This window comes from Fibrobacter sp., assembly GCF_045601785.1.
Classification (GTDB): domain Bacteria; phylum Fibrobacterota; class Fibrobacteria; order Fibrobacterales; family Fibrobacteraceae; genus Fibrobacter.
Map to the genome: position 1 here is coordinate 1 of NZ_JAZSAF010000062.1, position 57,671 is coordinate 57,671.

General features: G+C 49.0%; 49 protein-coding genes, 2 tRNA genes and 2 pseudogenes (1 of these 53 running past the window's edge). 14 read left to right on the plus strand and 39 right to left on the minus strand.

From position 1 onward, the window contains the following. On the minus strand, positions 1-632 hold a 632-nt coding region (gene rsmG / locus ACKI61_RS09740), incomplete at its 3' end, for a 16S rRNA (guanine(527)-N(7))-methyltransferase RsmG (RefSeq protein ID WP_407457538.1). 80 nt (positions 633-712) lie between these two features. Here rsmG and ACKI61_RS09745 point away from each other — a divergent pair. Next, positions 713-2,176 (plus strand): hypothetical protein, encoded by a 1,464-nt coding sequence (locus ACKI61_RS09745; RefSeq protein ID WP_407457539.1) that lies wholly within the window; start codon positions 713-715, stop codon positions 2,174-2,176. A 167-nt stretch (positions 2,177-2,343) separates the two neighbouring features. Continuing rightward, entirely contained in the window at positions 2,344-2,733 is a 390-nt protein-coding gene (locus ACKI61_RS09750) for a hypothetical protein (protein WP_407457540.1), read from the plus strand. A gap of 199 nt (positions 2,734-2,932) precedes the next feature. Here the strand turns inward: ACKI61_RS09750 and ACKI61_RS09755 are convergent. The 7 genes from ACKI61_RS09755 to ACKI61_RS09785 all read right to left on the minus strand — a co-directional run bounded on the left by ACKI61_RS09755 (position 2,933) and on the right by ACKI61_RS09785 (position 8,626). Further along, positions 2,933-3,006 (minus strand) — tRNA-Arg (locus ACKI61_RS09755). A gap of 281 nt (positions 3,007-3,287) precedes the next feature. After that, positions 3,288-4,319, minus strand: coding sequence for an autotransporter outer membrane beta-barrel domain-containing protein (locus tag ACKI61_RS09760; RefSeq protein ID WP_407457541.1), 1,032 nt, complete (start codon positions 4,317-4,319; stop codon positions 3,288-3,290). Positions 4,320-4,454: 135 nt separating this feature from the next. After that, a complete protein-coding gene (locus ACKI61_RS09765; RefSeq protein ID WP_407457542.1) occupies positions 4,455-5,231 on the minus strand; it encodes a DUF3108 domain-containing protein in 777 nt (258 codons plus the stop codon). A 151-nt stretch (positions 5,232-5,382) separates the two neighbouring features. Beyond that, complete coding sequence (purE, locus tag ACKI61_RS09770) at positions 5,383-5,856, minus strand: 5-(carboxyamino)imidazole ribonucleotide mutase (RefSeq protein ID WP_407457543.1); 474 nt, start codon at positions 5,854-5,856, stop codon at positions 5,383-5,385. 11 nt (positions 5,857-5,867) lie between these two features. Next, positions 5,868-7,151: a phosphoribosylamine--glycine ligase gene (purD, locus tag ACKI61_RS09775; protein ID WP_407457544.1), complete on the minus strand. Its 1,284-nt coding sequence runs from the start codon at positions 7,149-7,151 to the stop codon at positions 5,868-5,870. A 49-nt stretch (positions 7,152-7,200) separates the two neighbouring features. Then, positions 7,201-7,536 (minus strand): hypothetical protein, encoded by a 336-nt coding sequence (locus ACKI61_RS09780; RefSeq protein ID WP_407457545.1) that lies wholly within the window; start codon positions 7,534-7,536, stop codon positions 7,201-7,203. A gap of 76 nt (positions 7,537-7,612) precedes the next feature. Beyond that, a complete protein-coding gene (locus ACKI61_RS09785) occupies positions 7,613-8,626 on the minus strand; it encodes an energy transducer TonB (RefSeq protein ID WP_407457546.1) in 1,014 nt (337 codons plus the stop codon). Positions 8,627-8,716: 90 nt separating this feature from the next. Between ACKI61_RS09785 and ACKI61_RS09790 the strand changes: the two genes are divergently transcribed. Then, positions 8,717-9,649 carry a hypothetical protein gene (locus ACKI61_RS09790; protein WP_407457547.1) on the plus strand — a complete coding sequence of 311 codons (933 nt, stop codon included), beginning with the start codon at positions 8,717-8,719 and terminating at the stop codon, positions 9,647-9,649. Here the strand turns inward: ACKI61_RS09790 and ACKI61_RS09795 are convergent. From ACKI61_RS09795 to ACKI61_RS09815, 5 genes and pseudogenes are all read right to left on the minus strand, one after another. Further along, positions 9,639-11,009: an ATP-binding protein gene (locus ACKI61_RS09795; protein ID WP_407457548.1), complete on the minus strand. Its 1,371-nt coding sequence runs from the start codon at positions 11,007-11,009 to the stop codon at positions 9,639-9,641. The genes ACKI61_RS09790 and ACKI61_RS09795 overlap by 11 nt on opposite strands. A gap of 89 nt (positions 11,010-11,098) precedes the next feature. Beyond that, positions 11,099-11,856 (minus strand): annotated as a pseudogene (locus ACKI61_RS09800) (BRO family protein). A 108-nt stretch (positions 11,857-11,964) separates the two neighbouring features. Then, complete coding sequence (locus ACKI61_RS09805; RefSeq protein WP_407457549.1) at positions 11,965-13,164, minus strand: hypothetical protein; 1,200 nt, start codon at positions 13,162-13,164, stop codon at positions 11,965-11,967. A 144-nt stretch (positions 13,165-13,308) separates the two neighbouring features. Beyond that, the gene (locus ACKI61_RS09810) at positions 13,309-14,709 is read right to left on the minus strand and encodes an ATP-binding protein (protein ID WP_407457550.1); all 1,401 of its coding nucleotides are present in this window, start codon (positions 14,707-14,709) and stop codon (positions 13,309-13,311) included. Positions 14,710-14,790: 81 nt separating this feature from the next. Further along, a complete protein-coding gene (locus ACKI61_RS09815; protein WP_407457551.1) occupies positions 14,791-16,068 on the minus strand; it encodes a DUF4357 domain-containing protein in 1,278 nt (425 codons plus the stop codon). A gap of 156 nt (positions 16,069-16,224) precedes the next feature. On the opposite strand from ACKI61_RS09815, the gene ACKI61_RS09820 reads away from it, so the two are divergent. The 3 genes from ACKI61_RS09820 to ACKI61_RS09830 are packed head-to-tail and all read left to right on the plus strand — an operon-like array spanning position 16,225 to position 22,038. Beyond that, entirely contained in the window at positions 16,225-19,068 is a 2,844-nt protein-coding gene (locus tag ACKI61_RS09820; RefSeq protein ID WP_407457552.1) for a DEAD/DEAH box helicase family protein, read from the plus strand. A 1-nt stretch (position 19,069) separates the two neighbouring features. Further along, positions 19,070-20,521, plus strand: coding sequence for an N-6 DNA methylase (locus ACKI61_RS09825; protein WP_407457553.1), 1,452 nt, complete (start codon positions 19,070-19,072; stop codon positions 20,519-20,521). Further along, positions 20,518-22,038 (plus strand): restriction endonuclease subunit S, encoded by a 1,521-nt coding sequence (locus ACKI61_RS09830; protein WP_407457554.1) that lies wholly within the window; start codon positions 20,518-20,520, stop codon positions 22,036-22,038. Before ACKI61_RS09825 ends, ACKI61_RS09830 begins: the two co-directional genes overlap by 4 nt. On the opposite strand, the gene ACKI61_RS09835 is transcribed toward ACKI61_RS09830, so the two are convergent. Next, a complete protein-coding gene (locus tag ACKI61_RS09835; RefSeq protein WP_290925913.1) occupies positions 22,009-22,509 on the minus strand; it encodes a restriction endonuclease subunit S in 501 nt (166 codons plus the stop codon). The genes ACKI61_RS09830 and ACKI61_RS09835 overlap by 30 nt on opposite strands. 130 nt (positions 22,510-22,639) lie before the next feature. On the opposite strand from ACKI61_RS09835, the gene ACKI61_RS09840 reads away from it, so the two are divergent. After that, positions 22,640-23,461 (plus strand): tyrosine-type recombinase/integrase, encoded by an 822-nt coding sequence (locus tag ACKI61_RS09840; RefSeq protein WP_407457555.1) that lies wholly within the window; start codon positions 22,640-22,642, stop codon positions 23,459-23,461. Between the two features lies 1 nt (position 23,462). Here the strand turns inward: ACKI61_RS09840 and ACKI61_RS09845 are convergent, their stop codons facing one another. Beyond that, positions 23,463-24,080 (minus strand): restriction endonuclease subunit S, encoded by a 618-nt coding sequence (locus ACKI61_RS09845; RefSeq protein ID WP_290722521.1) that lies wholly within the window; start codon positions 24,078-24,080, stop codon positions 23,463-23,465. 555 nt (positions 24,081-24,635) lie between these two features. On the opposite strand from ACKI61_RS09845, the gene ACKI61_RS09850 reads away from it, so the two are divergent. Together ACKI61_RS09850 and ACKI61_RS09855 are read left to right on the plus strand one after the other, a co-directional pair. Next, complete coding sequence (locus ACKI61_RS09850) at positions 24,636-24,929, plus strand: type II toxin-antitoxin system RelE/ParE family toxin (RefSeq protein WP_291025519.1); 294 nt, start codon at positions 24,636-24,638, stop codon at positions 24,927-24,929. Further along, positions 24,916-25,242, plus strand: coding sequence for an addiction module antidote protein (locus tag ACKI61_RS09855; RefSeq protein ID WP_407457556.1), 327 nt, complete (start codon positions 24,916-24,918; stop codon positions 25,240-25,242). The genes ACKI61_RS09850 and ACKI61_RS09855 overlap by 14 nt, the downstream gene beginning before the upstream one ends. Positions 25,243-25,306: 64 nt before the next feature. Here ACKI61_RS09855 and ACKI61_RS09860 read toward each other — a convergent pair whose 3' ends face one another. The 8 genes and pseudogenes from ACKI61_RS09860 to ACKI61_RS09895 form a co-directional block, all read right to left on the minus strand. Continuing rightward, positions 25,307-25,783 carry a hypothetical protein gene (locus ACKI61_RS09860; RefSeq protein ID WP_407457557.1) on the minus strand — a complete coding sequence of 159 codons (477 nt, stop codon included), beginning with the start codon at positions 25,781-25,783 and terminating at the stop codon, positions 25,307-25,309. 66 nt (positions 25,784-25,849) lie between these two features. Next, the gene (locus ACKI61_RS09865) at positions 25,850-26,398 is read right to left on the minus strand and encodes a glutathione peroxidase (protein ID WP_407457558.1); all 549 of its coding nucleotides are present in this window, start codon (positions 26,396-26,398) and stop codon (positions 25,850-25,852) included. Positions 26,399-26,409: 11 nt separating this feature from the next. Further along, the gene (locus tag ACKI61_RS09870) at positions 26,410-26,586 is read right to left on the minus strand and encodes an HTH domain-containing protein (protein WP_298769325.1); all 177 of its coding nucleotides are present in this window, start codon (positions 26,584-26,586) and stop codon (positions 26,410-26,412) included. A 169-nt stretch (positions 26,587-26,755) separates the two neighbouring features. Beyond that, positions 26,756-27,271, minus strand: a complete 516-nt coding sequence (locus ACKI61_RS09875; RefSeq protein WP_407457559.1) for a flavin reductase family protein — start codon at positions 27,269-27,271, stop codon at positions 26,756-26,758. Between the two features lie 15 nt (positions 27,272-27,286). Beyond that, entirely contained in the window at positions 27,287-27,937 is a 651-nt protein-coding gene (locus ACKI61_RS09880) for a flavodoxin family protein (protein ID WP_407457560.1), read from the minus strand. A 29-nt stretch (positions 27,938-27,966) separates the two neighbouring features. Further along, positions 27,967-28,143 carry a rubredoxin gene (locus ACKI61_RS09885; protein WP_290926393.1) on the minus strand — a complete coding sequence of 59 codons (177 nt, stop codon included), beginning with the start codon at positions 28,141-28,143 and terminating at the stop codon, positions 27,967-27,969. Between the two features lie 102 nt (positions 28,144-28,245). Next, positions 28,246-28,926: pseudogene (locus tag ACKI61_RS09890) on the minus strand (MBL fold metallo-hydrolase); the annotation flags it as partial. A 92-nt stretch (positions 28,927-29,018) separates the two neighbouring features. Next, on the minus strand, positions 29,019-29,597 hold the full coding sequence (locus ACKI61_RS09895; protein WP_407457561.1) for a TetR/AcrR family transcriptional regulator C-terminal domain-containing protein: 579 nt from the start codon (positions 29,595-29,597) through the stop codon (positions 29,019-29,021). A 60-nt stretch (positions 29,598-29,657) separates the two neighbouring features. On the opposite strand from ACKI61_RS09895, the gene ACKI61_RS09900 reads away from it, so the two are divergent. Further along, the gene (locus tag ACKI61_RS09900; protein WP_407457562.1) at positions 29,658-29,915 is read left to right on the plus strand and encodes a TIGR03905 family TSCPD domain-containing protein; all 258 of its coding nucleotides are present in this window, start codon (positions 29,658-29,660) and stop codon (positions 29,913-29,915) included. 46 nt (positions 29,916-29,961) lie between these two features. Here the strand turns inward: ACKI61_RS09900 and ACKI61_RS09905 are convergent, their stop codons facing one another. The 9 genes from ACKI61_RS09905 to dxr form a co-directional block, all read right to left on the minus strand. After that, the gene (locus ACKI61_RS09905) at positions 29,962-31,521 is read right to left on the minus strand and encodes an FISUMP domain-containing protein (protein WP_407457563.1); all 1,560 of its coding nucleotides are present in this window, start codon (positions 31,519-31,521) and stop codon (positions 29,962-29,964) included. 95 nt (positions 31,522-31,616) lie between these two features. Then, positions 31,617-31,919 (minus strand): zinc ribbon domain-containing protein, encoded by a 303-nt coding sequence (locus ACKI61_RS09910; RefSeq protein WP_407457564.1) that lies wholly within the window; start codon positions 31,917-31,919, stop codon positions 31,617-31,619. A 44-nt stretch (positions 31,920-31,963) separates the two neighbouring features. Continuing rightward, positions 31,964-32,821: a hypothetical protein gene (locus ACKI61_RS09915; protein ID WP_407457565.1), complete on the minus strand. Its 858-nt coding sequence runs from the start codon at positions 32,819-32,821 to the stop codon at positions 31,964-31,966. Positions 32,822-32,932: 111 nt separating this feature from the next. After that, the gene (locus tag ACKI61_RS09920) at positions 32,933-36,199 is read right to left on the minus strand and encodes a hypothetical protein (protein ID WP_407457566.1); all 3,267 of its coding nucleotides are present in this window, start codon (positions 36,197-36,199) and stop codon (positions 32,933-32,935) included. Between the two features lie 11 nt (positions 36,200-36,210). After that, positions 36,211-36,762 carry a hypothetical protein gene (locus ACKI61_RS09925; RefSeq protein ID WP_407457567.1) on the minus strand — a complete coding sequence of 184 codons (552 nt, stop codon included), beginning with the start codon at positions 36,760-36,762 and terminating at the stop codon, positions 36,211-36,213. A 176-nt stretch (positions 36,763-36,938) separates the two neighbouring features. Further along, a complete protein-coding gene (gene rseP, locus ACKI61_RS09930) occupies positions 36,939-38,318 on the minus strand; it encodes an RIP metalloprotease RseP (protein ID WP_407457568.1) in 1,380 nt (459 codons plus the stop codon). A 107-nt stretch (positions 38,319-38,425) separates the two neighbouring features. Continuing rightward, entirely contained in the window at positions 38,426-41,353 is a 2,928-nt protein-coding gene (locus ACKI61_RS09935; protein ID WP_407457569.1) for a glycoside hydrolase family 44 protein, read from the minus strand. Between the two features lie 179 nt (positions 41,354-41,532). Continuing rightward, positions 41,533-43,368 carry a glycoside hydrolase family 9 protein gene (locus tag ACKI61_RS09940; protein ID WP_407457570.1) on the minus strand — a complete coding sequence of 612 codons (1,836 nt, stop codon included), beginning with the start codon at positions 43,366-43,368 and terminating at the stop codon, positions 41,533-41,535. Between the two features lie 128 nt (positions 43,369-43,496). Continuing rightward, positions 43,497-44,645 carry a 1-deoxy-D-xylulose-5-phosphate reductoisomerase gene (gene dxr, locus ACKI61_RS09945; protein WP_407457571.1) on the minus strand — a complete coding sequence of 383 codons (1,149 nt, stop codon included), beginning with the start codon at positions 44,643-44,645 and terminating at the stop codon, positions 43,497-43,499. Positions 44,646-44,700: 55 nt separating this feature from the next. Between dxr and ACKI61_RS09950 the strand changes: the two genes are divergently transcribed. Next, entirely contained in the window at positions 44,701-45,177 is a 477-nt protein-coding gene (locus tag ACKI61_RS09950) for a hypothetical protein (protein WP_407457572.1), read from the plus strand. Positions 45,178-45,238: 61 nt separating this feature from the next. On the opposite strand, the gene dacB is transcribed toward ACKI61_RS09950, so the two are convergent. The 3 genes from dacB to aroA are packed head-to-tail and all read right to left on the minus strand — an operon-like array spanning position 45,239 to position 50,322. Continuing rightward, positions 45,239-47,374 carry a D-alanyl-D-alanine carboxypeptidase/D-alanyl-D-alanine-endopeptidase gene (gene dacB / locus ACKI61_RS09955; protein ID WP_407457573.1) on the minus strand — a complete coding sequence of 712 codons (2,136 nt, stop codon included), beginning with the start codon at positions 47,372-47,374 and terminating at the stop codon, positions 45,239-45,241. A 5-nt stretch (positions 47,375-47,379) separates the two neighbouring features. Next, positions 47,380-48,948: an extracellular solute-binding protein gene (locus ACKI61_RS09960; protein WP_407457574.1), complete on the minus strand. Its 1,569-nt coding sequence runs from the start codon at positions 48,946-48,948 to the stop codon at positions 47,380-47,382. A gap of 42 nt (positions 48,949-48,990) precedes the next feature. Next, positions 48,991-50,322 (minus strand): 3-phosphoshikimate 1-carboxyvinyltransferase, encoded by a 1,332-nt coding sequence (gene aroA / locus ACKI61_RS09965; protein WP_407457575.1) that lies wholly within the window; start codon positions 50,320-50,322, stop codon positions 48,991-48,993. A 49-nt stretch (positions 50,323-50,371) separates the two neighbouring features. Here aroA and ACKI61_RS09970 point away from each other — a divergent pair, with 49 nt between their 5' ends. Further along, positions 50,372-51,133 (plus strand): acyl-[acyl-carrier-protein] thioesterase, encoded by a 762-nt coding sequence (locus ACKI61_RS09970; RefSeq protein ID WP_407457576.1) that lies wholly within the window; start codon positions 50,372-50,374, stop codon positions 51,131-51,133. Here the strand turns inward: ACKI61_RS09970 and ACKI61_RS09975 are convergent. Beyond that, entirely contained in the window at positions 51,123-52,046 is a 924-nt protein-coding gene (locus tag ACKI61_RS09975; protein WP_407457577.1) for a ComEC/Rec2 family competence protein, read from the minus strand. The genes ACKI61_RS09970 and ACKI61_RS09975 overlap by 11 nt on opposite strands. A 67-nt stretch (positions 52,047-52,113) precedes the next feature. Here ACKI61_RS09975 and ACKI61_RS09980 point away from each other — a divergent pair, with 67 nt between their 5' ends. Both ACKI61_RS09980 and ACKI61_RS09985 read left to right on the plus strand, forming a co-directional pair. Next, positions 52,114-52,479: a hypothetical protein gene (locus ACKI61_RS09980; protein ID WP_407457578.1), complete on the plus strand. Its 366-nt coding sequence runs from the start codon at positions 52,114-52,116 to the stop codon at positions 52,477-52,479. Between the two features lie 81 nt (positions 52,480-52,560). Next, a tRNA-His gene (locus tag ACKI61_RS09985) sits at positions 52,561-52,634 on the plus strand. A gap of 141 nt (positions 52,635-52,775) precedes the next feature. Here ACKI61_RS09985 and ACKI61_RS09990 read toward each other — a convergent pair. The 3 genes from ACKI61_RS09990 to ACKI61_RS10000 form a co-directional block, all read right to left on the minus strand. After that, positions 52,776-55,331 carry a fibrobacter succinogenes major paralogous domain-containing protein gene (locus ACKI61_RS09990; protein WP_407457579.1) on the minus strand — a complete coding sequence of 852 codons (2,556 nt, stop codon included), beginning with the start codon at positions 55,329-55,331 and terminating at the stop codon, positions 52,776-52,778. After that, complete coding sequence (locus ACKI61_RS09995; RefSeq protein ID WP_407457580.1) at positions 55,328-56,185, minus strand: TIGR02147 family protein; 858 nt, start codon at positions 56,183-56,185, stop codon at positions 55,328-55,330. The genes ACKI61_RS09990 and ACKI61_RS09995 overlap by 4 nt, the downstream gene beginning before the upstream one ends. 342 nt (positions 56,186-56,527) lie before the next feature. Continuing rightward, a protein-coding gene (locus ACKI61_RS10000) for an FISUMP domain-containing protein (RefSeq protein ID WP_407457581.1) crosses the window boundary here: on the minus strand, positions 56,528-57,671 show its 3' portion. The gene runs 413 nt beyond the window's last position; the window shows 1,144 of its 1,557 coding nt (coding positions 414-1,557); the start codon falls outside the window, past its right edge; the stop codon is at positions 56,528-56,530.

Sequence of the window (57,671 nt, forward strand, 5' to 3'; positions counted from 1 at the left end):
CCCTTCATGAAGAACACGCGGCCACCGACCTTGAGCGAATTGGCGATTCGCGGAAGAGTCTTTTCCATGAGTTCGAAGGCGCGGCTGATAACGCCATCTACAGGGATGGTCATGCTGCGGCTTGTGACCTTGTGGCCGAAGACATCAATTCCCTTGAGTCCCATCTTTTCGATGACCATGTTCAGAAAATTGATGCGGTTCGGACGCGGTTCACAAAGCGTGAGGCGGATAGAAGGATTCACTAGCTTGAGAGGAATCCCGGGGAAGCCCGCTCCGCTGCCCACATCGATCATGCGGGCAGGCCACTTAGGCACATAGGCATTGATGAGCGTGCAGTCCGCATAATGGCGTTCCACCATCGTCTCAAAAGCATTTAGGCGGGTTAGATCCTGGTCGTCGTTGTTGGCACGGAGCAACTGGTGGAATTCCCAAATCTGCTTGAGCGTTTCGGGTTGGAGTTCCACGCCATAGTAATGCAGCAACTTGTCGAGTCCCGCGAGCGAAGGCGTGACACGCTTGCCGTTAAAGAGCGGAAAGTCGGTGCGGGGAGCCTTGAGATGAGGCACAAAATCGCGGCCGGCAGCGTTTGCCGAGCGAGCGGGAGTTTTCTTGGACCAGTTGGAATTTGCCATGACACAAAAGTAGAACTTTTTTGGAACGAAAAGGGCATAGTTCCGAAGAACTGGCGTATATAGTATAGAGGACCTCCATAATGCGCCATCTATACGACCGAAGAATTTCGCAACTCCTTTTCGTTTTACTGTGTATACTTACTTGTCTTGCACCCGTCTTTGCCGAAACGGATATTGGTTTTGCAGAGAATTCCCTAAGCGAAGCCCAAGTCTTTGAATGGTGGGACAACGGAATCATCGATGGAGAAGAAGCGCAGGAAATTCTAGACCTGCTCGAAGAAGGAAATGTCCAAGAAGCCTGTATCTTAACCGAAGTGTACGCCCTAGAAAAATGCTCGGAGAAAACACCCGAAAAGAAGCAACGCAAGAAACAAAACAAGGCGACACGTGCACAAAGAAGGCGGCTAGACCTTGCTCCGCACGGGTTTGTGGAATGGCGCGGCCGCACCGATTCGTTGGGGTATCTTGAAAGCCAGCGCACAGAACTGGAGTTGCATTTTTACCGATACACGCTAAGGCTCGGTTCGCAATCGCTGCTCACATACAAGGACGACGGCGCCGAGGCGCATCTCGGAGAAATTTCGACCAAGGAACTGCATAGTCTGATTCCGCTGGACACCTTGTGGGGTGCGGCAGGACTTTATCCGATTGGGATCTTTGGGCTAGGAGCGCTACTGGATACCGCCACAAATTCGCGGGCGAATTTGACAATCGCCCCGAGCCCGGAATTAGAATTGCAGCTAGCTTACTGGCACCGCAGACATCGTGAAGCCGAGTCCGAAAGGCATTCTTTTTTTGCGCAAGCCAAGGGAAGCTTTGGAGGCGTCGCCGCCTGGTGGATTCCCGAAAACCGCACGGACATTCCCCTGTTCAAAATCCAGCTGCGGCACCGCGAAAAGATGGAGCTAGGCAACCTATCTTGGAAGGCGGACGCCTACCTGCACGGAGACTTTCTTCCGCAGGAATCGCACCTGAGTTCGACCATCGAGAAAAGCCGGTTCTGGGGAAGTCAGACGGCAGGAATCTCGCTACGGGACGCATGGAAAAGCAACCTGTCGATAAACGCACGGACAATCATTCCGCTGAATTCCGACACCAGCAGGACGCGGTTCAAGGCCTCCTTAGAAACGGGGCCCGCCGCTCTGCGGGGCGGCGCGAGTGCCTCCTGCCTGCAGGCAGAGACGCACTGCCGCCAAAACGACCTCTCCCTAAAGGCAAGTTCGACTTGGCCTTTGGATATCGACGGTTTTAGCAAAGAGCATATCACCTTTGCCGGGAAAATCCGCGCAAGACACACACGGGGAGAGGGTTTTGGCGCGCCTCTATACGAGGCGGGCGCCGCCTATGCCGCAGGTTCATTCAACAGGGCAGGTGTCGCGCTGACGATTCCCAAGGGGAATCCTGCCCGCGAGCTCAGGCTACGGAGTTCCACCGAAATAGGTACCGAATCTTTGCGGCTGTCGCTCGCGGTCACATTCCGGCGTACCGCCGAGACACCGCTCCACCCGCTTCGGGCCGCAATCATGGCAAAGGTCCTATTCTAGGGTTCAGGAACCCGTACACGGGCGTGTTTACTCGAGTAAACAAGTTTTTGACGATTTTCTAGGCTAATCCAAGTTGGAATATCTATTTTATAGACACCCAAACACTCCCTGACGGCTCTAGGTCACCTCCTTTACCTGGAGCCGTCCTTTTTTATATTTGAACAGCAATGACCATTCCAGCAATCATCGGGGCAGCCACATTCCTGCCCGCCATCGCCCTGAACATAGCGCTCGCCTGCGGCGCCCCGCTTGGGGCCTACGCCATGAACGCGCGCTACAAGGTGATTCCGCCCGAAGTTCGCAAGGCATTCATCGTGCCGACCGCGATGCAGTTCGTCGCGCTCTTCGTGTTGCTTTCTGCCGGGGGGATCCTCCCCGAAATCATCCCGTTCCTGGTGACACGCATCCTGGTCTTCTTCTTTGCGCTCTACCTCACGTTCTACACCGCGACAGTACTTTTTAGCACCGCCCACAAGGAACGCACTGTCATGGGGAGTTTCGCAATCGTGACCAGCATCTGCTTCTGGGTCACGGCATTCGGGACGCTGAATTATTAAAAGGGGCCCTGACGGACCCCTTTCGTATACCCTTGATGCGATTGCACTCAAATCAACGATTTGAGTGCCAACCCTTCGGCTCGGAAATGGGCAAGCAAGCTTGCCCGCTTCGCTCGCCTTGCAGGGTTGTCGAACATTCCGTTCTCATCTGAATAAAAGAATAAATAAAATGTCCCCCAGAAGGGGGACATTTTATTTATACCCTTGATGCGATTCGAACGCATGACCTTCAACTTCGGAGGCTGACACTCTATCCAACTGAGCTACAAGGGCGATTGCGGATTAAAAATAGAAAATATTTCTCCCGACAAGCACTCCCGCTACATTCCATTACCTTGATGCGATTGTATTTAAATCTTCGATTTAAATACCCACCTTTCGGCTCGGAAATGGACAAACAAGTTTGTCCGCTTCTCTCGCCTCGCAGGTGGTCGAACGCATGACCTTCAACTTCGGAGGCTGACACTCTATCCAACTGAGCTACAAGGGCGATTGGCTCAAATATAGCAAAAAGGCCGGCAGCAGCCGACCTTTCTTCAATGTCTACGCAAGTCTTAGCGACCAGCCACGCCGGAGCGAGCTCTTGCCTTTTCACGTTCGCGGCGACGCTTTTCGGTGTCATCCGGGAAAAGTTCCGGCAGAGCGTAACCGATGGCGATGCCGAACACGATACCCGTCTTGCTCATGCCCTTCGGGTCCACCACGCGGGAAGCCCATTCACCTTCCCAGTCCATGTTCACATTACCTTCGTTGTCCGTGACCGGAGTTTCAAGCTTGTAGAAACTGGGGTTGTCGGTAGATTCATCACCGGTCTTCGTTTCAAGGTCGTAGTTCTGCGGAGTCTTGGCAAGCTTCGGTGCATAGTACATACCGATGGAGAACTGCAAATAGTACCATTCGTCCGACAGGTAGGTAATGAGTGCGTCGAACTGGAATCCATCCACCTTGATCAAGGCACGCAAGTTGCTGTCGTCCGGCTTGATGTCGTGGTCAAAGTACACCGTTCCATAAGAAACAGAGACACCCAAGTGGAGCGGGTTCTTCGGGAACAGGTAGTAGTTCAAGCCCACCTTGTAACCCGTACCACCTTCGAGATCCCAGTCTTCAAAGTCGCCGTCCGTTCCCTTGGGAACGAAGCCGAACGATCCGAACACAGCAAGGTGGAACGGCAAAATGTATTCAACACCGGCACCAAGTCCCATGCCCATACCGGTTTCGCCCATAATCGGGTAACGGGAACCCATGCCAATCTGGAAAATCAGGCGGTTACGCAACCAGTCACGGCGACGAAGCGAGTTCGCATATTCGTCCTGGCGCTGTTCTTCTTCAAACTTCTTACGTTCGGCCATTTCGCGGCGCTGGGCGGCAGACATACCGGCATCGGAGAAATCTTCTTCTTCATCACCGGCAGACGCCATAGATGCACGGGAGCCTTCGCCGTCAGAAGCAGATACAAATCCATCGTCGTCATCTTCTTGGGCAGCAGCAGGGGCAGAGACGAAGCCTTCATCATCGTCATCAAAGTCGTCTTGAGCCCAAGACATGAAGGTGGCCAGACAGAGAGTCAACAATACTTTTTTAAACATTCAAAGCCTCAGATTATAACAATCGCATTTGCGAATATAACTTTTAAGCACGCATTTTGCAAAAGCTCATGTGTAAAAAATACAAAATACGCCCTATTTTTCACCTTTTGACTCGATCCAAACCCTAAAAAACTCCTATTCAACCTTCAAAAGTTTCGCTTTTATACTCCCAAGGGCAATTTCACACTCCATGAGCACCGGAATGCGGCGATCGTCGTCGGTAAGCCAGATAAAGATACGCCCCTTGGAGTTGAAGATTCCGTCGCCGTCGAGCACGGGTTCCACCTTGATGCAGGGAACCATCCCGAGTACGCTCTCGATTGTCTCCTTGCCATGGACCAGCACCTTAAGCTCATAACGCTTCTTGCCGCTCACCGCTGAAAAACGGGAAGTCTCCCCCACCTTGAGCGGGAGCGTACGCACCAGGTAGAACGCAGACATGATGCTGTGTTCCATGCCCTGGATGGCGACCGCCGTATCGGCGGAGCGCTTGGTCTTGCGGGTCTTCATATCGGTAAAGACCGTATCCGAAAGCCAAGCCTTCTCGCCCTTACGGTCAAAACGGATGACAGACGTGTTGTGGAACGTACCCTCGTGGAGTCGCTTGCGGAAGACTTCGGTCATGAGGCCCTTGTTGCGCACGCGGGTGTACACCGTATCATTGACCGGATAGATTCGATTGATAGTCTTGTTGCCCGTCGCATGCGTCAGGAACTCCGTCTTGCCGTCTGCAATCGGCTTGACCTCGAGAGTCGCAGAACCTGCGGTAATGAACCCCCAACCAAGGCTGAAGGTCAGCTTTTCGCCCTTCATCCACGGAGCGTTGACCTCAGGAAGGTCGGGCTCACCGGCGAAAGACGCCGCCACGAGGAACGCCGCTAAATAGATGAATATGCGAGAGAGAGAATGCACGATACTTATTCAAGGTTATGAGGTGTGAGGTCGGTCGCCTACGGCGCCCTTTGAGGAATGAGGTTATAAATCGCACCGCAGGCGCATACTCAGAGGGAGCGGAACGCGACCGGCCTCAAAGCGAAGCGACCTGAGAGCGCGAAGCGCGGCCTCAGACCTCTATGTCTCCGAGGCTCTTGCGGTAGGCGACGAGCTTCTCGCGAACTGCGGGGTCTGCGATGGCGACGATGTGGGCGGCGAGGTAACCGGCATTCTTGCCGTTGCCGATGCCGACCGTGGCCACCGGGATTCCCGGGGGCATCTGCACGATAGAGTGCAGGGCATCGACGCCGTTGAGCGGGCCGCCGGCGCAGGGCAGACCGATAACGGGAAGAATGGTGTGCCCTGCGAGCACGCCCGGAAGGGCTGCAGCGAGGCCTGCGACACCGATGAGGACCTGGAGGCCTCGCCCGGCGGCTTCGCGAGCATACTTCGCGGTGGCGTTCGGGGTGCGGTGCGCGGAGAGGATGTTGAATTCCCACACGATGCCGAAGCTGTCGAGCACCGCGGTGATCTTATCTACAGTTTCCTGGTCGGACTTGCTACCCGCAACGATACCGACCTTTGCATTTTCTTTCAAATCCATTTTGTTACCTCTTATTTCGCCAGTCGAGCGAGACCTTTCTTGCCGATGTCCTTGCGGTAGAACTTGCCTTCAAACTGAACCTTTTCGGCGGCTTCGTAAGCGATGTCGAGAGCGGCCTGGAGCGTTTCGCCATGGCCCACTACGCCGAACACGCGGCCACCGTTGGTCACCAGCTTGCCGTCCACCATCTTGGTTCCGGCATGGAGCACCTGGGCGCCGTTCTTTTCGGCTTCTTCGATACCCGTCACAACCTTGCCCTTTTCGTAGGAACCCGGATAACCGGCACTTGCAAGCACCACGATTGCGGAGCTGCCCTTCGGGGCCTTCGGAGCACCGAGCTTTGCGAGTTCGCCCTTTTCGGCAGCATCGAACAACGCGAGCACGTCGCCGTCGTAGAGCGGGAGCACAATCTGGCATTCGGGGTCGCCCAAGCGGCAGTTGTATTCCACGACCTTCGGACCCTTTGCCGTCACCATGATGCCCACGTAGAGCACGCCCGTGTAGGGCTTGCCTTCGGCGGCCATGCCCTTGAGGGTCGGTTCGATAATCGTCTTCTTCACTTCGTCGAGGAGAGCGTCCGTCACCACCGGAGCCGGGCTGTAAGCGCCCATGCCACCCGTGTTCGGGCCCTTGTCGTCGTCAAAGACGCGCTTGTGGTCCTGGGCAGAAGAGAGGATCACGTAGTCCTTGCCGTCGCAAACCACGAAGATGGAGGCTTCTTCGCCGTCCATGAATTCTTCGATCACGACCGTCTTGCCAGATTCGCCAAAGACGGCCTTGTCGCCGAGCATTTCTTCGACTGCGTCGTTCGCTTCCTTGTCGGTCATGCAGACGATGGCGCCCTTGCCCGCAGCGAGGCCCGACGCCTTCACCACGATCGGAGCCGGGTGCTCGGCAAGGAACTTCTTGGCGGAGGCGAGATCGGTGAAGGTCTCGAAGGCTGCCGTCGGCACGTTGTACTTCTTCATGATATCCTTGCTGAAGGCCTTGGAGCCTTCGAGCGCGGCAGCAGCCGCAGTCGGGCCGAAAGCGCGCAGCCCGCGACGGCGGAATTCATCCACCACGCCAGCGACCAGCGGAATTTCGGGGCCGATGACCGCGAGGTCAATCTTTTCGGCAACCGCGAGGTCAGCGATCGCCTTCGGGTCGGCCACATCCACCGGCACGCACTTGCCGAGGTTAGCCATGCCCGGGTTGCCCGGAGCGCACACGAGAGTGTCGCACATCGGCGACTTCTTGACTGCAAGAGCGATGGCATGTTCGCGACCACCGCTACCAACGACGAGAATATTCATAAGCGAGTCCTTATCTTTGTACGGGGTATAATTTAGCAAAAATCCCTTATCAAAATGCCCAGTATAGGCCCAGGCCCCCTAAAGCAGTTATGCCCAAGCCTTCACCAAGCATCGCACCTCCACCATCACCCCCGTCCTTGAGTTCCTTTGCCCCCAGCACACCCCAAGAAAAACCGAAAATAACAAGCATAAACGAAATCACACCCACAAAGGGTTTAAAGAAACTGAAATCAGCCTCCGATCTTTCATTATAGTCAAAATCGTCGGAGGTCATAGTGCCCTCATATTCCTGCATCGACAGAACCAGCGGAGGGTTCAGCGACACAGCAAAAGAACTTGTCGCCACCAACGAAAGCGTCAAAAGGAATACTGCTAAAAATTTCATACTAAGACCGTCAATATTGTATAGTTCATCTTTATCAAATCTACTAAGTCACCTCGCTCTACGACAAGATCCATACTTACTTTTTATCGAACTTTAGCGGAAGTGTCACCGTCGTTTTATCATCCGCCTCTTCGAAAGTCCATGCGGAAACGGCATCGCATATTGCCTTATCGAATTCTTCATTTTCCGTAGTCGATGACAATTTTTCTATTTCACTAATTTTTCCATCCGGTGCAATGGTGAATTTCAACACGATTTCACATTGAATTTCTGCGTCAGGATGTTCACGATTCCTGACATCTTTTAAACGAGGCAGTTTATTCTGAAATTTTTTGCGTACGAATTCAAGCTTCGGTTTATTTTTATCAATCTCCACTTTTATTTGCGAAACTTTTCTTGTGTTAGCAGGCTTATTTGTAAAGTCCGGGTCACTTATCCCCCATTTAAACAATTTATAAGCAGAGTATGAAAGTTTTGAGTCCGTAATGTGCAACCATTGTTTATTACAAGAATTCTTGGAACTTTCCCACGATTCTATCTGTTTCTTACTGTATTTTTTGAGTTGAAGATTCTTATAAACCTTGTCGCTAAATTCTTCCTCTTTTGCAAGCAACCTTATCTTCGAGAATCCAGCAGCTTTTAGCTTAGCAAAAAATTTCTTGTACTTGTAGATACTCTCGTCTTGATACGGGAACGAGACGTTTATTTCATCGCGGTCGATTTTATCAGCATTTTTCTTGCGCATTTCTTTAAGGATGGCAATCACGGAATCTGGCGATGCCAGAGAAACGCCATAAACTCTAGTCCAAACGGGATGTTCGCGAGTTGTATCGCTTGTAAAAATACGGGTGGAACTAGCATCAACTTCAATCGAAGCAATTCTACCACCAACATGGCGGTCAACAACAAAGTAGCCATCAAGAATAAGAAGGTTAAGGCCAGTCGTATTCGCTTTACAGAACTCATTGCTTTTCACGTCATCACCAATTAATTCTGCAAGGTATTCTCCAATTTCTGTAAATGGGGAGCTCGGGGACTGCGCATATAAAACGGCAGTTAACGATAAAAGCAATGCATGAACAAACTTCATAGATTTAAAATACAATCTTTCCACGGGCTTTTTGTTTCTGTGAGCCTTCTTTTAAGCAAATTTACATTGATAATTTTGTAATTTACTTATATGTTTAAGCTAAAACAAAATTTCCTGCTCATTTTCACAGCATTTACAATTGCCGTCGGGATTGCCGCATGCGACTCCGATAAAAACGAGCCTCAGAACACTCCTGAAAACAAAGCCGCATTTGAAAAAGCCATCAAGAAAATATCTGAAGGTTTCCCCAAAGACGCCCCATGGATAAGCATCACGCAAACCCCGTATATCCTCGCAGGGACATTTCAAGTCGACACAAATGAATTTAAGAAAATCAAAAAAGAGAAAGGCGATTACATCGAAATCGACTTTGCGGTCGATACTATTTTAAAAGGGGACGTACCATCAAAAGAAATCATTATCAACAAATATATTTGCAGACAGAAGGATAAAGCACCCTACTGCAACGATTCTAATTTATTCTTATTCAATAGCAAAAAATCTGTTATTTTTCTAACTCTTGGACCCTCGGGCGGCTACTATTTTCCAAACAGATTGCCAAACTCAATTTTCCCTGAAGCAGACAAAGTCAAAATAAAGGAGGAAATTGCAAAGCAAAATGAAATCATCGCCAACAAAGCTCACGAGAACATCTGCCCGACAGTCCAACATTCTTCTGAAGTAAGAAGTCTCATAGAAGACATGTTGATTACGAGCAAAGCGACAGCGGCCTACGCCAAGCTGGAAAAAATGGGCATTCAGGCAGTTCCCGCCACCATATGCCTAATGGATGACCGAAGAGAACTCGCCGTTAAGGGGATTTCGTTAGAAAACAAGTCCCCAAAAGCTTGGGAAGCTATGCGGCATTATGGCCCCGAGGTTGTCGTTGATGTTCTTGAAGCCATTTTAAACCAAATAACCGGTAAAAGTTTTGGTTTCATTCACAACGGTGGCACAGAAGAAGAAAGAGCCAACACGGTCAACGGCTGGCGAATATATCTGTGGCACTTATTCAACGATTAATTTTTTTCACTCGTTTGGCCAGCCCGCGTAAATCTACTTTATATGTTCCCAAATTAATTTCTTCGTTTTTCAGGAACATCAGCATGTAGATGGGACAATACAAGACTTTCCCTTTGACGCAGACATTGTCGTTGCAGAAAACGGCCGCCTCTTGAACGGCGTAGTTTGTCGTTTCCAAGACGTTCTTTAAGGCATTGTGCCTTTTGTAATCCTTGCCCGACTTGATTTCTATGGGGAGTACGCGTCCATTCCGCTCAATGACAAAATCCAGTTCACCTTGTTTTTTGCTATTGAAATAATAAAGATCGAATCCGTGCGCTTTCAGTTCCATCGCGGCCACATTCTCATAAACGGAACCGAAATTGATGGCGTTTTCACCGTTCAAGATTTTCAACTGTATTCCGTTCGCGTATTGGCAAGTAAGGAGTCCGACGTCGTTCAAGAACAGTTTAAACAAGTTGCGCGAACGCGAAAGGAGCAACGGAATTTTGGGTTCATCCACATTGTAAACGGGGAGGGCCACCCCCGCTTCTTTTAACCAGATAAAGGAATTTTCGTGACGGGAAAACTTGATATTCTCGTTCAATTTTTTTAGAATGAATCTCTTGTTCTGGTTATTCAGTTCCGGCGGAATCAGGTCAAAAATTTCGTTCAGGTAAAGCTTGTTTTCTGGGTCGTACTTGGCAATGTCCTTCTTGTACAACTCGATGATGCCTTGCTGGATTTCCAATATGTTCTGAATATTGTTCGATTCCAGATACTCGGCAACTGCGGCGGGCATGCCGCCCACAACCATGTACAGGCGGAAAATCTCCATCATCTTTTCGTGGATGACAGAATCAACTTCTACCTTGTTCTCGAAAGCGGCTCGTACCGAATCCAGGACTTCGGCCTGAACACCCACCGCCCTCGCAAATTCCTCGAAATCCAGAGGGAACATTTCCTTGATAGTCAAAAAACCGACCGGAAGGGAACGGATGTCCTTGAGTTCAACACCAAGAAGCGAACCGCTCAAAATATAACGGTAAGACCCGTCCTCGACCAGAAACTTGATTGCGGTAACCGCATCGGGACATTCCTGAATTTCGTCCAGGAAAATCAGGGTTTCGCCCTTGACCAATTTTGTTTCGGCGTAGGCCGACAGGCGCAAAAGGATGTTCGAGCTATCGGCACCCTCGAATACGGACTTGGCTGCCGGAGATTCAAGAAAGTTGATTTCCACAAAATGCTTGAAATGAGTCCTTCCGTACTCCCGAATGGAACTGGTCTTGCCGATTTGCCTGGCCCCGGTCACAAGCAACGCGTTCTTGTGCTTGACATAGAAATCGGCCAAATATTTGTCGATTTTTCGTTGAATCATCTATTTTTCCGTTTATCCAACCTAAAAATAACTAATTTTGTCCGTTTTTCCAACTATTTTTACGACATTTTTGTCTGTTTTTCCAATTTTTAGCAAAAATCCCTGTTTTTAATGACATAACCATTTTGCCGACGTCGGCAAAATGGGAGCCGTAGTTTGTCATTTCTTCGCAACGGCTTTTTGCGTTCCTGCTTCAACTTTTTGGCACTGATTTTGGGCGTGGGGAGATTTTCAGGCATTGTTCCGCCAAGTTCCGCAATCGTTTGGCGAACCTTCTTGCCTACGGCATAATGGGTTTCGTTTGCCTGCTCCTTCCCCTTGATGTTTTCACGACGGAGTTTGTCGTCAGTCTGGGTGATGCGGAACAAGTTCGCTGCAAGTTCGGTAGCACCCATGTGGTCCAGGATCTGTTCGTTTTAACACCGGCCGCCTTTGCAGAACTGGCAAGGAATTTGTTGCGAATGGTCACTTCGTCACGAATAGCCAAGCGCTTTTCGTCTTCCGAAAGCTGTGCCGCAGAGTCCGAAATTTCCTTCTGCCGGGTTTTGACGGCAAAATATGTTTGACCAAGGGCAATCACTTCTTTGCGGGGGTCTCCGTTCATCACAATCAGGTAACAAGCGTAACGGGAAAGCTTGTAGCTATCCATTTTTCTTTCTGCACCACTTCCGATATTGACCATCTCGCTCACGTGGGCGAAATGGTTTCCTTCATCAAAGCCGGTTTTCCGACATGCTTCGATAGCCTTTCTTATCACGGGTAAGAACTTGCCATATTCGGTATATTCTAAGGCTTTTTGCAATTCCCTTGCAACACGACAAAACCAAATAAAGCAAAAGTGCATCATTCCTTTCTAGGGAATGACGCGCTGGGATGTAATGTACCTAATAATTGAAAAACTGGCAAGAGGGGCAAGAAAATTTTACATCTGGTTTTACTTTTGATTTGCACTTTATCACGCAAGCGTATAATAATCAAGAATCAGGTCAACCGCACTTGCGTCCTTGAGGATTCGGTTTTCGTAGCGAATCCGTTTGCTTCTTATTTGCTTCTTCGCTGCTCTTTCTTGCTTTTCATATTCCTGTCGATACATGATATCCGTCATAAAAGGGCGGCGTTGAACTTCAACCTCTGGCATTGGCTCGGGTTCGTTTCTTTTTTCAAAATCCTTGAGATCCAAATACGTCGAAATTCTTAGACGGTTCTGAGGAGACAAGCCCCTGGCCGTGGCATAGACCTTTGCGTTTCGAATAATCTCAGCACCACGAGGAATCCCTATAGATTCCAGATTATCCGGAATATAAGAGAATCCCATAAAATAGACTCGCTCCGCATTTTTCAGGAATCCTTGATACTTTTCTTTTTCGGATTGATTGAGATTCTTGCGTTTTTCCCAGACAGTTTCCATACCCTTGGCAATTTCTTGATACTTGCCATTTTCTACAGCACCAAAGGGAATTTCCTCAAGAGAGCCGATAAAGCCATTGACATGAAATATTTTCATATCTTTTATAAAAGCATGAGCATCAGCATCTGCATATTGCTTGTCGGATGTCAAATACAAGAAGATGCAATATTCCAGGACGCGGTCATAATTAAAGGTAAGAAACACCGTTTGTTTTAAGATTTCTTCCCAATTAGATTGTTGGTCTATCCGAGAAAGCAAATGCTGAATCCAGTCAATATTGCCAAGCCAAATCTTTTTTGAAATTCTTTTACCATCTTCGTAAGAAAATTGTTTTTCCGATTCCCGCTCCGCAACAAGAATCTCTCTAGCAATAAGACGTTTACCAAAGTCTGCCTCTTCTGATTTCTCTTGACTAAGACGATTCTTTAAGAATTCATCTGTCGAAACCATCATTGAATGACGAATACTGTTGGCAAAGGGAACTATAGTTTTACTTATCTTATTAGAAATTTCAAATTCAATATTTCCACCACGAAAAAAAACTTCTTTTCTTAAGTTGGCGTATTCTTGATATTTTCCAAAAAGTTCATAGTACAGATCAAATAGGTACGAAGGAGGGTGGAACGATGGACTCTCTACGTTATTATCTCCATAATTGAAATCCTTCAACTTCTGCATCAGCATAGCGCCCGTAGGGAATCCGTACGGAACACTGCAACCGGCACCTATGATAAAGACATCAGACATTATTCTTCACCCCGTTTACATATCGGCTTTTAACAGTTCTGCAACATTGGTCACGTCGTCTAAAAAATCGCCTTTTTTAGGTCAAAAACGTCATTTTCGTCTAAATCTCGTCCAAACCTCGTCTAAATTTCATCGGTTTAGACATCATTTTTTCAACGAGTACGTCCTATTCTTATTTGCCCCGTTGGAGACAATTTTGCCTTCTTCAACAAGTTCTGTTATGTAGTCCTTAGTTCGAGAAATCTTCAAGCCTATAACATCAGCAATTTCTCGTGAGCGGGCTTCTTCGTGTTCAGCAAGGTATTCGACAATCTTTTCCTTGAAATTTATCGCCGATTTATCGCCGATTTTTGAATTTATCGCCGATTTATCGCCGATTTTCGAATTCATCGCCACTTTTTCGTCGTTATTGTGGCGATAAAAGTTCACTCGGAACATGTCCCCGATTTCGGTGAATTCGGGGCGAGTCACGCCATATTCCTGACACAACGTATTAATCCGCTGGAAACCGGAACCCCATCCTTCTAGAACATGAACCTTTTCCAAAGTGCGGGCAAGAGTCTTGTTACGGACGGACGAGCGGCCACTCAAGGCCTCTTCCAAAGTCAGCGTTCCGTAAAGAGTGCCTGGCGAAGAAATCTCCACGCGGTCATCATATACCGCCACCTGCACGCTGGAATTCATTTGATAATTCCTATGGATTGCAGCATTGATTATTAGCTCTCGAATAGCTTTCGGCGGGAGTTCGTACTTTTCATCATGAACGACCCCGTTTATTTCGATGGCCATATTCAGGTGGTTGAGAACGAACTTGTAAGCATCGTCAATTTGCTTGCAGAGCGGGCCATTATAATCCTTTTTATCTAGAAAATCAGCCCGCATAGTTCCACGGAACCGGGCACACTGAATTCGCGAAGTATATTCATGCTTGCCCAAAAGAATCGCCAGAGCATTCGTCGCCTTGTCATGCGAACGACCTGCCAGAAGATGCAAGTTTTCTAAATCCGCTTTTGTAATTTTACGCTTGGCCCTTTTTGAAAAGTCCTTGCAAAGAAATGCTATATCGGCATCGGTCACCTTGAGCGAACGATACGGGAGTCCATCGTAAGAAACATTTCTCCCGCGATTTTCAAGTTCCGAAAGTGCCGCCAAATCAGCGTTACGAGTAGTGGCTCCAAGGCGGATATACGTTCCATTTTCTTTCCCCTGTGATTTTATATAATATGGCGTTGCCATTCCAGGGAAAACCTGCACAATCAGGAGCTGCGCCCCCTCAACAATCTCCGCCGTAATGTCGAACATTATCTGCGGTACGCACATCTGCGAAATCTTATCGGCAATACTATCCTTGAGTTCGAACAAGTCGGCCTTTTTAGGGATGCCAATAAACTCGCGACGATTATTCACGCCAACAACAAATTTGCCGCCCGCCCCATTCGCAAAGGCAACGATAGACTTGACCCATTTTTCGGAATCTTCGGGCAGCTCAACCTTGTATTCCAAGGTGCGGCTCTCGCCATTCAAGATTTCTTGCTGTAAAGACATTCGCATTTTCCTCTAGTCCATGGGATTCCTATTCTACCTAAATATAACTCCATCCACTTGACACAAAGTGACAAAATGCAACTATTTTCCGAGGCTTTTCAATTCCTTCCTTTCTTTATTCTTCCAGAAGGTGAGGCCGTTTCTAGCTCCTCCGGCAACGAAAGCTGCCGCCATCGACGGGGAATCGCATTCGACATCCTCGCGAAGCGTTCCATCAGCACCAACAGAAGCGTTCTTTCGGACATTCAGCCAACCCGAACCACGGAAGTCATATTTCAGCGAAAGTTTGCTACCGGTAAGAAGAACAAACTGCGAGCCAACACGCCGGACTTTTGCGATAATCGCCCCGCCTTTCGCGAAGTGATACAAGATATCATTATCGCCATTTTCAGGATGCGTCACCGCCGATGTCTTGCGAGATTTCTTTTTATGCTTTTTGCGTCTCGACGGTTGTTCAGCATCGTCACTCTTTTTAAGCAGGGCGTTCCACTTTTCTTCGAGGAACTTTCCATCGGCGGTTTTCCAGGTGACCCAGCCGTTCGTCGTTGTGCGCGATGGACTGATTTGCTGGATGCAACGCAAGGCAGAAACGCTAGCCGACGAAACGATTCCATCCACCTCGATTCCATCGGAACAGATTTTTCCTTCAAAATGCGTCTTGGGTTTGCCCTTCGGGCCATAATCGAAATGAACGATGTCGCCCACGTTTAAAAACCCCGCCTTCACAATCTCGTACAAAGCGTTGCTCTTGTCCGTCGTCTTCAAGGATTCCTTTTCCTGCGTCAATTCCAAATCCGGGAAGTCGTAAAGCACCTCGCCCTTGCCGTTCATGTATTTCTCGATATGCTGAATTTGCACTTCGACCTTCTGCATCGACGCCCATTCCTCAAGGTCGCTCGGGGAATAGTCTATCGGCAAAGAGACAATCGGGTCTTTTTCCAGAATCTTCTGGACAAAACCGTGCACATGGATTTGCTGGATTTTCAGGTCGGATTCAAGAAACTTCGAGAACTCCTTCTGCTTTCCGATTTCTGCAATGCAAAGTTCCGTAATCTTGTTCTTCGTCTCGCGATTCATCACCGCGACAAGCTGCTTGCTGATTTGCGGAGCGATGTGCCCCCACGTTTCGTGGTCGCCGCGCTCCACCTCCAGAATAAACCAACGATTTCCCTTGAAATCCACGATGATGCCATCGGGAACAGTCCCCTTGCCGCCAGAAGTCCGTATCAAGTTTTTAGGCAGCAAGATGGAATAGTCACCGAAGAGAAGCTTGAAGTTGTCAACGACAACCTTCTCGACCTCTTCTTCGGTCTTGAATTGAACCTTAGAGTAAACTGAACCAGACGATGTAAATATCATATGCAGAATCCTTGTATTGTCACTTCAAATGTATATTTTTTCACTTCAAGGGAATCAATCCATCCGCCACATCCCTCATTTCGCCTTCAACTTGCCTCAAATTAATCTCACTATTTCCTTTTCTCCTCAAATTATCCTATTTTAGCATTTAGAAATATGGCCGACCTAAAACCCGAAGAACAGGCCCGTGTATTAATAGATGAAAAGCTCGCCGAAGCCGGTTGGGCTGTTATTACTCGTTCGCAATTTTCAAATCAAGAAAATGCCCTAGCCGTAGAAGAAGCCTTGACCAAAGGCAACCACGAAGCGGATTACTTGCTTTTTCTGGATGGCAAAGCAATCGGTGTTCTTGAGGCAAAAAAGAAAGATAATTCGCTCGGCAACGTTGTAGCAGAACAAACAGCAAAGTATTCTGCAGGCGCACTTCCGTGGTACCAAACTTGGGCGAATCCACTGCCATTTCTTTTCATGAGCAATGGAGACATTCTGATGTTCAAGAATCTGCTTGACAAGTCAGGCAAATTTGAGCCCATCAAGAAAATGCTCACGCCAAAACAATTGGTAAAATTGGCAAGGGAATTCGGCGTAAAAATTGATAGCGAATTTGCATCATTGCCCTCACTCCCTCCTGTAGGGCCGAACGGATTGCGTCTTTGTCAGCGAGAAGCAATTACCGCCTTAGAAGTCTCCTTTAAGCATGGCGAACGACGGGCATTATTAGATATGGCTACCGGTGCAGGAAAGACCTTCACCGCCTGTATGATTTGCTACCGCGAATTGGCATACATGCCGATAAATCGCATTCTCTATCTCGTAGACCGCACTAATTTGGGAAAACAGACTGAAGGCGAATTTGGTTCTTTCCGTCTCACTGAAAATGGAGACCCCTTTAACAAAATTTATTCTGTTCTCCGTCCTCGTCATTTCGATGCTAATAACGCAGACAACATGCGCGAGCTTTCAGATGCTAGCGTTTGCATCTGCACTATCCAACGTCTCTTTTCAATTCTCAAAGGCGAGCCTGACAATGATGATGAATTAGACGAATCTCAGGAAGAAGAATCTTTCTTTAATGACGACGAGGACACAAAGCCTGCTGTAGAATTGGGCGATGACCTAAAACTGTCCAAGGATTTCTTTGACACCATCATCGTGGACGAATGTCACCGGTCCATTTACGGAAGGTGGCGCAAGGTGTTGGAATATTTCAACAAAGCACGAGTCATAGGACTTACAGCAACGCCCACACCGCAGGCCCTTGCGTTTTTCAACAATGTGAACAAGCCGACTTATAGGTATTCTAAGGAACGGTCCTATGTGGATGGAGTCAATGTCCCTCCGCGCATATACCGTATCAAAACCGAAGTTACCGAAGGTGGCGGCGTCATTGGCGCCGGCGAAAAGTATACCGAAGTCACACGAAAAACTGGCGAAAAGAAAAAGAAGAATCAAACGTTTTCTGCGGCATATACAAACACGGAACTCGACCGCAGTGTGGTAAACCCAGCTCAAATAGAAAAAGTGATAACGGAATTTCGTGATGTCGTTTTTGAACGACTCTTCCCAAATCGTATTCCTGAAAATGGTGAACCCGATTTCCGCCATATTCCCAAGACTCTTTTCTTTGCAAAGAACCGCCAGCACGCACGGAACATAATTGAAACTATTGAACGGGTTTTCGCAGAAAAATTTCCCGAAGGAAAGGTTCCTGATGGTTTTGTCCAGGAAATCACCTGCTCCGTAGAAAAGCCGGACGACCGCATAAAAGCGTTTAACAACGACAAGAATTTCAGAATTGCCGTAACCGTAACCCTTGTGGCAACCGGTACCGACGTAAAACCGCTCGAAATCGTCGTATTTATGCGCGATATTCACTCAGAAACCCTTTATACGCAAATGGTCGGCCGCGGATGCCGTAGTATAAACGATGACAAACTTCGCACAGTAACTCCCAATGCCGACACTAAGGAACATTTCGTATTGCTTGACGCAGTTGGCGTGACGCAGAGTGAAAAGAGAGTCCCGACAGCAACGGAAGACTCTACAGAACCCAAACCTCTAAAATTGGGAGAACTCATTGAGCATATTGCCCATGGCGAAGTAAGCGACGAAAATCTGGAACGGCTTGCCGAAAAGTGCGCAACGATATATAACCGGACCGTTGATGAGCATAACACAGAATTTCGTGAAATTGCAGGGTTTTCGCTACACGACTTCTCGGTTTCTATTTTCGATGCCTTTGAAAAGGGAGCCTTCCCCGAATATATTGACATAAACGAGCCTAATCTAGAACGCAAGCGTGTTGTTTCCCCATTAATCGACAATCTTTCCGCCCGTGAGAAACTTGCCGAACTCAATGCAGGTTATCAAGCCATACTGAACCCAGGTGAAGATCGCGTTATTTATTCAGAATTCCAAGAAGAAGATGCACTCAAGCACACCTCTGCTTTTGAGAAATACATAAATGACCACTGTGACGAAATTGAAGCACTTCGCATTATTTACCATGACGAATCCAAAAGTATCACGAACGCGATGCTGCAAGATTTAAAATTAAAGCTCCTTACAGAAAACAAGATGTTCCGCGTACCACTCCTGTGGGATTTCTATCATGTGTCTGCAACCGAAAATCACAAGGTCGTGATTCCGCTGAAAGGCAAGAACGAGATTGAGTCAATCACAAACCTGATTCAACTAGTGCGTTACGCCTATGGTCGCATCAATACTTTGCAATCTATGCAAGGATCCGCAGCCAAGCGCTTCGGCCTTTATCTTGGACAGCAGATGGGTAATGTTCCACGTAATTTTACACCCGCACAAGTTGAAATCCTTCGTAAAGTAGCGGAATACATCGCCCAGAATGGTTGCACCAGTCGTAAGGACCTTTTTGATTTTGACCAAAACCTGGCTATACAGGCCATCCAGATTTACACCCGTGAGAAAGCGGACTCGGAACTCGAATACCTTTCCAAGTTCCTACTTCAGATAAAGGCAGCATAATATGCCCAAGAAAACTACTGCTCCCGCTACGCAAAGTGGCAAGAATGAACAATCACTAGTCAAGAAAGTTTGGAATATGGCCGATGTGCTGGCCGCCAACGGTGTGGGGTTTACGGATTATATCACTCAACTCACTTATTTGCTGTTCCTTAAAATGGACAGCGAAAAAGTCGAGATGATTGGTGTTGAAAGCGCCCTCCCTAAGGGTTGCGAATGGAAAGATTTACTAGCTGTCCAAATGAAGGGATTGGACCTTGTCGAAAAATACAATTCCATTTTGGACAGATTGAGCAAACAGCAAGGTCTTATCGGAGCCATTTTCGTAGATGCACAAAATAAGGTAAACACACCTGTTTATCTGAGCAAACTCATTTCCATGGTCGACAACGAACAATGGCTATTGGAAGGCGACCTAAAGGGGGCTATTTACGAAAGCATTCTTGAAAAGAACGGACAAGACAAGAAGAGTGGTGCCGGGCAGTATTTTACCCCGCGTCCACTAATTCAGGCTATTGTGGACTGCGTTCAACCGCAGATTACCGAATCCGTATGTGACCCGGCTTGTGGAACGGGCGGCTTTCTGCTTGCTGCCCACGACTACATGGCTGCACAGAGTTCTGAAAAGGCGAAACTCAAGAAATTGAATACGGAGTTGCTGACCGGAAATGACAACACATCTTTGGTTGTAACGCTTGCGTCGATGAACATGTATTTACACGGAATCGGATCTGATTCAACGCCGATTCACAAGGCGGATTCCTTAGAGAACGAACCTGAAAAACTTGTTGATGTAGTTCTTGCAAACCCACCCTTTGGAACACGCCCAGCCGGAAGTGTTGACATCAGCACCAAACGAACCGATTTTTATGCAACGACGACAAACAACCAGTTGAACTTTTTACAGCATATAATGCTTTTGCTCAAGAACGGTGGACGCGCAGGTGTAGTGCTGCCTGATAACGTTCTCTTTGCTGATGGAGCTGGTGAAGTTCTCCGTAAAAAGTTGCTGACCGATTTTAATCTGCACACAATTCTTAGGCTTCCCACGGGTATTTTTTATGCGAATGGCGTAAAGACAAATGTTTTGTTCTTTGAAAAAGGGTCGCCAACCAAAGAAACCTGGTTCTACGACTATCGCACGGGCATAAAGCATACGCAGGCAACAAAGCCTTTAAAGCGTAGCGATCTTGACGATTTCGTTTCTTGTTACAATGCCAAAAAACGCAAGGAAACCTGGAGCGAAGAGAATCCCGACGGTCGCTGGCGTAAGTATAGCGTCAAGGAATTGCTTGCACGTGATAAGACGAGTCTTGATATCACTTGGATTAAAGACAAAGACGATATCGAAGATGTGACTCTTGCAGACCTTCTCTCCAATATCAAGGACGAGGCGAAAGAGATTGCAACTCATTCCGAAAAACTCGCCAAGATGCTCAAGGGAATCGCGGAATGAACACGAAACTCCTGAGACAGAAAATTCTTGACCTCGCCATCCGCGGAAAGCTTACCGATCAGCGCAAAAGCGACGGCTCTGCCGCTGACCTGTTGAAACAGATAGTCACGGAACGAGTTTCCCAAAACTCTCTGAATAGAAAAAAATCAATTGTCCCAAAATCAATTATTCCCATAAATAAGGGTGATGGCCCATTTGAAATTCCAAATAATTGGGAATGGATAAAATTGGGAAACGTATGCTTATTAAATCCGGCCGACAAATTGACAGATGATATGGAAGTATCATTTGTTCCTATGGCTAATATTGGAGCTGGATTTGAAAATAGATTTATATCAGAAGTCCGTTCGTGGAATTCTGTAAAATCAGGTTTTACGCGTTTTGCAAACGGAGATATTGCTGTTGCAAAAATAACACCTTGTTTTGAAAATAGAAAATCGGTAATATTTGAAAATTTGAAAAATGGTTTTGGAGCAGGAACCACTGAACTGCATATTTTAAGGACCTTTGAACCGGTTTTTAACAAATATATTTTTTGGTATGTCAAATCAGAATATTTTATTCAAAATGGTATAGGTCACTTTTCTGGTGCTGTAGGACAACAAAGAGTTGGCAAGGACGTTTTCTTTAACGCCTGTTTGCCACTTCCTCCTTTAGCAGAACAACAACGCATTGTTAAAAAAATTGAGGAAGCTTTTGCCGAAATTGACGCCGTTGAAAAGAACAAGGAACTCCTCAAAAACCACATCAGACAAACCCGTCAAAAAATCCTTGACCTCGCCATTCACGGGAAACTCGTTCCGCAAGATGCAAATGACGAACCCGCCAGCGTCCTGTTAGAAAAAATCCTACAAGAAAAAGACCAAACCGACAACAAAAAGTCTCCGAAAAAGAAAAAGACCGACGATATCGCAACAAGTGATAACCGCCCTTATGAGAAGATAACCGTTGAGAATGAACCTTTTGAGATTCCTAATTCATGGGAATGGGTTAAACTGGGTAATGTGTGCAATCCTATAAAGCGAGGAAAATCTCCCAAATATGCAGAAAAAAGTAATGTACTAGTTTTTGCACAAAAATGCAATCAGAAGAATGGGCCCATTTCTTCGGAAAAGGCGCTTTATTTAGATGAGACCACTTTAAGCAAATATCCTCAAGACGAGTTTTTGCAAATGGGCGATGTTGTGATAAATTCCACCGGTACAGGGACTTTGGGGCGAGTCGGTTTCTTTAATGAAGCCTTACCTCATGACGTAAAAGGAATTGTTCCGGATAGTCATGTGACAACAATACGTTCTTCCGTAGTGAATTCCCGTTATCTTTATTATTTCTTAAAAACTAGGCAACCATATTTGGAAGAAAATGGCGAAGGCTCTACAAACCAAAAAGAACTGAAACCCCATACAATTTATGATTTGGAGTTCCCGTTTCCACCTTTAGCAGAGCAGAAACGAATCGTAGACAAGGTCGAAGAGCTTTTCAAATCGCTAGATGAGATTTTGCTCCATCTGATCTAATGTGGAATACAATTCTTCAATCTTTGAAACAATACGAGATTGCTCATTTAAGGGCGGGATTGGTAATTCATATTTTTTTACTTCATATGGTTTTGCCCTAGTTAAAGAGCCGCCAACACCTGATGTGTTTGAAAGCATTTTATTCAAAAAATAATTAGATTGAAGTACATAAACTAGATATTGCGGATTCAATCTAGAATTTCTAATAATAACCCATTCTGAAGATGCAATCATCCGGTGTTCCGTAAATTGAGGAACGCGCCATACTCTGTTTAAGTGTGGATTTATTTTGCTAATTAAAACATCATCTTTTTTTACTAAAACTTTTGTAGATCCTATTTCTGATCCAGTTACAATTTCCGGATGCCTTACTTCAAAACACGGGACGCTATATAATTCATATACGCGATTCTTATTTTCTTTTAACATCGGATTTTCAGTATATGACTGAAAATCATTAATATCGTCCATTCTTACCCAACGCCAACTTTCTGGTATTTCAAAGGGAATGTTCTCTATCTTCTCATAAGGGCGGCAGTGTAAACTTGTAAAGTGATTCTTTGTTATAAATCGATATCATCATTTAAACAAAGGAATCAATATGCCTAAACAAAAACGCGAACAAACGCCTTTTGAACGATATCTGCGGAAGCAGAATCTTTCTGAAAATACGCTAACATCCTATTTATGGACTCTCAAATATTATTCCGACCATTATGAAGATTTTTCAAAGGAAAATCTTTTGGCATACAAGGAATATCTTGTTGAATTCTTTAAGCCCAAGACGGTAAATCTTCGCCTGCAAGGATTAAACAAGTATTTGATTTTTATCAAGAAAGGAAAATTGCAATTAAAATTCGTCAAGGAACAGCAGAAGAATTTCTTGGAGAATGTCATCAGCAATGCGGATTATCAGTTTTTCAAATCAATGCTCAAGGCTGATGGTAATTTGGAGTGGTATTTTGTGGTGTGGTTCCTGGCGGCAACGGGGGCGCGCGTTAGCGAATTGACGCAGATTAAGGTAGAACATGTGAAAATCGGCTGGTTTGATCTGTATTCCAAAGGCGGTAAACTTCGGCGGCTGTATATTCCCAAAACTCTCCGCAAAGAAGCTCTTGAATGGTTGTCAAGCATTGATCGACATTCTGGTTTTATCTTTTTGAATCGCTTTGGCAAGCGTATAACTACAAGGGGGATTGCGTCTCAACTAAAGACTTATGCCATCAAATATGGAATTAGCACCAAAGTCGTGTATCCACATTCGTTTCGCCATCGCTACGCAAAAAATTTTCTAGAGAAATTCAACGACATTTCACTACTCGCTGACTTGATGGGTCACGAAAGCATAGAAACGACTAGAATCTACTTGCGCAGAACCGCAAGCGAACAACAAGAAATTGTCGATACAGTCGTGACCTGGTGATTTAATCACATTCCTTTTCCATAGCATCAAGAATAGAAAAAAGCGACTCTATTTTTGATGCTATGCGTTTTTGTTCTGCAAGAGGGGGAAGAGGAAATTTCTTTGATGAGAATTTTTCCTGCGAGAATGTTGGAATTGCAGTACCATTTACTAAGTTTTCAAATTCTTTTCTAAAATAATTTGAATTCAGAAAGTCACACAGATAATTATGATTGCACTTGATTTGTTTTAAAACCATCAACTGAGGGTTTAATGTAGCCTTTTCTGGAAGTCTATCAACTATAGCATTCTTCCCATATGATGATCCTGTTTTGACAACAACAATATCTCCTATGTTCAACATTATTTCAGGAGATTCCTCATATTTAAACCATGATATATAGGTACATTTATCAAAGTTTAATCCCATATCAATAATATTCGATGGACTTAAACTAATTGCGCCTTGTCCTTTTTCCACCAAATCTTTTTTGGTGTAACCCCTAAAACCAATTCTTCCAAATGTTTCGCAAATATCTTTTATTTTAATCCATTCCCAAGAATTGGGTATATCAAAAGGCGCGTCTTCCGCTGAAACTGAATCATTCTTCTTGTAGGGGCGGTTATCAGAAAAATCCATCCTCTCTACCCTATTTTTGTAAATTACACCAGCACTAGAAAGTGGTACTATGGATCGTTTCCGCGTGAAGGCGGGACGGTCCTTTTTATGCAAGAGGAGCCGAAAAAAGGAAATTAGACCCCAAAGTAGTTGTCAAGGAATACTTGACAACTACTCTATACAATGCAGTTTTTCATACGAGGGCGTTGCAAAAACCCTGTAGCACTCGCCTTCGGGGGTGTTAGGGGGCGGAGCCCACTAGGAGAGAGGGTAGCGTATGCCACAAGGAGATCCCCGCCTGCGCGGGGATGACATGGGGCAGAAGCGAGGGGGAAACTTCCCCCACCAAAATAATTTTCAGAAAATCGCGCGGGCCTATTGACAAACTGGATTTTTGAATCTATATTTAGTGCACAAGTGAGTAGTCTTTGGCGTTTTGAACGCTTGTATGCCAGAGGAGTTGACGATGAAGAAAGATGTTGCGGCCAGTGCGGCCGGGGCCGAGAGTTATTTAGCAATCCCCCACATTGCCCTATTGACAATTTGTAGCCAATTGGCTACATTATAGGAGGGCGAATGCTTCAAATTAAGAAAACGGAATATTTTTCCAAGTGGCACGCCAATCTCAAGGATGCGCGCGCCCGTGCGAAAATAAACCTCAGAATTGAACAGGTTAAACTAGGTAACTTTGGAGATTTCAAATTTGTTGGCGACGGAATATACGAGATGCGCATTCACTATGGGCCAGGATACCGCATCTACTACACGAAAAAAGACGACATCGTTGTGCTGCTACTAGCAGGCGGCGACAAATCGACGCAACAAAAGGATATTGACAAGGCAAAGGAGTTGAACAATGAAAAAAAATGATGCAGAAGTTTCTGATCTGGATGTTGCCGATCTTCTTAAAACAGAAGAAGACGTGAAACTCTTTTTGGAAGAAGCACTTGCCGAAAACGACCCCGTCCTCTGGCAACATGCCATTGGAGATGCAGCCCGGTCAATCGGAATGGCAAAAATCGCCGAGTCTGCGGGCCTGAATCGAGAAAGCTTGTACAAGGCACTAAGAGAAGACGCGCATCCGAGATTCGACACCATCATGCGTGTGCTGAACGCCATGGGTTTAAAACTCTGCATAATCCCCTGTGCAGTCGCCGAGAAAAAGGCCATGTACAAAGTTTAACTCCCAACACCGTTGAACTTAGCGATGTTCGTGCCACGGGAAACGTGTTTCATGACAGATTCAACTACAGATGCTTTCCGTCGCACTTGCGCGTTTTCGCCTTCAGGGCTCTCCACCAGCTGACCAAATAGCGGATTCCGGCGATAGAAAGGGCGGCTCCGAGGCCGGGATAGAAGCCCGCAAAGAATTCCGAGGGGATTCCGGGGATAAGCTTGAGGGAAATTCCAAGCCCCATCATAAAAAAGATGAGGATATAACCCCGGAGGTCGAAAAAGGCGAACAGCGATTTCTTGCGTTCCGTAAAACCGAGGATGCGTTTTGTGTAACGGATGATAAATTTATGGAACATCGCCGAAAAGGCGACCGTCACCGCAATTGCAATCAGCGCAAGCCACCATATTCTTTCGGGATTTTCTGTTCCCACCTGCAGCAGGGCCTTTATACCGGTGACCAGGATTTTGATTCCGGGTGCAAGCCAGCACAGGACCTGCATCAACAGCAGGTGTTCACGATTAACAGGCAGTATGCGGTCTGTGTTCATATAAATTCGCAAGCGTTGTTTCAAAAAAAGTCCAGACGACTCGCAGGGCGCATGGACTTTTCGTTTTTATTTTTCTTGAAGGAGCTGCTGGACGCATCTCTCTACGTCCTTCATGTCGGCAGTGGGCTCAAACCTTGCCACCACGTTTCCTTTTCTGTCGATGACGAACTTGGTGAAATTCCACTTGATGTCCGGTTTCTTGTCCCAGTCGGGGTCCACGGCGGCGAACTTCTTTTCTAGAAGTTCCTTGTACTTGTGCTCACCGAACCCTTCGAACCCCTTCTGCGACTTGAGGTAGGTGTAGAGCGGCAGTTCGTTTTCGCCGTTTACATCGGCCTTTTTCATTTGGGGGAAGGTGGTGTTGAAGTGCATGGTGCAGAACTCGTGGATTTCTTCGTCCGTTCCAGGAGCCTGGCCGCCGAACTGGTTGCAGGGAATGTCGAGGATTTCAAGCCCTTGTCCATGGTAATCCTTGTACATCTGTTCAATCGGAGCATATTGGGGCGTAAAGCCGCAGCCCGTGGCGGTATTCACCACCATGATAACCTTGCCCTTAAAATCGGACAAATTAAGCGTCTCGCCCCTACCGGTTGTAATACTGTAATCGTAAATCATCTTGTGAATCCTTAGGCTGGTTGCCATTTGCAACGTACGGGGGACACGATGCTTCCGTCCTTTTTCATTTCGGCCATCGCCTTGTCCACAGCCTTGCGGTCAAGTCCCGTGAGTTCGGCAATTTTGCCTGCGTTCAGGGGTTCCCCCGCTTTTTTCATCGCACTTAAAATTTTGTCTTTTTCTGTCATAAATCCCCCTTACTCGCCCAGCATTTCGATGATGTAGTTTTCCATGCCAATCTGTTCAATCAGGCAGAGGTGGCCCTTGGCGAGTTCCTGCAAGAATTCAATTTTAATCATTGTGTTTCTCCTGGTAAAAGGTTGTTTTGAAATTTACTTTATTATTAAAGCTTTCTGATTAGTCTTCAATCACGTAAGCAGCGACGATTTCGCCAAAGAAACTGATGTGGTCGCCCCCTTCCCTGCTGTAAAACGAGCGGCGGATATCTTCGGGGAGCATCGAGGAATCCTGTTCCTGGCGATAAATCACCTTGCATTCAAGCGTCAACGGCATTTCCTTGAGGCCAGGAACCGAGATGCATTCCGGTTCAACGGGGGTGAGACCCAGTTCATGAATCTTGTCCATGTCGCGACCGCTTTTGGTGCCGCACACGGCGATAATGCGCCTGTCAAAGGGGCCAACCGGGATGTTTACCGTAAATTCGGGATTTTTGTCCAGAAGTTCACGGGTGTAGCGGGAGTCCCGGATGTAAGCCACGAACACGGGCCTGTTCCAGATGCGCCCTACATGGCCCCATTCGACAACCATGGAATTAACCTTGCCATCCGCCTTCGTGGTGACCAGAATGCCGTGTTCCAGAGCATGGGCAATGTCTGTCGCATAATCGGAAACCTTGATTTTTCTCTTTGTCATGACAAATCCCCTATGTTAAACGTTCTCTGCGCTTTTTCTCACCAGCTCCGCGCCTTTCTGGAAAGCTTTCTCGCATTCCTTGGGGAACACGTTCTCGTGACGGACTTTCTTGGCATCGGCATCAAAAAGGTTCCAGGGCCAGTCTGTCTTGCTGTAGTCCTTAAGCTGGAGCGTATCTCCGCAAACAAGCGTATCGGTAGGGCCGACAAAGCGGTCCAGCGTTTGCCTGTAGTTTTCGACCAAGCCCGTATAGTAGGTATCCGGGGCGTTGCTTGTCAAAATGAACAGGACCGGAACGGGGTGCGCGTTGCAGCAGTAGTGTTCAACGTTGTACGTAAGGTTCTGGAATATGAGCCGCTCGTACAGCGCCCGGAAGGATGCAGAAACTTCGGACAGGTAGTTGGGCGAGCCGATAATCAGGCCGTCCGATTCGCGAATGGCATCCAGCACGGGCGTAAGGCCGTCCCTGCAAATGCAGTGCCCCTTGTTTTTCTCCTTTTTGCACCCGAAGCAGGAGATGCAGCCGGTGTATTTTTCCAGGCGAAAAAGGTCGAACCTCTGGATGGTCGCCCCCTCGGACTCTGCCCCTCTGGAAGCGTGAGTCAGGAGCGTGTCTGTGTTCCAACCCTTACGCGGGCTCGCGTTTACGACGATGATATTTTTCATAGAAAGTCAGCAGGGTTAAGTCGTTTGTGCTAAGCCTTGTTGAATTTGTCCTTGCCTTTTTTGCAGCGGGGGCAGTGCCAGTCTTCGGGAAGTTCCTCGAAAGGAGTACCCGGAGCAATTCCGTTTTTCGGGTCGCCGACGGCGGGGTCATAGACGTAGCCGCAAACGGAACAGACGTATTTCCCGCTGGCAGTCTTGAAGACGATTTCTCCCGGGGGAATCGTCTCGACCGGCTTTTCCAGGTCAATCACCCGCTTCGCCTCAAGACTTTCGAAGCCCTGGGGCGTGTGGGTTCCGCAGTAGACGGTAGGGTGATTTTTGACAAATTCGCGGACACGGTCGAGAGTCTTGCGGGCTTCCGCCAGATCGTCGTATACGACAGAGAGCTTGTTCTGGTACAGGGCCTCGTCTACATAGGTGATATCGCCATGGAGCATGTAGAAAAGTCCGTCGTTTTCGACGATGACAAGGCTGTTGCCGTTGGTGTGCCCCTTCGCCTTGACAAAATAAATGCCGTCGCGGATTTTTTCGCTTTCGGGGAAGTTGTAGTAAGCCCCGCTTGCAAAGTGCACGGGAACGACATTCGAAAGCCCTTGCAGTTCGTCGGCAGATGTTTCTTCTGCGTTCACGTAGATTTTGGCGTTCGGGAAGGATTTCAGTTCGCCCGAATGGTCGGAATGCCTGTGGGTCAGAAGGATTTTCGTCACCTGTTCCGGCTTGTATCCCAATGCGGCGAAAGCCTCCATGTAGGTACAGATGTCGCGGCCGGTAAAGGCGATACTGTTTTCGTCGGGGGATTCCTCCGGCGTGCCCGCGGGGAGTCCCGTATCCACCAAGATAACCTCGTCGCCGGTATCTATCAGGTAGTTTTGCAGGCTCCCCCTGTAGCGGACATTCTTGTCAAACTTTTCAGCGCCCTCTTCGCCGCCAAAGGCAAAGGGCTGTGTATAGAATCCGTCTTTACGGAACTTGACTGCCTTGATTTCCATATAGTTTTCCTTTTTAGAAAATATAGTTCGGGGCAGCCGAAAGTCAATTTACACAATGGCCAAAGTGTAAAGAAAATTTGATTGGTCCGACATCAATCTTTCGCATGTCTCGGTTTCGCATCGCGAAGCAAAAACCGGTGGAGCGGCTGGGGCAGGCTTTCTTCGAAATACTTTGCCAAGTCCTCGACGGGAACGGGCATTCCATAGACAAGCCAGTCAAACAAAACGCGCACCGTTCCTGCACAATAGACCTTGATTGCATATTGAATGTCCAGGGGCAGGGTTTTCTTTTCAAACTTCTTTTTGATTTCCGCCGTCAGAAGTTCCTCGTTGATGCGTTCCACCCGGCGCAAGAACCCGTTATGTCCACCCGTATGGTTCAGGGCATTCAGCATAAAGTTCCTGTTCTTCGCAAAATAACGGAGGCCTTCCAGCAGCGTATTTTTCCATTCATACTTGCCGTTGATTTTCGCCATGATTTTCTTGGATTCCTTCACATGGAGCCAAATCGCAAGGTCGTACTTGTCGAGAAAGTAGTTGTAGAACGTAACGGTGGTAACGCCGCTTTTTGCCGCAATTTCCCGAACGGTAATTTTGTTGATGGGTTTTTGCTCGGTAAGGGCGACAAAGGCTTTCGCAATGTTCTCTTTTGTTTTGTTCGATGCAGTCATGGCACCATAAAAAATAAAAAAACATTCTATATTTAGCGTACATTCAACCCCGAGACACATATGGAAGAGACTTTCAAGACCAGAGGCGTTTGCGCGACGACCATCCAGTTCACGCGCGACGGAGACAAAATCAGGAACATCCGCTTTACGGGCGGATGCAACGGGAACTTGAAGGCAATCGCGAAGCTCTGCGAAGGCATGAGCGCCGAAGATATCGCGGCAAAGCTCTTGGGCAACACCTGCGGCGGGAAGCCCACATCGTGCGCCGACCAACTGGCCCGCGCCGTCCTCGGGAAGGAAGCTATTCCCAACACTTGAGGATCAATACTCACGCCATAGCTAAGAAAGTTTCTTTTCAAAACATTTATTTCATACTATCCGTATCTCGAATGCATCGAACCGCATAGCCCAACGATTTTGACGAATTGGCAATCTCAATCGGGCCACTAAATACTCTTAAACTATTGGCAGCAGATCCAGCATCTGTAGAAGACCAAAGAAAAACATAGTCTCCCCATTGATATTTACCATCTCCATAAAACCCATTACCTCTTAATTCAAAACCAAAGGTTTCCTTGCTTTCTATTAACTCCGTTTGATAGTAAACACCATTCTGCAAAATTCTCGTCGCCTCCGTGGCATCACCTGCAACAGTGAAAATTAGTGTTTGGAATTCTTTTGCAGAGGGAATGTGCCATCCGTCAGGACAAATCCCCTGAACCATAATAGAATCAGGAATATTGCATTTTTTTTCTGACGAACAATCAATTTGATATTTTTCCATTAAAGCCACCGTATCTACAGCAACCGTCCATGTATAAAGCCTGCTGTTGTACGGCCAACATTCAGGAGGATTATAGTAATCATATATTTCATCATTATAGCACCGGGACTCTCTTTCTGGAGGATCGGTCTGAAGATTTCTATTTAACCAAACCTGCGTTCCAATGGCTACAGCTTTGTAACTATGACCATTAACATCTTTTACGGTAAAAGTACTTGACGCAACCCCATTGACACATTGAAAGCTCTTCGGATTATAAGATGTCACGCCATGACATTTTTTGTATAAAGAAGATCCATAACAGAATTGCGTTGACGGATCATACTCTTCACCCGAACATTTACTATATAATTTCCCATAACTGCAAAAATAATTTGAATAAAACGGATCATATGGAGTTTTTCCACACAAGCCCTTATATACAGTTGTTTGCGTTGAACCACAAGTAATAACAACAGTCCCATTCTTATCGTCAGTTAAGCTGCAGGATTCTCCATCAGATCCATTTCGAACCACAGCCTGCGTCATGCCACATTCTATAAGGCTGTACTGGGAATAACTTTTTACGATACAATTTTTTCCATCTTCACCATTAGTTCCATTCCACAACACAGTCTGCAAGGTATCAGCACAATAAACTTTGTACCCAGAGGCTCCAGAGACGGCATTCACGGTATCAATTTCAGAAGCCATCGAGCAACTGTTTCCATCCAAACCGGCCAAAACAAGGGAATCTTTGACATAAATCGTATCAACTCTTGCACGATAAGTACTATCGTACACGAACAGCGTATCAGTACCATGGATTGTATCATTCACAATCAGAGTATCATAACTATATACCGTATCTATTGAAAGCACCTTTACACTGTCTTTCACAACCAAGGTGTCCGGTTTAATATAAAGCGTATCCTTGGATCTCATTTCAACCCACATATCCCCATTACAGAAATACATACAGTTGGTTGATTCAACAATCGCCACAGTTCCTTTATCTTCTTCTTTGCAGTTTTGCAAGTCATCAGACGATTCAACCGAAATCGTTTCACGTGCCGAAGATGTCGCAGAGTCTTCACACCCGACTATTGCAATTAGGGCAAGAAGTATTCCCGTTGCCACAAACAACTTTGATCGTTTCATTTCTTTTCTCCTTATACTGACAACTTTTAATATAGCAGAATTCTGCTTTGGAATAGTTACTCGTTCAAGCCGTGTTGGGGAAAAAATTTCACCCGTTACCGTTTCTTGAATACGACGAGTTCGGCATCGCTTGATTTCCAGCGTTTGAGTGTCGGGAAATACTTGCGGAGTTCCACTTTGTATTGCTCGCGAGTAAAGTTCTTGCCGGTGTTCTTGTTGAATTCATCGACGAACTGCGAGCAGAATTCGACCATCTGCTCCATGTTGAAGTCGCCGGTGAAGGCACCGTCTTTGTAGCAGTAGATGCAGTATTCTTCGTTCTTGCTGCCGTCGGCATTTGTGCCGAGAATTTCTGGTGTGAGCGGCATTCCGCAGCTCTGACAAAATTTCATTTCCATAGGTTCTCCTTTTTTAGTTACGGTTCTGTCGGGCCAAAATCAATTCACTTAACAAATATCGGTTTTGCACCGACAATCTGCAAAACAACTGGTTGTTTGGGTCGCTTTAACCGTGAACCAAGTCTTCCCTGTTCAAGAACGCGGCCTTGCACATCCATTAAATAGTACGTGTGATTTTTGAATTGGTTAGGCGTTTGAATATATTCAGCGTCAACAACAATTTTATTTCCGGCTCCAGTTAAACTGACATTGCGCATTCCGTCCGATTTACACCTAGCATTGTACACCGAATCAATAACGCGACGAGAATCCTCATCTCCAGTTGAAGGATTACGATAGCAAGGACAATATGCAGAGGCATCGGAGCAGAAACTTTGCGCAAAATGTATTCCCACTAACTCATTTCGAGTTCTATAATCAGCGCTACAAGGATATTCATACCAAACAAAACTTCCATCCTTTAAAGTTCCAAGAGTTTCATCCATTTGAACAAACATCGAATCCAGTTTTTCTTTTGAATATGCGATATACCCACATTCTTGGTAATGATAAAATTCATCTTTTATTACATCGACAATCGTATGTTCACTTTGAGAAAACGCAAAGAATAAGAATATGTTGTCAGCATCCCACGAATTGACTATAAATATATTAGAATCCAAAACAGAGGGAAGAGCATCAACGCCTTCAAACCCCAAAAACCACCACGAAGGAATATAGGACGAGCACATCTTAGACATAGAAGAGTCTTGATAGCTATCAAGTCCTTCCCATTCACCATTTATTATATCTTCAGGGAATTCTAGACGCACATAACTTGTATTGCACGCAATGGATATTCCCATTCCTAGTAAAATGGCGATTATCCATTTTTTCGAAGCGGCAAAAGCAAAGTTTCCCATACCTCAATAAAATAACTTATTTTCAATCTAATACAATTGACAAAATCAAAAAACCTCATCCGTTTTTTCAAACGGATGAGGGATTATTTCATTTCAAAGAATCAGCAACTACTAATCTTCGTCGTTCCAAACATACTTGAACTTGAATTTCAGTCCGCCACGAGGTTCATGGCCGCAGGTACCGCTGCATGCATCGCTTCCCGAGTAAGACACGCCCTTGCTTCCAAAGTTGAACTTGGATTCAATCCAGTCATTCTTGGGAGCATCGCCACTCTTGCTTGTAGCAACGCCGGCCACCTTATTCAACGACTGGGCGATCTTTTCGTAGGGCCATTCGACGGTCTGCGAATTGGTTCCGACACCCTGACCGCGCACGCTCAAGTACAGAGTGAGTCCATCACGTCCAATATCGTAGGTGTACTTGGCCTGATCCATCGATACCGCATTGTCGTCTTTGCTTATCTTGGAATCGGACTTACTTTCGTAATGGATCGTGTTTCCCTTACTCACGCTGCCGCCCCTGCAGAAGTAATACTTGTATTCATGCAGATTACGGTCTCCGTTCTTGAACAAGCCCTTCAGCTCATGGTCCACGCGGGCTTCACCGGCCTTATACTGGTATTCGGTTCCGTGACCCACATTCTGGATTTTCATCTTGACACGTCCAACAGCACGGGTCTTGGCATCGGAGCCTTCGGAGAAGACATACTGCTTTCCGTCCCACGCATAGGCAAACACGCGGTAGGTGTAGTAGGGGCTTCCGCCACCCACCTTGTCGGTAAAGAACTTGTCGTTCCGGCCGTTCAGGGCAACTACGGTCATACCATTACCCCAGTTGTCACCGACCTTGGGCTGCACCGTAGTGGGCTTCTTAACATAGGATTCCAGGATCTTATTGTTCGGCTGAACCTTCGGCTCGTCTTTCTTTGAGCCTTTACCGAAAATGCTAGCTATCGTACTTGCAGTTTTCGCAACGACATGTTCAAACGCATGCACATCATCGTCAATCTTGTCATACTCCGCACGCACCACGGCGAATCCCAAGATGCGCGTATCCGAAGAATCAGGAATATAGTTCACGATAATGCTATTGCGTTCGGCATTGCGCCCCAGGACCATGTTACGGGGAGTGTTGAGGCTCGACGGAATATTCAGGTAGTAGGTGGTCTTTTTTCCGTTTTCGGCAGTCACCACCACCTGTACTTCTGCCGTTTCATACGGAACCAGTTTATCTACGGTAAACTTAAAGTTCCTGGCTTCGGCATATTTTCCAGCACCCTTCACTCCGCTTGGCATCACGGGAACCTGGACACCATTCTTGAACACTACCACACCTTCCTTGGCACTTACCGGATCGACCGTAGAAAGCTTCACCGTAGCCTGGGGTCCGTAAATTTCCTTTGTGGTAATCAGCGAATCCCCATTGGAAGCACATGCAGTTCCGTTCTTCTTGCATTCCTTGCGGAACTCCACATCCAGTTTCTGCGCTTCATCAAAGAAGCTCCAGGTATTGACAACGGAATTCGAAGATACCGGACGGGCGAGCGGGTTTTCATCCTTACTGTCGTCGATTCCATCTCCGTCGGTGTCCTTCAGGGTCGGGTCCGTCACAAAGGGTCCCTTTCCGTTTTTGGTCCAGCCGTTGATTTCATCGAAATCGCTGATTCCGTCGCCGTCAGTATCCTTGTTGTTGTCGCTTGTGCCCAGGAGCTTTTCCATGCTGGCAGGAACACCATCGTGATCACGATCTTCGTTGAAGATGAACTGCACCACGTCACCGGCACCCACCACAATGGAATCGATGTCGAAGTTTCCGATGGCAACGGAGTAGATGGTCACCTTTTCCGGCGTAGCGGCCTTGCTCACGGTTACAAACCACGCGGCGGTATCTTCCTTCGTTACGATATTTTCTACGTCATCCAGCGTAATTAGGCCAAATCGTTTGTCCTTCCCGACAAACACGGTGTCCTGTTCAAAGTCCATCTGGAGAATGTCCAGGAGCTCAGACAGATAAACCGGAGCACGGAGGTTTCTCTTGTTATTCGCGTTCCTATTGACCTTGAAATTTGTAGAAACCCTATAGTCCAGAACGCGAGTTTTCGGATCGGTATAATATACGCCCTTGTCAAAGGTCACCCTAGCCGTCGTCCCAGCCACTTTCGTGTATGCCTCCGTAAAATCGGTAGTCATCCCGACTGAACTCCTATCCAGGGTAATCTTGTAGTCGCTTGCCGAGAGGAAGATGGAACCGGGGTTGTAGATAAGCGGTTCGATTTTGTCCAGGGGAATATCGCTCTTGCAGAACAGGTGCTGCTTCTTGTCACCCGGCTTGAGCGTCATCGTCTTGACACCATCGTCCATGGAAAGATCCGCAATGACCACTTCCCCTTCGAGGGTGTGGATACTCGCCGTCAGGACCAGATTTTCGACAGTGTAGGCAACATCGCCCGGGTTGGAAATCTCAGCCTGCATGCAAAGTTCCGCACCACTGATGGTTTCTCCCTCTTCCAAGGCCTTTTCCGTTTCCTCGTTGTAGGATTTCGTCAAGGACTCGGATTCCGCTGCGGTTTTAGAAAAGCCCGTAGCGGTTGTATAGGAGCCTGAATAGTTGGCATGGAGGGTAAGATGCGCGCCATTCTGGCCTGTTTCCCAAGAATAGCCAGCTTCAAATCCGACTTCCCAACCATGCATCAGTTCTGCGCTGCTTTCCTCAGTTTTACTGATTTCGGAGCCACTGGAAACTTCGGTACCTTTGGCAATCGTAACCGATTCCGATTTCTGCGAGGACTTTTCCTTGATAAGGTTGATGGTCGGGGTCATGGACATCCGCACATCCAGCTTGGGCAAGTCCGCCACATTGGGGTTCCAGCGCGCCGGATTTTCGGGATTGAAGAGTTCGAAGAGTTCCTCGGCATCGTCAAACCCGTCACCATCGGTATCCTTGGCATAGGGATTCGTCTTGAAGTTGAAGATTTCTTCGTAATCCGGAATGCCGTCATTATCGCTGTCCAGCGAAGGATCTACCTCAGCAGTCTCCACCGACTTCACATCGGAAAGGTTGAAGGAATAGGCGCCCTTCAACGCGGTACTGGCCACATTCAGGTTCAACTTTTCGTTGTCGCCAAAACGGGAGTCGAAAGTCATTCCCTTGACATTTTTCAGAGCAATCGGCTTGAACGCCTTGAGTCCAAATCCCTGGATATTCAAGGTGTCGCCGTCCATATTACGCGTCTTGGGGAAGGTAATGGAATCGAGGCCCACAAGGCCAGCGGTATACACGGAGTCTTCTCCGATTTGAATATTCGCATGACCAGCCAATGCATAAGGTGCAACGAACATGGTGGTCAGCGCCGTTGCCGTTAAATACTTCGTAAACATGATAAGCTCCTTTACTTGGCGTTAACCGTCAGATTCTGTTGAATGGTTTTGCCGCCAATTACCAGCTTGACGACATAGCTGCCTCTCTTGAGGTCTTTGTTCTCGACCGGAACAACGGTAGAGCCCTTTGAGAGATAGACATTGCCCTTGACCACCGTCGAACCGATGGCGTCCATCATGTAAAAGCGGGCATCGCCGCCCTGTTCGGAGAAAAACTCCAGCGTCTGCTTGTCGGCATTGAAGGTCACCTTTACGGGCTGTTCCGTTTTTACCGGGACCACCTTCTTTTCAGTCTTTGGAGTAGACGGGCGTGACTTTACATAGGGATTGTCTTCTTCATCGGTGAGATTGGGCTCCGGCTCGCGCGTATCGGGCAGCACATAGGAGCTGTCCTCCTCGTTCGCGTCAAAAGTCATGTTCTGCACCGACTCCACCAGAAACTCGTGGATAGTTCCGTCGTTCATGGTGACGCGGATTACGCGGGGAGCTTCTTTGTCACCCGCAGCAACTGCCAGGGAAGCACCCATAAGGCAGGCAAGGAATGTAACGGATAATTTTTTCATGTTGACTCCTTTGTTAAGGTTTCACAGTTTGTTCTTTAACATCCCTAATATATTCTTCCAAATTGATATCGTCAAATGCACATTTTTTTAGTTTTTAATCAATTATTTTTATGAATAATTAAAAACGAGCACAACTTGGATGTTGCGCTCTGACATCTTTGATAAGGATGGAGACGTTATTTCAAGAACAGCGAGAGTTTGCCGAAGTCTAGAATCGTGATAAACACGAAGAAGCTGATGAAGAACGCGGCAGCCACATTCTGAATGACCGTCTGCGTCTTGGTGGAAAGCGGCTTGCCGCGCAGCTTTTCGATACCGAGGAACATGAGGAGGCCGCCGTCGGTAATCGCGAGCGGAAGCAAGTTCATAACGCCCAAGTTAATACTGATGAGGGCGAGCAACATCAAAAAGTCTTGGAAGCCGCTCATCCACACATTGCCCATCACAGCGACAATCGAAACCGGGCCGGAGAACGCATCTACCTTCACCTGCCCCTGGAACATGCGTTTGAAATAGCGGAAGATGCTCGTGGTCATTTTCCAGCTGGTCGCACAAGTTTTCGTAAAGGCTTCCACAGGACCGCGGCGCACAATTTTTGTTTCGCGGAAGAGCACATAGCCCATCTGGATGCCGACCATGTAGCGCTTGTAATCTTCGTTGTAAACCGGCGTGAGCGAATTGGTAAGCGTATCGCCGTTACGGATAACGGTAATGTTTACGGGTTCGCCCTTGCTGCCGTCGATAATGCGCACCACTTCTTCGTAGCGGGAAATATGTTCGCCGTTAATTTCAAAGATGGTGTCGCCCACGGCAAGGCCCGCCTTTTCGGCTGCAGAGCCCGCTACAGGAGGCAAGCGTACAATCACGCGGTTGCGCGGGTAAATACCGATGTCGCCAATGCCCATCGCAATTTCGGAGCTGGTAGAATCTTGCGCGGGAATCACGAGTTCTTCGGGGACTACCGTAATCGTTAGCGGTTCGCCGCCACGGTGCACGGTAAGCGGAACGCTCGCGCCAAGGCTTACGCCGATCTGTTCGCGGAAATCATCCCAGCCCTGAGTGGGCTTGCCGTTGATTTCGGTAATGGTGTCGCCCGGCTGAATGCCTGCGGTTACGGCCGGAGAATCTTTGGCGACAAAGCCCACGATCAAATCGTTCGTTGCCGGCTCTTCGACGCCGACCATATAAAGAACCATCAGCAGGATAAACGCAAAGACAATGTTGATGAACGGGCCCGCAAATGCAATCGCTGCGCGAGCGCCCACCGATTTCGCCACAAAATCACGTTCGTCCGGGACCTGGCCTTCCTTGAGCGTATCCGGGTTTTCGCCCGCCATGGCCACATAGCCACCAAACGGAATCGCCGAAATACAGTATTCCGTTTCGCCGTGACGGAACTTGATAAGTTTCTTTCCGAAACCGATGCTAAAAGTATTCACCTTGACATTATTCCACTTGGCCACCATAAAGTGGCCCAGTTCGTGAATAGTCACCAAAAAGCTCAAACCGATAAGGCCGAGAACAAACATCAAGACATTACTGAATATCGATTCCATCAAGAGTAAATTTAATAAAAAAGGAGATGCCGTCCCCGTTCCGAGGATTACATCCACTATGCAGCAGAGCTGCAAGTGGCTGTTAAGACCAATCCAGCATGACAATTTTAGCGTAGTCTTCTCAAGCCGCGGGGCATCGGGACTTCGGTGCCGTCTTCCTGCAACAGGTAAATGTTGTCGAGGCTGATGTAACCCGTGCCACTGTAGCGGGCGCGCCAAGAGAAGTTCTTGATTTGCTTCGGGTCAAGCTGCGGAATGGTCTTACCCCAGCCTTCTTGCGTCATGTTTTCCCAGATGAGCGTGTCGCGCACCCAGGAACCGCGGGTATTTTTAAGGCGCACCATAAATTCGTCGTAATCCTTGACCTGTTCGCTTGCGATTTGCACTTCGAAGTATCCGTCGGGATTACTGTGGTTCGTGGCGTAGTCGAATACGATGCCCACCGAGTTGTGAACTTCTTCAGGAATCACGTAGTAGGCGCCGGCAAAGTTCGGCCAGCCCTGCGCAGGCGGCTGTTCGATCATGAAGTCGTGGCGAATAAAGCCGCCGTGCGGAGGAGCTCCGTTAAAGACCTTCGCGCCGATGGTCGTCGCATTGTCTCCGTTTGCGACCGGGAACCAGTCGACCGCATCGATGCCGTTATCGTAATTCTGCATCACGCTGGTGGTGCGGTAGGCACCGCGAATACGGAACGGAATCTTGAACACCGATGACTTCTTACCAAGACCGGAAATTTTCAACACGGCCGTCGCCGAGCCCAGCTTAACATTGGCCGGGAAGGGCACCTTGACATGGAAACTTTCAATAGAAGCGTTCCACTTGCCGTCATCGGGAGTAATCACCTTTGAAATACCAAGTTCAGGAATCGAGAGTACACATCCGATCAGTTGACCATTTTCTTGAACAACCGTTCCAAACAGGTCGAGCGTGTCACCTGCAAGGAGCACCTTCTTTTCGAGAGCCGCAGCCAACACCTTGGGTTCCGCGGCAGCTTCGCCCGAAGTCACTTGCGGGTTAATTTGTACAACAGCGAGTCCAAACGGCGGCACCGTAATGTCCTTGCTCTTGCTCGGGTTAATGCGGCGGCCGCTCGGGCCCATTTTCGGGTACGGATACGCCTTCTGCGACGTGCCCACCCACTTGAACTGATCTTCGCCAAAGATTTCGACCTGCGTGCGCACCAGATCACCCTTGCCAACTTCGGTCGCGTCACCTGCAGCAGAAACGCTTGCGCGGTCAATCTGCACCACCTGCGGGGTTTCAGACAAATTCACAATCATCACGCGGGCAGAATCGCCCTTGCCAATTGCATAGGCGGCGACATCAGAAGTCGAACTTTCAACGGGCAACACCGCATAGCCATTTTCAAGGAAATCCATGTAGGTCATGTAAATGCCGTAGTATTCCGCCGTCGGCTCCAGAGACTTCCAATAATTCCAGGAGCCTTCCTTTACAAGAGCCGTCATGCTGATGGTACCCCAAGTGTCATCGGGGCCTTTGAACAAGTTGCCGAAAGCATCCCACGGAAGCACCTGCAAGCGATTTCCAAAGCGCATGGCATGCTGAGCAAAGATGCTTGCCACGGCGGACGCCTGCGGGTAATCCATCAGCAGGCTAAAGCCCTGCACGCAGGTGCTGAATTCCGAAAGGAACACGCCGCGTTCGCCCTCGAGATGACGTTTCATCCATACATTCAGCGTATCCATGTTCGGGCCCACATCGAGCATGGCCTTGAGCATATCGGCAGGCTTCGGATCGTTGGGCGTCCAGTACGGGTAATTGTGCAAGTCCACTACATCGAGGTAACGCTTGCCGTCTTTCTTTTCGGCCTCGCCCACAATGCGCAAGAATTCTTCCATCCAGTACTTGCCATCGAGCAAGCCGGCACCCTTCTGCTGCATTTTATGCGTGCTGAACAGCGGGCCGTGCAGAACGATTGTAGAATCCACCGCCTTCATGGCGCGGGCGTATTCCAGGTAGCGCGCAGCATAATGCCTTGCCGAAATCGGGCCGGATTCTTCCCATTCGCCGTCAAGTTCGTTGCCGATTTGCCACTGCTTAATGTTGTAGCCCTTTACTTTATTTGCATAACGCACCCAGGCGGCAGCTTCTTTCGAAGTTCCGGTACCCGCATTCACGCAAATGACCGCACGGGCATTCGGGAGCGTCTTGATGTACTTCATGAATTCTTCAAAATCCCACTTGATGTCGGTCCAATCGGTGCGGGCCTTGTCGCCATTGCGGGTAGACATCGCGTAGAACTTGTAGTTGTTACCGCCAAGCAAGTCGGTTTCGCCGCTATAAAGCTTCATTTCGCGAATCTGCACGCCCTTGCTAGGCAAATCAGCAGTCTTGAATCGAATGGCCACATAGCGGCTGCGGAATTTAGACTTGTACTTGGTAGTCGCACCATTCACCTTGACCACTTTTTCAAGCTTCAACTTGTTTTCGAGCGCCTGGTGCACACCCGGATATTCGGCGTAATCTTCGGTCCAATAGGCAATTTCAAAAGCCTTCGGGCGCAGCGTTCCCCAGCTAATTTCCAAAGAATCGACATTCACCTTTTCGGGGAATTCCACTACGACCCAAGGCGGATCCACCGGGTCCAGGATTTCGCCCCACCACATGGTTTCCATATTGCCGTCAGCCAGGTGACTGCGACGCACAAAGCCGTAGTTGTCCTTGGTGGTGCCGCGGTAAATCGTTTCGCCCAAGAAACCGCGTGCCCACCTGTTCTCGTCGGCGGTCCAGAGGCCCGTGCTATCGTAACTACCGATACCATTCCAGTGGTAATCATTGGAAAGGCTGCCATTCGGGAAACGGAACAGCGTGTAACCGCCATCGACCAATGCAGACGTCATATCGTAATAACGACTCGGCGGATTCCAAATGGCGAGGTCCGCAGACATCATATTTTCTTTATTGATGACGACACCCGGATGCAAGTCATCGACCTTGATGACATTCTGGGCGGCAAACGCGGCGGAACCCAGAGAAAGCCCCGCTAAAGCGGCAAAAACAAAACGATTTTTCATAGGAACCTCTCAGGGTAAATATAACGAAAAATGCCAGATTATGTCCAGCATTTTGCCCAATGGGAGATTGCTTCGCTCCTATGGAGCTCGCAATGACGTGGGAGCCGAATACAGCGAACAAGTTTACTTGTTCATTTTTGAGCCGAACCTGTCATGCGCTCTGCGCAATGACGTCGCAACTATTTGATTCTGTGGCCATTCAGGTTGAAGCGCTTGCCGTTCTTTTCGATGTAGAGCTTCTGGTCTACAAAGCGAAGCTTCGGAGCATCGCTCACCTTGGCCCTGCGAGAAAGCGGACGGGCTTCAATTCCTGCAGCAACGCCATCCACAGCAAAGCTCGGAGCATACCCGGCGTTGATGGCCTCGATAGCACCCGCAAGGTAGGCAAACGGAGCATTCCAGTTAATCGCCACCTCGTTTGTCGCATAACTGCAGCGGTTGTCCGTATAGGATGTCGCCGGCTTGCCTGTCCTGTAGTCCTTGCATTCCCAGGTCTGGGAGCCAATGTCTTCGCCACCGGGCTGCGGGCCGCCAACAATCATGCCAGGGACCGGGTCCTTCACGCCATCAGCCGTACTCGGGCGGTGGTGAGGCATCATCGGGGATTTCGTGCCATAACCCGTCAGGAAGGACATGTCGAGCGGGTTCTTGCCGAGCAGGTAGTCGAGCACCTTGGTCGCCGCGACATAGTACTTCTTGTCGCCAGTCAGGTAGTAGGCATGCAAAAGCCACACGCCCTGGTTACCGGCCACGGAGTTGGAACCCCAGTAAAAGTCGTTATCGCCCATCACGACACCAAAACCTGTCGTAGAGCGCGCTTCAAAATCATCGGCCACGCTCAGCAACGTATCTTTCGCCACCTGAGCCACATTACCAAATTCAGTGGCATGAGTCGCCTTGCCGTAGGTAGCAAGGCCCGAAACGTCGGCCCAGCCCGGCAGGTTGTGAGATGCTCCGGAAGTCTTGTAAGAGGCATCGCCCGTAGTCACGAAAAGTTCCGTACCGGCAAAGTCCTTCTCGTCGCCAAGCGAACCGTCGGCATAGGAACCCGTACCGACATCGGAAGGATTGTTGAACTTGACATTCGGATTCTGTGCACCCCAGGCATAGGCCTTCTTGGCAGCCTCCAGGCACTTATCTGCGTAAGAGGCATCGAAGGGCCTGTACACGCGGGCGGCCACGGCCATCACGGCAGCAAAATCAAACGTGGCGGCAGTACCCTTACCGATAACATAGAGTTGTTCCGTATCTTTATTGGGCATCACGTCGCCCGGGAACTGGAGCGTGGTCAGCTTGTGGTAAACTGCGCCGTCGCTCGCCTGCATGGTAAGCATCCAGTCCAGGTTATACTTGATTTCGGCAAGCAGGTCCGGCAGGTTTCCATCGGCAGGGATGTTCCACTTGAGCGTCTTGAAATAATCCGGGAAGTGCTCGTACAAAGAAAGGAGCGTGTAGGTGGTAATGCCCGAATTCACGATATAGCGGCCGTAGTCACCGGCATCGTACCAGCCCTTGCTCGACTGGAGCGAGCCCGAACCGGCGGACTTATGGAGCTGGGCAGTTTCGTTCGTATGGCCCGCTGCACGCTTCCACTGGCCCGCGTAAGTTTCCTCAAGAGCCATGGAGGCACGCTGGTAATAATACCACTTGAGGCTCGCCTTCGCCACATCTTCAAAAGGCTTGTCTGTAACTTTCAAGTCCGAGCGGAGCACCTGTCCACCCACCTTGATAGAGTATGTACCGGGAGTCTTCAATTCCGAGAAATCCACCAGCTGCACATTCTGCCCGCTCGGTGCCCAAGTCGAGGATTCGCCTGGAGTCACGGTCAAGACAGTAGAACCAGAAGCATTGACAATTTCAACATTACCGGACCCATCGACCAAGGCAAACTCCTTGGAATCGCCAGAACGGTAACCGACCTGGTTGATGTAGGCCGTCGCAGAGAAAGCCGCCGTCGAAAGCGAAAGCAGCGCAATCGTCATAGGAACATACTGTTTTAAGCCAAATTTGGTCATCTCAGGCACTCCTTTCTTAGTACATCCATAAATCTACCCTAAAAAACAAGAAAAACGTCCACCTTTGAACCCAAAAGTGGACACAAGTGTACCCATTGCGCTTTATTTTGCGCTTTTTTCGCTATTTGCTACTTGATCAACGCGGCAGTCAGCTTACGGGCTTCGGCGTCGGCTTCGAGCACCTGGTCGAGCGTCAGGTGACCCGTCACGTTCGGAGCACCGGCCATAATGGTTTCCACATGGCGCGGAATGTCGGTAAACTTGAGGTTACCTTTAAGGAAGGCGTCCACGAGAACTTCGTTCGCGGCATTCATCATCGAAGGCACGATACCGCCGCGGCGGCCCGCTTCAAATGCCAAAGCAAGGCAGCGGAACTTGTTGAAGTCCGGTTCGAAGAAGGTCAGTTTCGCGAGCGTCGGCAGGTCGATGCGCTTGGTATCGAGCGGCAGACGGTCGGGCCACGTGAGCGCCACCTGAATCGGGATGCGCATGTCAGGAGCGCCGAGCTGGGCCATGAGGGAACCGTCGCGGAACTGCACCAAGGAATGTACCATGGACTGCGGGTGAACCACCACCTTGATCTGATCATACGGAATGTGGAAGAGGAAGTGAGCTTCGAGCACTTCGAGGCCCTTGTTCATCATGGAGGCAGAGTCGATGGTAATCTTCTTGCCCATGCTCCACACCGGGTGATTCAAGGCATCTGCCACGGTGATGTTTTCAAACTTTTCAATGGGCCATTCGCGGAACGGGCCACCGGATGCCGTGATTTCGAGGAATTCCACTTCGTGTTCGCGCTTACCGCCTTCGAGGCACTGGAAGATGGCGCTGTGTTCGGAATCGATCGGCGTAATAAAGGACTTCGGATTTTCGGCAAGCTTGTCCCAAATGACAGGGCCTGCCATGACCATGGTTTCTTTGTTTGCAAGAGCCACATGCTTGCCGTGTTCGATAGCGGTAATGGTCGGGAGGCAGCCCACGGCACCCATCAGCGAGTTAATGATGATATCGGCCTTCGGGTCGGCAGCGAGTTCGCAAAGGCCTTCCATGCCCACGAGCACCTTCATGCCGAGTACACTCTCGAGTTCCTTCGCTGCATTCGGGTCGAACATGCACACGCGTTCCACCTTGTACTTGCGCACGATTTCGGCAACTTTGGCCACACTGCTGTTGGCGGCAACGGCGTAAAGATTGAAAATGTCGGAATGCTGGTGGATGACATCGACGCTAGAAGTACCGATAGAACCGGTCGCACCGAGAAGAACTACGTTTTTCATTTTGAAGCCTCTTTTTTATACAGCTAAAAAGATAAAAAATATCTATAATTTAAACATGCTCGCAAACGAAGTTAACGCCCTGATTAAAAAGCTCTCCCCGTTCATGGAAGAGAATTCGGAAATTTTCCGCGAGCTCATGACGTTTTTCGGGCAAGGTTCCAGGATTGACGTTCACCACGGCGACCTTTCAAAGTTCCTAGGCCACAAGCGGCTTTACCGCGTAATTCGCCTGAAGGGCGATAGCTACAAGGACTGCGTTTACCAGCTGGTAGACAACTATCCCGAATCGATGGAAGCGCTCGGAATGCTGCGCTACTACAAAGCGCCAACAGGTCCCGTGCGCTGGGAAGAGGTAGAAGCCGCCGAAATTGCCATCGGCAAAGAACTCACCATGGCTGCCTACGGCTGGATGCCAGATGCATGGACTTTGTTCGAAAAAGGCCCAAATACAGAAGGCAATGAAGGCGGCGAGCACACTAACGCGGGCGAGCACGAACTCGTCGCGATTCTTGCGTTTGACTTAGGCGAATAATCGCGACTTATAAAAGGAGATGCCGGGTCAAGCCCGGCATGACAAAGAAAGCACACTTGTTTTATTGTTTCAGGAATTCGAATAGCGTGATTCCCGGAAGTTTGCCTTTGCGGCTTGCCAAGTAGTCCTTCAGCGGAAGTTCCAGCACCCGCTTTTTGAAGGCGGCATGGCGCAGCACAGGCAGTTCTCCGTCGCGGAAAACAACAAAGCCTGTATGAGTCGCATCCAGGTTATCCATGTTGGCGACAAAGGCAACACCCGTTACCATCAGCGGACCATCGTAGGGCTTAGATGCCAGTTCCACGGCGCGGTCGTATGGCAAGTAGCGCAAATCCATCGGAGCATCGGGAGTGCTGAACTTGATTTTCTTCGCCTTGAAGAAACTCTGCCTGGGCATAGTGCGTTTGACAACCGTGTCTCCCGGCACCTGCATCACGCGGGCAAACTTGCCTTCGCCGACCCAGTCGGCAAGCAGATAATGCTTGCGGTGAACATAGTCGATGATACCATCCTTGTAGCGAATCTTTTGAAGCAACGGCGCAATCGCATTTTCATTCGGAGCAATCGCCATCGCAAGCACATGTTCCAAGTAGGTCACGCAATCTACCGAATCCATGTAGACAATCGGCTTGTTCTCGATCGAATCCAGGTAGCTCTCGCCCATGGGACCAAGCCTATAGGGAGTTCCCTTCATCATGCGGGAGAAATATTCGAGCCTTGCGGCAAGTCCCGCCACGTTCTGCGCCGAGAGCCACATCTGTTTCATCTTCATCAGCGAGGCGTAGCTGTCGTTCGCCTTGAGCACTAGGCGGGTCCACAAGGTGTCCAGCACATCCTTGAGCTGCGCATCGGAATTTTTCCCTGTTTCGTTCAGGTACATTGCCACAGCAAGCGTGTCGCCGTCGAGCGCATAGATGTACCCTACCAGTCCGTGCACCTCGCCGATAAAGCCAGTCTTGAAGCGCGTTAGCCACGGGTACGGCAATTCCAGCATACGCTTGCCACCCGTACCTAGGCCTGGGCCTGCAAAGCTGTTGATGTAAAAGCGGCCCTTGGGGTGGCGCGCCATCTTTGCAAGCAGCGCAGTTTCGGTAGAGGGCTTCACCTTGTTCTTTGGAGAAAGCCCGCAGCCGTCCCACACTTCAAAGTCGGCGGAATCCAAGCCCATCTCGGCAAGGAACTTCATTTCTAGGGCACGGCCACTTTCGACGCTGCCCTTGCCCGTCTTTTGTGCACCCATGTTGCGGAACAGGGTCTCTGCATGCATGTTCTGGCTGCGCTGGTTGATTTCGTCAAGAATGCTTAAAAGCGGCGCCGCCGTAAACATAAAATTCTTAATCTGAATTCCCGCAGCGACATTCTTCTTTTCTGCATACGCCACGCCCCGTTCCTTGAGCGCATGGATAAAGGCCGCCTTGAAGTACGCAATCGGATTACGCACCGGGAGCACCAACTGACTGGAATCTACGCCTATTCCAATGGCCCCGCCAATCGTAATTTCTGGCTTTGCGGAATCCAGCGCCCAGGTCCACTTGCGTTTCTTGCCGGGAACCGTCAGCATTTCATTTTTCAGAACCACGTAGCCCACATCGGGGAGAATTTCTGCAATGGCCGTATCCCCCACATTTGCTCCGGGCTTAAAGCGAATCATCGTGCAGTTGTCGTTAAATCCGAGCGGAGCGATTTCGGCTCCGTACCACGCATCGTAAAAATTCTTGCGCCAGTGTTCTGCGCGCCACGGGCCCGCATAGTAACTAGTGTCCAAGGCCAGTTCGCCCGCAATCGAATCGATTCCTAGCGCATGGATCGAATCCGCCATGGCATAGAGCATGTGGAATGGGTCGGCGTAGTAGCGTCCCGAAAAGTTCGGATCCCCCGCGCCGTGGATGTTCACCGTTCCCACAAAAGTCCTCTTCTGAACGCTTCCATTCAACGAGACTTCTGTCTGCGGAGCATAATCGAGCGGCAAGTAATGAATCGCCGTTGCCGTGGTAAGCGTCTTCAAGGTGCTTGCGGGGGTAAACTTTTCGACACCACGGATATTACCCAGTTCAAGGCCCGTCTTCACGGAACGGATCGAAAGCCCGTAACGCGAACCAGGAACCATCGAATCCACATACACCTGGAACGAATCCAGTTCAAAATGAGCCAGGGCAAGCGAAGCAAACAGACAGATAAAACAGAAAATTCTTTGCATAAGCCCTAGCGTTTACGGACACGCACGATATAGACAAACAGCAACACGACCGCGATAACACCCAAAGCGGAGACAATCACCAGACGCAAACTGATTTCGGAGTTTCTTTCAGGAACGCCCAAATCCTTAGCATACTTGATCTCTTCGACAGGTTGCATCAAAGACTCTTCCACCTTCGACGAAAGGTCCTTTACAGCAGACTCCTTGTGCTTCAGGATACCATTGATTTTTTCATGTGTTTCCACGACAAGCCTTGCCGTCATGCGCTGAACATCGGAACCACCCCGGGCAATGTTTCTGGCAATCGCATTCACCATGTCATTGACAACCATTTCGATTTCACTCCACTCGGGAATGTTCTCACAGCTGCGGCCATTGTGTTCCAGGCCATTGATCAAGTTGTTATAGCGAGAATCCTGCATCCAGATGCGAATCAGACTTCCATCTGGAGGAATAAATCCACTCTGTCTGGAGTAATAGTCGATATTGTCGGCTCGAACCATGAACAGGAAAAGATCACGGGCCGCTGCGCGCTTTGCGGGATTCGCGTTCTTCGGCAGCGTCAGGTGGCTACCGCCGACAAAAGTAAAATTGCCGACCGGCCCCTTAGGCGACGTCACCGAAATCAAGCCGTCCTTAGCAAGGGGACTTTCCTTGAGGCCTCCCACTTCTGTATCAAACTCAACCTTGCGGATGAATTCCGATGTACCAAAAAGAATCAGCTGCTCAGACCGTACAAAACGATTCGCGGCTTCGCTGGAATTTTCCTTAAGGTTGTATGGCGATATGTCCTGATCGTAGAGCAGCTTCAAATAATGGCGGAGCCCCACAAGAGAAAGAGAATCCACCAGGGCGCTGCGATATCCCTGTTCCGTTTCCGTCACGAAATCTCCACCAAAGTTCCAGAGGAAGGGAGAGAGCTGCTGGTAGCCCGTCCAGTCATCCTTGACGCCGAACTCGAACGGAACCACAGGCACACCATCTCCATTGACCACCTTGGCCTCGGCCACGGCTCGCAGCACACCAAAGAACTGCGAATAGGTTTCAATTTCGCTATCATGGAGGCCAAGCTCTAGCCAAAGGCGCTCGTTGACAAAGAGGCCTCGGACATCCAGGAACCAGGGCAGCGAATATACCGTGATGTCACGGCCAATGTGCGCCGACTTCATTGCCTCGGGATAAAAACGGCTAGTGTCGACCGCATCAAGCAGGTCGCCAAGCGGAGCAATCAGGCCCGCCTTGGCAAAGTAGGGGACCCAGCTCGATCCGAGCTGCACGACATCGGGGAAATCTGTGCCAGGGAGAGCTTCGGTCGAAAGCACCTTGTTGAGTTCCACAAATGCAGAGCTCCAATCCAGAAAACGAATCTTGACAGGCTGGCCGCTCTGGCGCGTATACTTTTGCATCAGGTTCTGCAAGATGGAGCCCGTATTGATATCCTGGTCCATTACCCACAGCATAAGCGTATCGGGCATCGGGGACGCGGCGCGAAGTTCTGGCACGGCATAGGAACGATTCACTCCGCAAAGAGCGAACACCATTGCAAACACGATGCCAAACAGACTTCTCAACATAGGCTCCATTCTTACGACAACATAACTAATATACAAACAAGTTTACTTTGCAATCCGCAAGAAGTCTTCGAAATACTTCGGATAGGTCTTGTTGATGCAGGCAGGGTCCATAATCTTTATCGGAACGCCACCTAAAGCGACCAAGCTAAAGCACATTGCCATGCGGTGGTCATTGTAGGTCTCGATGGTTGCCGGCTGCAGCTTTGCCGGCGGCGTAATCGTAATGGAATCGGTCGTTTCGCGGACTTCGGCGCCCACCTTGCGGAGTTCTGCCGCCATCGCGGCAATGCGGTCAGTTTCCTTGACGCGCCAGCTCGCAATGCCCGAAATCGTCATCGGGGCATCGGCAAACAGCGCAAGCACCGCAATCGTCATCGCCGCATCGGGAATCTCTATTGCATTGAACTCGCCTAGGCTCTTGAGCTTGCCCTGCGGCCCCGCACATTCCACCCAGTCGGGCCCCATCGTCACCGTAGCGCCCATTTTCTTAAGGACTTCTACAAAGGCGACATCGCCCTGACGGCAATCGCTACCCACGCCGAGCACGCGGACGCGGCCCCCTGCAATGGTAGCTGCGGCAAGCGGGTAGCTCGCAGAGCTCGCATCACCTTCGACCATGTAGTCGCCCGGAGACTTATAGACTCCCTTGGGCACATAGAAATTCGTCAGGTCGCTATGCTTCACCTCGATACCGAAATGTTTCATGACATCGAGAGTCAAAAGGATGTACGGGGCAGAAATCAGTTCACCTTCTACATGGATGTGTAGAGGAGTTTCTGCATAGGGAGCGCAAATCAGAAGCGCCGTCAGGTACTGGCTCGAAATGTTTCCGCGAACCGAAACAGAACCTCCCCTTAAGCCGTGGGCATTGATGCACACCGGCGGAAACCCGTCCGTTTCCATGTAGTCAATATCAGCTCCCAGCGAGCGCAAGGCATCCACCAGGTCTCGGATGGGACGTTCCTTCATGCGTTCTTCGCCACTCAGGTGAAATACGCCGCGACCAAGGGCAAGGGCCGCACACAGAGACCGCATCGCCGTTCCCGCATTGCCCAGGTAGAGCCCGTCGAAGGATTTGCCTTCGTCGAGCAATTCCGAAGGAGCGTCAATCGGCCCGGCGTTACCTTCGACAACAGCCTCGGTAAAGTCCTCGGACATTTCCACATGGATCCCGAGCGACTTCAAAGCCTCGCCCATGTAACGGGTATCGTCGCTTTTCAGCAGGTTATGCAGACGCGTCGTACCTTCGGCCAAGGCCGATATCAAAAGGACTCTATTCGTAATACTTTTGGAGCCGGGAACGCGAAGTTCTCCGTCATAAGACGACAATGCGGGAATCTGAATATGATTGGGGCGAAAAAAAGGTTCTTCCATAGGCGTAAATTTATAAATTAAATAGAGTATAGACCAAACGGAGTTCCAAATGACAAGCGAAATCACCGACCTCAAATTTACCGTGCGCTTTTCGGACTGCGACGAACACGGCAGACTCAAGCTGTCGCGCCTGTTCCAGTTTATGGAAGAAGCGGCCATCGCCGATGCCGAACGGAACGGCTTTGGAATATGGCAGATGATGAAGGCCGGCTACACTTCCGCCATCACGCGCATGAAGGTTCGGCTCAACCACACGCCGCTCATGGGAGAAACCCTGAGCGTGTCCACCTGGATCAAGGAAATCTACAAGGACAAGGTCGTTCTCAAGGACTACGCCGTCGTCGACAGCCAGGGCCACGCCCTTGCCGAAGGGACTTCGTCCTGGATCCTTGTGAACCTGAAGACGGGCTATGCCGAAAACCCTTCGCGAAGCCCCTACCCCTTCCCGGTGCAGCTCGAAAAGAGTGCGCTCCCTGAAATGCTCCAGGTTTTGCCGATGGGCGAAGACCCTAGATTAGTTTATACGGAACAGGCCCGGAACAGCGACCTCGACGTAAACCACCATGTGAACCACTGCCGCTACGTGGACTGGATCATGGACTGCCTTTCCAAGCAGGAAATCAAGGAAAGGGGAATCCGCTCGCTCCAGCTGAATTTCGTGAACCAGGTGCCGCTCGGCGGCCGAGTCGACATCATCCGCTTCAAGGATACCAACCACCACGCGGTATTCTTCGGAATGAACGCCGACATGGAAAAGACCCCGACCGCGAACCGCTGCCACTTTCAGGCGCGAGTCGGTTTCAGCGGGTAATGACGCCGACATTGGGCCACATTTCAAAAGCGATGCTTCCGTGCAAATCGGTGCGGAACACCGACGACGAGTCCCCTGTCACAAGCTCAAGCTTTCGAAGGACCTCTGCCGTCGGGTGACCGTAGCGGTTGCCCTTTCCGACACTAACCGCCGCAAACCGAGGCGAAACCTGCGACAGGAACGGAAGCGTGCTGCTTCCCGAGGAACCGTGGTGCCCTACCTGCAGCAGTTCCGCAGACAATTTCGGCGAGAGCTCGAGTAGGAGGCGCTCCCCAAGCGAATCCAGGTCGCCCGTCAACAGAAGCGAGGCTTCGCTCTCCTGGTCAAGCGAGACCTTCATCACGACACTTGCGCGGTTTTCGCCAAAGCGGCCATATTCGGGCGGCCACTGAACCGAAAGATTCAGGCAGTCCGAAAACCAGACCGAATCCCCGCGCACAAGCGTATCGACGCGAAGTCCCAAACGCCGAGCAAGCACAAGCACGCTGTCGCTGATGGCAGTCGATGCCGTATCGGGCCCCACCAAAAGGCGCCCTATGTGCAGGCGACCCGCCATAACCGCCGCCCCCATCTCCAGGAACCCGCCCACATGGTCGCGGTGCCCGTGGCTCAAGAGAATCCAGGAAAGCGAATCGATCCCGCGGGCAAGCAAGGAATCGACCACCCCCACTGAATCTGGACCCGTGTCGTACAGCGCAAACCGTCCCCCATTTTCCAGCAGCACGGCAAGCCCCTGCCCCACATCCAAAAAAGTCACCCGGACAGGCTCCGGATCGGCGCTCCCCGAAGATTCGTAGGTGCAGCCCGAAAACAGGATTCCCAGGGCCACCGACCAAGCCAAGCCGCAAATAAACACCCAGAAGAACACCCAACCATTGGCATTTCGATACGAAACCATAAGCAAATCCTTCATCTAAAAGAGGTTCCTCTTTATATATACGCCGTTTTTTATTATATTTACCCATAACGCGAGGTTTTTTATGCAATTACCCAAGTACAAGAAGAAAAAGCGTATCAAGCTGAAAGTCTGTCAAGAACCCGGCTGCGGCCGCGAATTCTGGGGCCACCCGATCGCCAAGTACTGCGAATTGCACCGCGACATCAAGCAGCGCCAGAAGCAGAAAAAGGATGTGGACAACATCGAGTCCAAGAACATCATTTTCCGCCACAACTACACGGAATCTATGGATCTCACCTTCAAGTGCTGCCTCGAAGGCTGCAACGAAATGTTCACCATCCGCGTGTTCCCGAAACAGTACATTTACCCCCGCTTCTGCGAAGAACACCGCAATGATTTCAGGCGCGCAAACTTCCTGCGCCTGACGTCCAAGCTTAAAAACGGCTAAAAATACGACTTTTTCGAAAAAAATTGACATGCCACCCTTGAAATTTGGGGTGGCTTTTTTATATTTGGGCTCACACTCATGGTGGGTGTAGCTCAATTGGTTAGAGTCCCAGATTGTGATTCTGGATGTTGTCGGTTCGAGTCCGGTCACCCACCCTTAAAAAAGACCCTGCGAAAGCGGGGTCTTTTTTTGTTCCAGTCCGCAACGCCCTGGCTAGGGGACCACTACGTAGTCCCTCGCTAATCGGCTCGGCAATGCAGAAATGCCAGCATTTCTGCGCAGCTCTCGCCTCATTGCTAGTCTTTTACACAACGAACTGAATATCCGTAGGACTTGTTGAAGTCGACCACGAGCGCATCCTCGAAGTTGTACTTCATGTACATGTCGTACGCGTATTTGCTAGCGTACTCAGTCGAACTCCAGAAGTCCGCGAAGAGGCCAGCATCGTAGAAGTGATCTTTGTCGATACTGTAACCAGCAGGCAAGGCGCTGAACCCGAAAGCATCCGTGCCGTTTCCATCATTGTACCAGCCAACCTGCGACTTGAGAACCACACCCGCGGTCGATTGATTGCCCACCGCCGTAAACAAAGCTTTCCATTCCATTCGTGTTGGCAGATGCCAGCCCTTGTCGCAAATGCCCTGTACCGTCGAAGAAAGGTAACAAGCCTTGCCGTCACCGCAATTCCGCGGGTTTTCCGCATCGTTCGCCAACTTCACCGAGTCTATGGCCGCCGCCCAAGTGTACAAGCGACCTGCCACATCGCAATTCTTAGGTTCATTATTGAAGCACCACGACCAATCGTATTTCGCATCGTCAGAACCACCCTGTCCTGGGTCATAGTTCAAGTTTTCAGCCATCCAAGTCTGGTCTCCAATCTTCACAGTTTTATAAACCTTCCCATCACGAGAATCAACAATGGAATCATATTCAATATTTGGATTCAAGTAAGTTTCTTTCGGCAAGCTCCAATCAAAACTACCCGAAGAACTCGACGAAGATATAGAACTCGAAGATGCTACAGAGCTGCTAGAATTAGGCATAACCAAGCCGCCATCCTTCACGCAACGGACAGAGTACGCATTATCCTTATTATTATCGTATATTTCCACATCGTAGTCTTCTGCATCGAAACTGATATAAGCGATCATCGTAGCATAATTATAGGTCCAACCATAAAAAGTCGAATCACCGGGTCGCTCATATACATACAAAAAACCAGCCGTATTCCCTGGCTCCATGTAATAGGGAGTACCTCCGTCAAGAACCATTGCAAGAGCACCAACTCTATAACCGGCGGGCAATACCGAAAATCCAAAATCATCCGTTCCAATATTCTTTAGATCACCCATAATGTAACTAACATGTCCCCAGCCGCTTTTCGACATAAGCTTATCAGCAACTTTAAATGTTTGGTGTACATTCATATCTGGGCGGAGCGGATTCTCACTCTTGACATCCGCCCCCGCCGTAATGAATAAAGCCTTCCATTCATCGGCATCAGGCAAATGCCAACCACTCGGACATGCGCCTCGCACAGTCCCCTCAAGTGAACACTTTACACCAAGACCACAGCCCTTGCCCGCCGAGCCAAAAGCTCCAATACTATCTACAGCAGCAGCAATCGTGTAAAGACGTCCATACGTTTCGCAATATTCCGCACTATCGTTGTAACAGTAACTGTTCGGCGTTTCATAATTCAGGTTCTCAGCCATCCAAACTCGACCACCGATATTCGTTGTTCTATAAGTCTTTCCGTCGCGCAGGTCCTTGAGCGTGTTCGCAGTTGCATCATACCTACTGCCCGCATCCGCCTTTGCGGAACTGCTGCTGGGGCCCTTGCTGGACGAAGATGTAACACTAGAAGACGATGAAGGGGCTTCCCCGCTCGAGCCGGGAACGACATCAGCCGAAGAGCTGCTAGATGTTTCAGCAGAATCAACATCCTTGGAACTGCTAGACCGTGTTTCTAAAACGGAGTCCGGGATGGCAGCGACAATGTATTTCTCGAACGCAGGGATGGTATCGGCAATGCCCAGGCCTTCAAGATTCTTGCGAATGTTTTCAAGCCCGTCACCTACCACAGTAGCGACAATCCATTCCGCAATTGCCTTCTTCGTTTCGGCATCATTCCACTCGCCGCTTTCGGCAAAGGAATCTTCAAACCTTTCTATGCGCTTTGCAAGTGCGGCAACATCGGCATCGCCCTGCATCATCACGCTTACGGCCAAAAGTGCGGCGTTACCATCACCCGGGCCGAAGATGTTCAAGTCTTCGGAATTGTCGAAGTCGCCCGCAATGCCGAATGCAGCAAGCACCTCCTTCTCGGCCTGCGCCTTCGCTTCCTCGAACTTTTTGTCCTTTTCGGTCACGAGGTACATCAGGCGTTCGTATTCCAATTCCGTGAGTACGTTGATGTTCACATTCTTGCGGTCCTTCAAGTCGGTCAGTGCATGGAGCGTAATCTCGCCCGCAGACTTCTTGCCGGTAACTTCATTGCGGTATTTACCCGTTACCTCGAACAACGCGCACGAAGACGAAAGCGTCACGTTGTCAAGTGCAAAGTCGCCCTTGTCGCTATTGACCTGGCCCTCGAAATATTCGTCCGAGATTTCCAGCGTCTTGCAGTCAATCCCCTGCACCGTCACGGCGGAACCCTTCACGAACGGGCCCTTTTGCGTAAGCCCAGCCACGTCCAAATCCTTGACAGCGACAACACCCGCATCTCCCGAAGCGCCGCCGGCGACACTCTTGTCGTCGGAACCGGAGCATGCGACCAAGAACGCCATAGACGCAAGCGCACAAACTGGCACCAGGCGCGACCCTAAAATGCCATTCATCCTTTTTCTCATTTCCTTTCTCCCTTTTTATTCATATTCTCGTTTTTAAACTCAAGCCGTTCACTCAACGGGAACAACTGCACGTTCAGGCGGTAGACCTGTTCCGTTTCGTCTTCCTCCGTCGCAATCGCCACCACGCGGCGGTAATAATCTTCAGTCTCTTTCTTGATACGTTCGTACGCACGACGCGTAAGACCAAGCGTGTACCCCGACATCATGCGCTCCGAAATCGGCAGGTCGATTGCCTTGACGGCAAACTCCCCCATCTGGCGCTGCAAATCGCGAGCGGCCAGCGGCACGGCCTCCACAGGCGCCATTTTAATCGTCTTGTCTGTCTGGCGGTAATTGCCGTCGCGATCCTTTTTCAGGAGCTTCGCCTTCACCAAAAAGTCGAGCGTTTCGGAAACTTCCGCCGCCGAAATTTTCGGCTTACAGGCATGCGCAATTTCTAGTGGCTTTGCTCCCGGCATGTGCGGCGCCAATTCGCGAATCACGGAATTTTTCCAGGACTTAAAATACTTGAACTCTTCGTCACCCAGCACGCGAACCTTGTGAGCATTGGCCAAAGCGCAGCGTTCCTCAAAAGCGGCCTTTTTAGCCTCGCTGCTCTTTGCATGCGCGTACGAAACCATCAAGACAAAATATTCGTATTCAAAACCGACAAGCCCCATGGCATTTGCCACCGAGCCTGCCGAGCCGACGCTCAAATTCTTTTTCCCTTCGCAGACATACTGCAGGAACACCGCCGACGAAAATCCGGCTTCCTGGGCAAACTTCTGCCACGAAAACACAGAACTGCGCTTGCGCTCTTCGTAGTAGTCCCGGATATACTTACGGTAGTCCGTATATTCAACGATTTCCTTCATGGGTACAAATATACCTACTTTCGCTAAATTTAGGATATAAACATTGCGTTTTTAGCTAAATTTTACCAATTTCTATTAAATTCACAAAAATTAAGTATTTTTAGAACATGATTTCATATTCTAGGAACATGATTACGATAAAGCCAAACGGTCAGCCGAACGGTCATGCGTGAGCCGCAAGCGGCATAGCGTAAGCATGCCGTGACGGCGAGAGTGAGGCGATATCACATTTTTATGAATACAATAGAGCCGAACGGTCATAAAAAGAACCCTGCTGATTACTCTGCAGGGTTCTCTCCTAACCATCCCCCAGCCCGAATCCCTCGGGTCCAAATCAGGGGATTATTTCCTTTCCCAATCCTTCACGCAACGAATCGGATAATATTCAGAAATATGAATTACCGAATCATCCTCGTTCCAGTTCCATATATTCCTGACGCGGAAACGGTAAGGCGATCCACCTTCTAGGAGAGAGAACGCATATTCAAAATCAACATAATAACCCACATGCTTTGTATCAAGCGACACCTTTGTCCCCGAGTCCACATACTGCAAGTATACCAGAAGTTCCCGGGTCTCATAGTCGTCCCTCAACACATCCCATAGGTAATCCCATTCTTCATAATAGGGAAGGTGCCAACCGTCAGGACAAACGCCTTGAATAAATTCATCGTAGAGCATTTTATTCCAAATTTCCGCATCTTCATCCTCGCTAACAAGATTCCTATCAATCGGCCACCCCAACGCCTGATAGCCGAAGTATTCCCTGCCAACTCCAGGAACATAGCGAGTTTCCTCTTTGACGCCGTTTGTGGGTTCATATTCCAAAAGGCTCGCCATCCAAGTCGCAATCCGGCCACTCTCCATTTTGATATCCAGAGTTTTGTACACATGGCCATCTCGTTCATCGACCAAGGTGCCATATTTCCCAGTGGTATCCACAGGAGGATCCCCTTCATCTCTCGGACCCCTATAGAATTTCCAGATACCATCACGGCAAATGACATGGCTATAGAGGCTATCATTAAAATGTGTCGTCCGACGGACTTCATCCTGATTATCACAGCGTTTCCATGTCGAATCCCAAGGAGAAGCAAACTGGTCCAGATACCTTTGGAAATCGGGAATATCCGCCGCACCCAATTTTGCAAGGTTATTCTTTACCTTTTTGTAGACTCCATCATGACTATCCATGGACACAAAACCCTTCAATTGACGGATCAACGTTGAATCATCCCAGACGCCGTCCTCTTCCAAGTCCATCGCAATAGACGCCAGGCGACTCGTCACTTCGCCGACATTGGCCGCAGTAAGCATCATCACAGAAATTGCAAGAAGCTTCGAATCGTCAATGTCAGTACCCATGATATCAAGCTGATCAAAGGACTCCGTAACATCGGAAAAACCAAATGCAGCCATCACTTCATTTTCGGCCTGGTGTTTTGCCTCGTCGACAGGCACGCCTTCCTTGACCAAATAGCGAATA

Excerpts from the sequence above, each read along its gene's own strand:
- ACKI61_RS09745 (WP_407457539.1), top strand. The coding sequence starts at position 713 with ATGCGCCATCTATACGACCGAAGAATTTCGCAACTCCTTTTCGTTTTA.
- ACKI61_RS09750 (WP_407457540.1), top strand. The coding sequence starts at position 2,344 with ATGACCATTCCAGCAATCATCGGGGCAGCCACATTCCTGCCCGCCATC.
- ACKI61_RS09760 (WP_407457541.1), bottom strand. The coding sequence starts at position 4,319 with ATGTTTAAAAAAGTATTGTTGACTCTCTGTCTGGCCACCTTCATGTCT.
- purE (WP_407457543.1), bottom strand. The coding sequence starts at position 5,856 with ATGGATTTGAAAGAAAATGCAAAGGTCGGTATCGTTGCGGGTAGCAAG.
- purD (WP_407457544.1), bottom strand. The coding sequence starts at position 7,151 with ATGAATATTCTCGTCGTTGGTAGCGGTGGTCGCGAACATGCCATCGCT.
- ACKI61_RS09780 (WP_407457545.1), bottom strand. The coding sequence starts at position 7,536 with ATGAAATTTTTAGCAGTATTCCTTTTGACGCTTTCGTTGGTGGCGACA.
- ACKI61_RS09785 (WP_407457546.1), bottom strand. The coding sequence starts at position 8,626 with ATGAAGTTTGTTCATGCATTGCTTTTATCGTTAACTGCCGTTTTATAT.
- ACKI61_RS09790 (WP_407457547.1), top strand. The coding sequence starts at position 8,717 with ATGTTTAAGCTAAAACAAAATTTCCTGCTCATTTTCACAGCATTTACA.
- ACKI61_RS09795 (WP_407457548.1), bottom strand. The coding sequence starts at position 11,009 with ATGATTCAACGAAAAATCGACAAATATTTGGCCGATTTCTATGTCAAG.
- ACKI61_RS09805 (WP_407457549.1), bottom strand. The coding sequence starts at position 13,164 with ATGTCTGATGTCTTTATCATAGGTGCCGGTTGCAGTGTTCCGTACGGA.
- ACKI61_RS09810 (WP_407457550.1), bottom strand. The coding sequence starts at position 14,709 with ATGTCTTTACAGCAAGAAATCTTGAATGGCGAGAGCCGCACCTTGGAA.
- ACKI61_RS09815 (WP_407457551.1), bottom strand. The coding sequence starts at position 16,068 with ATGATATTTACATCGTCTGGTTCAGTTTACTCTAAGGTTCAATTCAAG.
- ACKI61_RS09820 (WP_407457552.1), top strand. The coding sequence starts at position 16,225 with ATGGCCGACCTAAAACCCGAAGAACAGGCCCGTGTATTAATAGATGAA.
- ACKI61_RS09825 (WP_407457553.1), top strand. The coding sequence starts at position 19,070 with ATGCCCAAGAAAACTACTGCTCCCGCTACGCAAAGTGGCAAGAATGAA.
- ACKI61_RS09830 (WP_407457554.1), top strand. The coding sequence starts at position 20,518 with ATGAACACGAAACTCCTGAGACAGAAAATTCTTGACCTCGCCATCCGC.
- ACKI61_RS09835 (WP_290925913.1), bottom strand. The coding sequence starts at position 22,509 with ATGGACGATATTAATGATTTTCAGTCATATACTGAAAATCCGATGTTA.
- ACKI61_RS09840 (WP_407457555.1), top strand. The coding sequence starts at position 22,640 with ATGCCTAAACAAAAACGCGAACAAACGCCTTTTGAACGATATCTGCGG.
- ACKI61_RS09845 (WP_290722521.1), bottom strand. The coding sequence starts at position 24,080 with ATGGATTTTTCTGATAACCGCCCCTACAAGAAGAATGATTCAGTTTCA.
- ACKI61_RS09850 (WP_291025519.1), top strand. The coding sequence starts at position 24,636 with ATGCTTCAAATTAAGAAAACGGAATATTTTTCCAAGTGGCACGCCAAT.
- ACKI61_RS09855 (WP_407457556.1), top strand. The coding sequence starts at position 24,916 with ATGAAAAAAAATGATGCAGAAGTTTCTGATCTGGATGTTGCCGATCTT.
- ACKI61_RS09860 (WP_407457557.1), bottom strand. The coding sequence starts at position 25,783 with ATGAACACAGACCGCATACTGCCTGTTAATCGTGAACACCTGCTGTTG.
- ACKI61_RS09865 (WP_407457558.1), bottom strand. The coding sequence starts at position 26,398 with ATGATTTACGATTACAGTATTACAACCGGTAGGGGCGAGACGCTTAAT.
- ACKI61_RS09870 (WP_298769325.1), bottom strand. The coding sequence starts at position 26,586 with ATGACAGAAAAAGACAAAATTTTAAGTGCGATGAAAAAAGCGGGGGAA.
- ACKI61_RS09875 (WP_407457559.1), bottom strand. The coding sequence starts at position 27,271 with ATGACAAAGAGAAAAATCAAGGTTTCCGATTATGCGACAGACATTGCC.
- ACKI61_RS09880 (WP_407457560.1), bottom strand. The coding sequence starts at position 27,937 with ATGAAAAATATCATCGTCGTAAACGCGAGCCCGCGTAAGGGTTGGAAC.
- ACKI61_RS09895 (WP_407457561.1), bottom strand. The coding sequence starts at position 29,597 with ATGACTGCATCGAACAAAACAAAAGAGAACATTGCGAAAGCCTTTGTC.
- ACKI61_RS09900 (WP_407457562.1), top strand. The coding sequence starts at position 29,658 with ATGGAAGAGACTTTCAAGACCAGAGGCGTTTGCGCGACGACCATCCAG.
- ACKI61_RS09905 (WP_407457563.1), bottom strand. The coding sequence starts at position 31,521 with ATGAAACGATCAAAGTTGTTTGTGGCAACGGGAATACTTCTTGCCCTA.
- ACKI61_RS09910 (WP_407457564.1), bottom strand. The coding sequence starts at position 31,919 with ATGGAAATGAAATTTTGTCAGAGCTGCGGAATGCCGCTCACACCAGAA.
- ACKI61_RS09915 (WP_407457565.1), bottom strand. The coding sequence starts at position 32,821 with ATGGGAAACTTTGCTTTTGCCGCTTCGAAAAAATGGATAATCGCCATT.
- ACKI61_RS09920 (WP_407457566.1), bottom strand. The coding sequence starts at position 36,199 with ATGTTTACGAAGTATTTAACGGCAACGGCGCTGACCACCATGTTCGTT.
- ACKI61_RS09925 (WP_407457567.1), bottom strand. The coding sequence starts at position 36,762 with ATGAAAAAATTATCCGTTACATTCCTTGCCTGCCTTATGGGTGCTTCC.
- rseP (WP_407457568.1), bottom strand. The coding sequence starts at position 38,318 with ATGGAATCGATATTCAGTAATGTCTTGATGTTTGTTCTCGGCCTTATC.
- ACKI61_RS09935 (WP_407457569.1), bottom strand. The coding sequence starts at position 41,353 with ATGAAAAATCGTTTTGTTTTTGCCGCTTTAGCGGGGCTTTCTCTGGGT.
- ACKI61_RS09940 (WP_407457570.1), bottom strand. The coding sequence starts at position 43,368 with ATGACCAAATTTGGCTTAAAACAGTATGTTCCTATGACGATTGCGCTG.
- dxr (WP_407457571.1), bottom strand. The coding sequence starts at position 44,645 with ATGAAAAACGTAGTTCTTCTCGGTGCGACCGGTTCTATCGGTACTTCT.
- ACKI61_RS09950 (WP_407457572.1), top strand. The coding sequence starts at position 44,701 with ATGCTCGCAAACGAAGTTAACGCCCTGATTAAAAAGCTCTCCCCGTTC.
- dacB (WP_407457573.1), bottom strand. The coding sequence starts at position 47,374 with ATGCAAAGAATTTTCTGTTTTATCTGTCTGTTTGCTTCGCTTGCCCTG.
- ACKI61_RS09960 (WP_407457574.1), bottom strand. The coding sequence starts at position 48,948 with ATGTTGAGAAGTCTGTTTGGCATCGTGTTTGCAATGGTGTTCGCTCTT.
- aroA (WP_407457575.1), bottom strand. The coding sequence starts at position 50,322 with ATGGAAGAACCTTTTTTTCGCCCCAATCATATTCAGATTCCCGCATTG.
- ACKI61_RS09970 (WP_407457576.1), top strand. The coding sequence starts at position 50,372 with ATGACAAGCGAAATCACCGACCTCAAATTTACCGTGCGCTTTTCGGAC.
- ACKI61_RS09975 (WP_407457577.1), bottom strand. The coding sequence starts at position 52,046 with ATGAAGGATTTGCTTATGGTTTCGTATCGAAATGCCAATGGTTGGGTG.
- ACKI61_RS09980 (WP_407457578.1), top strand. The coding sequence starts at position 52,114 with ATGCAATTACCCAAGTACAAGAAGAAAAAGCGTATCAAGCTGAAAGTC.
- ACKI61_RS09990 (WP_407457579.1), bottom strand. The coding sequence starts at position 55,331 with ATGAGAAAAAGGATGAATGGCATTTTAGGGTCGCGCCTGGTGCCAGTT.
- ACKI61_RS09995 (WP_407457580.1), bottom strand. The coding sequence starts at position 56,185 with ATGAAGGAAATCGTTGAATATACGGACTACCGTAAGTATATCCGGGAC.